Consider the following 42,172-nt stretch of genomic DNA (forward strand, 5'->3'; position numbering starts at 1 on the left):
AATTAAAGCGGGAAATCAATTGGAAATGGTGACAGCTAGAATCGAAGGTAAGCCGGATTGGAGTCAACATTGGTTTTCTCTGACTTGCGGGCCGAGATTGGTGAAGCAGGGGAAAGTTTGGCTGTCTCCTTTATCGGAAGGTTTTAAAGATTCTCATGTTTTGGGCGTGGGTTCGAGAACGGCGATCGGCTTTCCGGCTTCGGGGGATAAGTTATTTTTGGTGACTTTTCTTGACAGTTTGTCTCTGGAAGCAGAAGCTAAAGTTATGCGGGTGATCGGCTGTTTGGAAGCGATGAATTTGGACGGGGGCGCTTCGGTGGGTTTGGCTCATCAAGGGCAGATTTTATTGCCACCGGGACGGAATTTGACGAATGTGCTGGCTGTTTACGATCGCGAATATCCTGCACCACTTCAATTAAAGCAGTCTTGGGAACGCTTTCAAAAGGGCGATCGACCTTCTCCCGATCCGTCTGTTTTTTTTGATTGATCTAGGAAGAAGAATGAAGAAGGAAGAAGATCGGAGGTACGGTTGAAACCGCGCCTACACAAACGATGTCCGCCGACGCGGACTTAAGAGGATATTGTAATCGCTCGCTCTTCAACCCGCTCCCGTCGGGTGCAAGCTTGTATAGACGCGGTTTTAACCGCCGATTCTTCTACTACGGGGAGTTTTCCCATTCGGGGGTAAGCTTGCGGAAATTGTATTTAGATGCACCGGGGTGACAAGTCACACAACTGCTGATATTTGCTGGTTGCGGCAGCTTGACTCTGGGGTGCAAAGCTTTGAAATAGGGAGAGCTGGCGACTCTGTAGGCGAGTTCTTCGTCTTTGGCTTGGGGACGCGAATAAGTTTGTAAGTAGTTCCAGACTAGCAGCCTGGGCGGGTCTACTAGGAGTTTCAGGGTTTGTCCGTAGTGTTGGGGATCTTGCAGCAATCGACGCCAGGTTTCTGTTGGCAATACTTGTGGGGGTAAGCCGATGTGACAGGTGGCGCAGTTTTCTAGGTAGAGTTGCTGTCCGAGTTGGTAGCGTTCGGGGATGCGATCGACAGTTCCATTATCCTCAACGGCAGACACTTGAGCAAGTCGCGCCGGAGTGTTGGAATTGGCAGTCTGGGCTGCCACCAATCCGCCTCCGGTACAACAGACAATTATCAACACCAGTAATGTTGAGTAAAGCTTCCGCAAGCCACGAGAGCGATGGTTGTGGAGAGTTTCGTGATTCATTCTGTTTCTGCGTTCTGGCTGCTAATTTCTGCGGTCTGGAGGAGTTTTTTGCCAGCCCGCATGATGGATTGGTTTTCTAGATCACTGGTATGCTCATGCCTTCGCGGGCCAAGCAGCTATTGGCGAACACTGCTTGCACGTCTGCTTCAACGCCATCGAGAAAATTGTCGTCGTGACCGGGATCGTGATGAAACATCACGATCTTTTTGACTCCAGCAGCTTTCGCTATTTCTACTCCGGCTTGCCAAGTTGAGTGTCCCCAGCCGACTTTCGGGTTTTTGAAGTCGTAATACTCTTCGTTGGTGTAGTTGGCGTCGTAAATCAGCACGTCGGCGTCGCGAGCTAGGTGTACCACATTCTCGTCGAGCCGATCGGGAAAATGCTCTGTATCGGTGCAGTAGACGGCCGTGTGTCCCTGCCAGGTGACTCGATATCCGATCGCAGTATTGGGGTGATTGAGCAGTGCCGTTTCGATTTTCACATCATCGAGTTCGACAATATCCCCCGGCGTCAAATCGTTAAATTTGAGGTCTGACTGCATCACCTGGATAGGGACTGGAAAATTGGGGTGGTGCATTTGGTCTGCCAGACGCTGTTTGATTGTAGTGCCGTTAGGGGCGATCGCTCCGTAAATATGAAAACAATTGCCCTTAATAAAAGCTGGGACAAAAAATGGGAATCCTTGAATGTGATCCCAGTGAGTGTGACTGAAAAACATATGGGCTTCCACCGGCATTTGGCGCAGTAGATTGATACCCAGAACTCGCAAACCCGTGCCGCCGTCAAAGATCAGGCGTTTTTCGCCCAACCGCATTTCTACGCAAGAGGTGTTACCTCCGTAGCGAATTGTTTTGCTGCCGGGGGTGGCTATGCTACCCCGCACGCCCCAAAACTGAACGACAAACTCGGTCAAAGGACTATTTTCCATAGTGGCTTTCTGATCGGAAGGCTGTGGATTGGCTTGAGAGGGTGCGGAATCTGGCATCTTTTTTAGGTTTGGGCGCAGGAACTTGGCAGTTGAGATCTTAGTGTTTAGTGTTTAGTTTTTAGTTTTTAGTTTTTTAGCAATCCGTACTATAAAACGCCTTATAGGAAAATTATCCCAGTACCGAACCCGGAAATCAGACTTATCGAACACTTGGGCTGCGATCTGCCTCAACCTTACCCGGTGGGTTGGTGTCACAAATGTCACGCTTGAGAGACCATTTTTGCAGCAAGTGGGCTGCCCGGCGTGCGGAACAGTCCTGAGATTAAGATAGCGTTGATGTCAGTGTTCGGGTACACTTTCCTCAAAACTAGAACGCATTCGCAAGCTTGCTGATAATTTGCGCTTAATCTTGCTGTATGAGTAGTATTTTTTTTCAAGATTGTGGCCGGGGTGGATGGTTGAGGAATGCCGTTCCGATGGCTCGGCATTCACCAATGATTTGATATTTTACCCACCCTCTCCTCGACTGCACGTCCTAGACGCGGATCGGTTGCGTTAAGTTCGGCTTCCTAAATTTTTAGTCCGGTTGCAGTCGAGGGTATCGGCGCAGGAGGGCTTATTTGCGATCGGCTGCGATGCACTTTTCGACTAACGGCATTACTAGATCGACATCTTGCCAACCCAGAATTTCGGTTACTTTTTTCTCCAAATTTTTGTAGGTTCTAAAAAATTCGGCTATTTCGTCCAAGCGGTGGGGCGCTAAGTCTTTGAGGGACTTCACATGAGTGTAACGGGGGTCTTTGTCGGGAACGCACAGCAGTTTTTCATCTCTGTCGCCTCCGTCGATCATTTCCAGCATTCCGATCGGGCGGGCCGCAATGACGCACCCTGGAAATGTGGGCTCATCCATCATCACCATAGCGTCGAGCGGGTCGCCGTCGTCGCCCAAGGTGTTGGGTATGAAGCCATAGTCGCAAGGGTATTGCACTGAGGCATAAAGCACCCGATCGAGTGCAAAGGCTTGCATCTCTTTATCAAACTCGTATTTGTTTTTGCTACCGGCGGTGATTTCGATCAGCACATTGAGCACTCCTGGTTTTGGTCGTGCCGGAATTAGCGATAAGTCCACAATAATATCTCCAAGTTAACAGGTGAGCGGGGGTGAATGCGATATCAGTGTTTGTGGGCGAACCTTACTTTTTTAGCCCTCGCTGTGCAATCCCCAGACTTGGGCGATGCAGAGCTAGTTGCTATAAGTCAAGTTGAGCTTTCCTGAGAACCGCTACAGGTTTTGACTGGGGATTGGGATTTGAATCTCAAATTTCCTATTTCCCATTGTTCAACCCCTTTCATAGCATTTTAAGAGCGATCGGGCTTTCTCCAAAGCTTTATTATTGTCGAGACATATTTCCTTACGGCACTTTGCCACAAATTTCCGCGCGGCAGGCGGATTTTTCCAAAGCGAGTGGCTATTTTTGGGATCTAGAACTCGATCGCTGCGTCACGTACTGAGTCTGATTCCGTCGATGTTTTGATGCGCCCGAGTTTATTTGAGCGGAATCGAACTCGCAATCATTTCGTCGGGATCGATCGCCAACCTCATGTTTTGGTTGAACTGCCCTGATGTCGGGCAACTTGCCTTGCTCCTAGTCTCCCTACTGAATATTTGCGGTGTGGCGATCGAGCCTGTGATACATAGTGTCGAGCGATCGCACGTCATTTATCATTTAACGTTGAATTTGCTTGTAAATTGACTGCACTACGTCGAGCAGGCTCAAGACTTGCTGCCATTCGGGGGCATCGGGTTTGTAGCTTTTGGCGCGCTGAGTTTTTAAACTCTGGTGCAACAGATTCAGCAACGCATCTGGAGACTCGAAGGAGCTCTCATCTTCATCTTTTGGACTGCCGGCTGCATTTTCTATGGTTTCTTTGATGCTTTGTGCCTTATCTGCCAGAGTCAAAGCTCTTCCCGCCATGTTTTCTGGCATTTTTGGCCGTTCGGACAAAGACTGGTGGGTCAGTTCTTCGAGCAGTTGGCGGACTTGAGCCACCCATTCGAGATCGCTGACCGAAAACGAATCAGATTTAAACGCTTGCACCTGTGGTCTTTGCTGAATGCTTTGTAATTTTTGGAGCAGGGGAAGAGACTTTAGAGTGATGTTTTCGGGGATTCTAGGGATATCTGACAGCGAACTGCGGGCAATCTCTAGCAATAGTTGGTAAACCTGATCTACCGACTCAATATCTCCCGATTGCGAATTCCAATTATCCATAACTGATGCTAGTAGTTTTCTATATCTAAGACTAGAACGTTAGCTTTCTGCTGAAAGCAAGCTGCTTTTAGGAGCCGCCAAAGTTATTAAGACTTACGGGGGCGGGGTGAAAAACCCGGTTTTTGAGTTGATATTGCGTCACCTTTTCCCCAGATTTTTCTTAGAAACTAGGTAATGCTGGCGCAAGTCCTAACTCTTTTGGAAGCTCTTCTGAAGGTAGAAGTGCTTAGTTTGTTGTCGCCAAACACCGCAAAACAGGGGTATCTGGCGATCGCGAGGCAAAGCCTCAGTCCACGTCTGGTTATCTAACAATCATACCTGTTAGAGCTGATTTAAAATTGCCCCAACAGGATATTAATTTTAATTGGTCGGATGGGAGGGCGGGGCGATCGCGATCGCCCCGTCCGCACCCAGGCGCCGCTGCTATTTTTCTGTGAGATTCCACACCCCGTCCCAGTTTAGTACGTCGGGAGGGCTGAGCTTATATAGCCCACAGCGATCGACGTGTAATTTAGCTGCCTTGTTTTTGGGTTCAACTTCCAGAACGAGGTTAAATTCGTGTTCCGCCTCTCTAAAAGCTTGCTTGGCTTTTGGTTCTAAAGCTTTCTTAAACTCGCCGAGGAGTTTTTTGACGCGATCTAATCCCAGATTTTCAAATTCCTCATCTAACTTTTCTGCAACTGTCTGGGAGGCCCGGCTTTTAATTTTAGCCTGCAATAGCTGCCTAATCTCTGCGGGTTTCAGCCTCTTAATTTTGGGATTTGACGGTTCTAAGATATCTGCTTCCAACAGTTTTTTGACTTCGCCCTCTTGCAAGTTTTTCACCTCATCTGCTGATAGCTGCTTAATTTTTGCTTGCAGCAGAATTTTGGCTTCATCTTCCGAGAGGTTTTTGAGACCTTCCAATTTCAGCAGTTGGATTTCTGGCTGCAACAGCACGATCAGTTTGTCTGCTTCGGACAGATTTTTGGAATCGTACTCTGACAGCTTTTTCAGTTGATGTAACAACTTTTTAAGTTCCTGTTCCAACTGTTTCTCAACACTGTAGGAAAGTTTCTTAATTTCTGGCTCCGGCATTTGCACGACATTATCTAAGATTTTTTTCACCTCATCATCGGTTAGTTTTTGAGTGACTGGTGTCTTGTAATGTTCGCGAGCCTTATTGTAATGTTCTACAACTTGTTGCTGTGTGTCGTTGAGGTCGTCGCCAACTGCTGAGTATCCCTTGCAGATGCCGACAAGTTCATAAACGATTACGGGTTCGCTTTTGCCTTTAACGGTAATAAAGTCTAGTTCCCGCACGTGGAGTCGCTCTTTGTATTCTTTGTAGGTATTGTCGCTGATGATCAAGTCAGTGCCGTACTGCTTGCTAGCGCCTTCTAAGCGAGAGGCGAGGTTTACGCCGTCTCCGATAGAAGTCAATTCCATGCGCTTACTTGAGCCGATGTTGCCGCTGACAACTTGATCGGAATGTATGCCCATACCGATACTGATTGGCAACTCGCCATTAGCTATGCGCTCTTCATTGAATTTGTTCAGTTCTGATCGCATTTTCACGGCGGTTTGCATCGCGCACCAAGCATGATCTTCTAGGGGCGCCGGAGAGCCGAAAACTGCCATCAGAGCATCGCCAATGTATTTGTCGAGAGTGCCTCCGTACTCGAATACAACATCTACCATCACTTCAAAATATTTGTTGAGCATCACCACCACTTCTTCGGCTTGCAATTTTTCCGTAAGTGTGGTATACCCGCGAATATCTGAGAACAGCACCGAAACGTTTTTACGCTTGCCGCCCAATCCATGATCCCCTGAAGCTAACAGCGCTTCGGCTACTTCGGGGGTCATATAACGGTACATCAAGTTTTTGACTTGCTTGGCCTCGCTAATATCTTCCATAACGACTAATGCACCGTTGACCTTGTTGGAGTCAGTAGCATCCGTCATTGAGTTAATCGAGAGATTGATACTCTGCGGTTTTCCTTCACAGGAAAGCAAAACTCGATCCGGGTAATACTGCTGGCGATCTTTATCGTTTTTGGGAGACAAAGACGCATCGAACCACTTGGCAAAATCGCCTTTTTCTAACTTAATTAACTCGCGCAAAGATTGACCTTCGGCTAATTCGGTCTTGCTCTCACCCAGTAATAATTTTTTGGCACTGGGATTGGTCGCTACTATATTGCCTTTTTTATCGGTAGAAATGACGCCGTTAGTGAGGGCGTGCAGCATATCTTTTTGTCTTTGTTCTTGCTGTTTGACTTCTGCAAACAGTTTGGCATTTTGCAGCGCCACTCCGGCTTGGATGTTAAACGACTTCATGAATTCCAAATCGTTTTTATTGAAACTCGCTTTCCACTGTTCGGGGGCGTGCGGCCAATCTGCTGGGTTGTAGGGAGGGAATTCTCCTTGTCGTTTTTTGTTGACTAACTGTGTAACTCCAATCAATTTTTGGTCTGAGTTAAACACTGGCATACACAGCATACTGCAAGTGCGGTAGCCTGTTTTTTCGTCGGTTGCTCGGGCAACGGCGGCGCGGGGGTCGTTGTACACGTCAAAGGGAATCAGCAGCGGTTCGCTGGATTGGGCAACTATGCCTGCAAAACCTGCGGTTCTGGGTATGCGAATTTCTGTAAGTTTGCCTTCGATGTTGGGGAGTTTCGTCCACAGTTCATTTTTATCTTCGTCGATCAGCCACAGGGTGCTGCGATCGGCATTCATGAGTTCTTTTGCCTGATCCATCACCCTTTTTAGGGTATCTTCTAAGTCGAGACTGCTCTTAGAAAGAGCGTTTACGGCATTCATCAGCGCCGTGGCGGCCCGCTGTCTCTGAGTTGCTGCGTAGAAAGATTTGGAGGATTCGAGAATCAGACGAATTGAGGGAGCAAATTCATTGAAAACTCGTTCGTCTTCTTCCGTGAATCCACTCGTGTCGATTTTTTCGTGAATTGTACTGTGATTGTCGTGATTCGGTTTTAATTTATTAATCAGTTGAACGACAGCTACTAACTCGTTTGTTTCTTCCTTTACCAGGGGCATTGCCAGCATCGTATAAGTGCGGTAGCCCGTTATTTCATCGGTTTTTTTGGCGTTAGCCGATCGCGAGTCGTTGTAAAAATCGTAAGGGATGTTAACCACTTTTTTCTCCGTGGCTACTTCTCCGGCAATACCCACGTGGGCGGGAAATCTGATTTCTATGCTTTCGCCCTTTTCGTTTTTAGCGACGAGCGCCCAGAGTTCACTTTTGTTGTCGTCTAATAAAAATATCGTGGTGCGATCGGCACTCAGTAATTCCCCTGTTTTGAGGGTAATCGACTGCAACATATCATTGAGGATAGCGTCAAATCCCTCGCTCTCCAGGATGTTGTCGAGCATTCCCAGGGTTTGATTGACAACCTTAAGTTTTTCTTCTACTTCCTTAACTGCTGCTACGGAACTTTCCTTATTTAGGTTGGCAAGAATGTTGGTGACTCCTTGCCGCGGGATAATGGCACTGCTAGCAGGGGCAGCAACAGGAGGAGGGGGCGGAGGCGTAGGGGCGGAGTAGCGTTCTTGATGATTATTTTCACTGCCGATAGGAGTGACATCTATCACGTTGTCGAGAGAAGAGTAATTGGTGGAAGATGCAGGAGAATTCATAGACCTTTACAGAAGCTTATTAGTGTAAGGGTTAGTCTAAGCTAGGACAGCGGGCAAGTTCATTTTTTGGGTCACAGGTCGCACAAGACTGAAGTATCTGTGAAACTATTTCCCAGTTTACAGAAGTCGGGGCCTTGGGCAAGGGGATTTCTGTTGAAATTGCTGCTCAACTGCGAGTCAGTCGGTAAGGCCGCTGTGCAATTGCTGGAATCTTTTTAGAGATTGCGAATGGTGTTTTAATGGTTTATTAACTGATTTTGGCCTTGTGCGCACCCGGTTGAAGTAGGTTTGAGCTGTCGAAGAGCCGATCGCCCGCAGGAACAGGAATGCGTGCTGTGGCATTGAAAAAGGGATGGCTTGATAGGAATAGCCGCAATTGTGACACCACCAGTTGTTAGTGATGTGTGCCCTTCTGTACACAATTGTGGTTTTTAACTAGAATTTCTGTCAATTTTGCTATACGCTGGCATCCCGGAACTAAAATCAGGGGGCTGTGAGCTTTTTTTGTAAGGTTTGCGGTTGCTATGTTCAGTGTAACCTCCGGCTCCCAAAAAACTCCGCCTTTTGACCCCCCGATCGCCTGGAAAGTCGGATCGGGTTTTCAGGGACTGAGTTTGACGCTGTTCGATCGTCCGTTATCGGTTGGAGATTTTTCGGCAGTTTTGGGCGTTGAAACTGTTTTTTTAACTCTCCTAACTTCCTTGAAACCCTGAATCAGATTTAAGAACACCCGTTTGGGAGAGTACAAGACTATTGTTGATTGCCGATTCGGGAGCAATTCTGCTACTTTCAAGGTTTGGCGGACTGACTTTGCCGCAATCCGGCGGCTTCAACAAGCAGGGATTCGGCAAAGGCGATCGCCTCTGTGGCAGATCTGCCACTGGCGAGTTGGGCGAGTTCTTCCCGTCGCTGCTGGCTGTTGAGGGCCGCAACTCTAACTACCGTCCGTTCACCCGGTTCGGAGTTGGCTGCTTGACCGATAGTTGATTCTGCTTCAATTGTTTCTTTGTTCACCCGAAAATGAAAATCAGCCATCGCGGCAATCAAAGGCTGGTGGGTGACGCACAAAACTTGGTTTTTGTCGGAGAGTTGATAAAGCTTTTTGGCGATCGCACTGGCGACTCTCCCAGAGACTCCGGTGTCGATTTCGTCAAAAATCAGCGTACCGGCGCTTTCGATTTGGGAAAAACAGGCTTTGATAGCCAGCAGAAAGCGGCTCATTTCTCCCCCGGAGGCGATCGCCCCCAAGGGTTGTAGAGGTTCCCCCGGATTGGGGCTGAAACAAAAGGCGATTTGGTCAGCACCGGTGGCGGTTGGAGTACAAGGCGAGATTGCAACTTGAAATTGCACTTTTTCCATTGCTAACGGCTTAAGTTCTGCTACTAGATGGGTTTCGAGTTTGATGGCTGCTTCGCGCCGCAGGATGGTGAGGTGGCTGCAAGCGTCTTTTAATTGCTCTAATGCGGTCTGATATGCGAGTTCTAAGGCTTCCATTGACTCACCTCCTTCTAAAAGTTCGTTTAATTCGTTTTGGATACTGTGGTAGTAGGCGATCGCTTCAGAGAGCGGCCCGTATTTGCGGCAAATTTGTTTAAGTTCGCGAATCCTGTCTTCTACTTCTTCGAGTCTTTCGGGATCTGCTTCTAATCGTTCGCCGTAGCTGCTAATTTGGCTGCTGGCTTCTGTGGCTTGGGCTAAAGCATCGCTGACCATTTCGAGGATTGGTTGCAACTGGGCATCGTAAACTACCATGTCGTTTAAAATTAGTTCGGCTTTGCTCAACAAGTCGGCGGCTGATGCGCTGTCGCCGTCGTTTTGGTAAAGGGCTTGGTGAACTTTGTAACTCTGCTGCTGCAATTCGACGATGTGGCCCAGGCGGATTGATTCTTGTTCTAGGTGTTCGAGTTCGCTGGGGTCTTCGATGTGGGCTTCGCTGAGCTCTCCGACTTGGTATTGTAGTAAATCGAGTCTTTGTAGGCGCTGTTGTTCTGACTGTCGTCTGCGTTTGAGGGCTGTTTTGGCGGTGCTGGTTCCTAGCCACGCTGCGGTGATTGTCTCACGCGCCTCAGTGAGTTTTTTGCCGCCGTATAAATCGAGCCATTCTCGTTGCAGGGTTTCTTGTCCAAGGTGGACGGTTTGGCCTTGGGCGGTAATTTCGACGAGGCGATCGCGCAGTTGCTCCATTAACGGCCGATTGACGAGAATTCCGTTCAAGCGCGATCGACTGCGGAGAGCACCGCTAGATACGTTAATTTCCCGGCTGCAAACGGCTAAATTGCCGTCTATGGGTTCGATTTCTTGCTCGCCCAGCCACAAAGCCGCGGCTTTGTCCAATTCAAAGGTAGCCTCTAATATTGCCCGCGTTGCTCCGGTGCGAATCACTCGGCGATCGACTTTCCCGCCCAAAACTGCATCGATCGCATCTAGGATAATCGATTTGCCTGCCCCGGTTTCCCCTGTAAATACGTTCAAACTCGGGCCAAAGTCTAGATCCAGGCGGTCAATTAGGGCAAAGTTTTCTATTCTCAGGGATATTAACATGGGGAATCGGGAATGGGGCATTGGGCATTGGGCATTGGGCATTGGGCGAAGCGAAGCGGAGGGATTGGGCATTGGTTCCTCCCCTATCGGGCGCGTCGAATTTCCCGATTTCTCTTTTCATTTTTAACTAGAATACTTTTGATTTTGCCATTATCGATCGAGTCTCAACATCAATGCCAAATAAATTTCTGCTGCCCAACGCTTTTGGCGTCTTGGGTTTGGCAGTTGCGACCGCGCTTTGTACAAAAACAAAAAAATCAAGCAGATCGGTTTAATTTGGCTATTTTAAATTTGATTCAACAAATTCGCCAATCGAAAACCTTGGATGAAATTAATTTGTTGCAAGAAGAGTTGTTTGATATCTTCAAGCAGGTGATTATGGATTTGGATGAAGATCGGATTGATTCTGATTCTTTTCTGTCTTTTACTTTTACTTGGAAAACCGCTATTAAGATTGCACGTGAGCGAGAAAAAATGTTGCGGGAGTTGCGGCTGGTTTAAGATAATTTATGATTGTATACTGCCTCATTAGGGCTGGATTTTACCTACAATCGCCTCCCTGTTTGTGTGGTGATATTTTTTTAACACGACCTCACCCCATGTCCTAGGAGGAGATGGGGAATAACTTTGACTTAACTAGGCTTCTTGTTGGGGAATAGACGAGAGATTTTTTTGTCTGTCGTTGAGGCGTTTTTTGGCATACAAATTAATGGTGACAACCATTAATACAATCATGGCAACAATGGCAGCAATACTCGAAGAAACAGGTAAGTTTTGCTTAAATACTGCTAGGAATACTATCATTGCCAACAAAACAGTTGGCACTTCATTTAACGCCCTAAATTGTTGACCAGTCCAACCGCATTCATTTTTTGCTAATTTCTTAAGCAGCCAACCGCAATAGAAATGATAACCTATTAACAAGCTAACTAATGTTAGCTTAATGTGTAACCAAGTGTCATGCAATACATCGGGTTCTGTTGAAATCAAGCCGATCGCCATAATCACAGTCACAAACATTCCCGGCGTAGTAATCAAATTATAAAGACGTTTCTCCATAATTTGATATTGTTCTTTGAGAATCGTTTTTGCTGGTTCGGGTTGCTCTTCGGCTTCCGCGTGATAGACAAATAATCTTACTAAATAAAATAACCCAGCAAACCAAACGACAATGCCAATAAAATGAAACGATTTAAACCAAAAATAAGCCATGATTTGTCACCTTTAATGAACCACAGAGGCAGAGAGTTCCCAGATGTTTATTGATTTTTGCATCCAGCAACCGGGTTTCTCGTCAATCATTGTACAAGAAACTCGGTTTGTTTGCGATCGATAAATCGGGTCGATCGGTCGTGGGATAGCCCCAGGCCGACCGCATCCGGGTTGATCAGTATTTTACGTTTAATTAAGTGGATTTACTTAATAGTCGCAGGGGAGGTCAGAAACCGGGTTTGATGGACGAAAATCTTTCGCTGGAGCAGCGCAGATGAGGTGAAAAACCCGATTTCTTTGATAGGAATGCGACTCACTTAACGCACCCTACAATAATTTAGGTGACACGAAACCTAGGTGTTTCCAAGCAGCCGCTGTGGCAATTCTGCCCCGACTTGTTCGCTGCAAAAATCCGATTTGCATTAAGTAAGGTTCATAAACATCCTCAATTGTTTGAGTGTCTTCTCCGGTGGAAGCTGCAATAGTTTCTAAACCAACGGGCCCACCGTTAAAGTTTTCGATCATTGCTGTCAAAAGACACCGATCAGTCCAATCCAAACCTAGCGGATCGACGTTGAACAATTCGAGGGCAATTGATGCGACTTCGGCGGTGATTGGCATTAATTTTTTGACTTCGCTGTAGTCTCTGACTCGTCGCAGCAAACGGTTAGCAATACGAGGTGTTCCGCGAGCTCGGCGGGCAATTTCTAAGGCTCCTTCTGGGGTGATTTGAGTGTCGAGAACTTGGGCGGTTCTTTGGACAATTAGACTAAGTTCGTCTATTTCATAGTAGCGTAGTCTTTGGATGAGGCCGAAGCGATCGCGCAATGGAGCTGTTAGCGATCCAACTTTGGTAGTTGCGCCTACCAAGGTAAAGGGTTTCAGGGGAATGCTACGGATTTTGGCGCTTTTTCCTTGACCGATCGTAATATCTAAGCGGCAGTCTTCCATCGCCGGATAGAGGATTTCTTCGGTAACTTTAGATAAGCGGTGAATTTCGTCGATAAACAGCACATCGCCTGCTTTGAGGTTGATCAGCAATCCGACAATATCTCGCGGTTTTTCTAGGGCTGGGGCTGTGGTGATTTTGCATTCAACTTCCATTTCTGCTGCTAGGATTAGCGACATTGTGGTTTTCCCTAATCCGGGCGGGCCGTACAGTAATAGGTGATCCATTGGTTCGCCACGGGATTTTGCTGCGGCAATTGCGATCGCCAAAACTTCTCTTAAGTCTTTTTGTCCGATGTATTCAGCTAACCGCTGGGGTCGGATTTTATCTTCTTGTTTGTTATTGATTTCGTCGGGTAGTTCTTGGGATTCTAGCAGCGATTCTGTCTGGGGTTTTGCTGCTTGTTTTCGGGGGGCAGGGGCTATGTCTTCGGGTAGATTTGGGTCGGGGGTTTGTTGTTTGGAGGAGATGATTGCCATGTTTATTTGCGATCGGGCAGCGGGAATTGTTTACAATTATTAGGGGAATCTTGACAATTATTGAGTTCTTTATGAATATTCCATCTTCTTTATTAGCATCGGAAAGCATAACTTTTGAGGGGGCGATCGAGCTGACTCAATCTTTACTATCGGAAATAGAAGCCCATCGACTTTCACAGGCCCAGATCGAGCAAGCAGTGGCTTCTCTGGTGAAAACTCCGAACGGTGCTAGGGGGTTTTTTGTCACCTATCTGACGGACGAGGGACAGGTGGCAGACAGTCCGTCACCCGGAGTGATCGAGGCGCTGCGATCGACTCCTGAGATCGTAGCAGAACTGCTGGTGAAAAATTTGGCGATGTCGGCGGCGATGGTTGTTTATCATTCGCGCCATCAAAGCGAGGAAAGGGCGGCGGGTTCTGCTAGAGTGCAGGGGCGATCGCGCAACTTAATTCAAATCCTGCAAATGCCAGCCTGTCAAACTGTAGCGTCGCAAATGCTAGCAAGTTTGCAGAGTGCCAGCGGCGAGTATGAGGAATTTTTTCAGCGGTGGGGCTACGACGATGAGCAAAAACTGGCGATCGGTTCGGCAGTGGGTGAGGCGATCGGCTAAAATGACCTAATACGGTTCAGAAGACTCGGCGGTTGAAACCGCCGAGTCTGATCTTTTCCAGCAGATGCTTGCTCAAAACGACGGGGCTGTGGAATAATTGCGGTTTAGCAAAAGCTGCACAATTGTAGCTTGAGTTGATTTCGGTGTGAAGGTAGTGAACGAGGGCGAAAAAATTGCTGAGAACGGTGAAAGGAGTTGCCCAAAAAGCCCGAACGGCGGGCGGGAGGCGGCCCGCAAGTAGTCAGCGGTGGACGAAGCTCAATCTGCTGCTAACATTGGTGCGGCGGGACTTGGAAGCTCAATACAAAGGCTCGATTCTGGGTAATTTGTGGCCGCTGCTGAATCAACTATCGCAATTGGTGATTTACACATACGTATTCTCGATCGTTCTCAAGGTAAAGCTCCAACTTACAGGCTTCCCCCAAAACAGCGACATTACATTTGGAGTCTGGTTGTTTGCCGGTTTACTACCTTGGAGTGCCTTCACCAGCGGTTTGATTAAATCGGGAGTATCCGTAGTAGGGCAGCCAAATTTAGTCAAAAAAGTGGTATTTCCCCTCGGTTTGCTGCCGCTAGTGCCGATTTTGACAGCTTTTATTGAAAGTTCTCTGGGTTTAGCAGCTTTGATTCTGATCGTAGCAGTTTCCACGCAAAAGCTCAACGCTACTTTATGGTTGCTGCCACTGGTTTGGGCGCCTCAGTTGTTGCTAACCGCGGGGTTGGGATATTTGACAGCGGGCTTAACCGTGTTTTTGCGAGATATTCCTCAGACATTAGGTGTTATTCTAAATTTTTGGTTTTATTTGACGCCGATCGTCTATCCAGCATCAATCATCCCCGAACAGTGGCGAGGGTGGATATTTTGGCTCAATCCAATGGCCACCATCTCCGAGGTTTACCGAGACCTGATACTGCTTGGAGAAGTCAAGCATTGGGGCGAATGGGGTGTCGCCACGCTGATTTCTGCTGCTATATTTTGTGCAGGTTTTGCGGTTTACCGACGTTTGCGTCCCGCTTTTGCTGACGTGCTGTAATATGTTTTAGATCTCAAGTCAATGTGACATGGAAAATCCCCATCAAGGTGTTTTTAGTGAGGACTTGCATTCCTCACTAAAAAATATGAGGACTTGCATTCCTTACTACAAACCTATTTTTTGTTCTAGCGGACATAAGATCAATCTAAAATCTAAAATCTAAAATCTAAAATCTAAAATCTAAAATCGGATGACAGAAAATGTAATTTCATTAAAAAATGTTTCTAAATGCTTTAAGCGATACGATCATCCAGGAGACCGCTTAAAAGAAATTATTTACCCCAGCAAAAAACTCGCTGACGAATTTTGGGCTCTCCACGACATCAATCTGGAAATTCATCAAGGACAAACTCTGGGAATTGTCGGTCGCAACGGTTCGGGAAAAAGCACTCTTTTGCAAATAATTGTGGGGACGCTGACGCCCACCGCCGGCAGTGTAGATGTGAAAGGGCGAGTCTCCGCTTTGTTGGAACTCGGAAGCGGGTTTAACCCGGAATTTACCGGGCGGCAAAATGTATTTTTTAACGCTCAAATACTGGGATTTACTCAAAAAGAGACTGAAGAAAAGTTTGACGAAATAGCTGCTTTTGCTGATATTGGAGATTTCATCGATCAGCCCGTCAAAACTTATTCTAGCGGTATGTTTGTCAGGCTGGCTTTTGCAGTTGCCACTAGCGTCGAGCCGGATATTTTGGTGGTTGATGAGGCGCTTTCGGTGGGCGACGAAGCTTTTCAGCGCAAGTGTTTTGCTCGATTGCAAAGCATTCAAGAAGGTGGCGGCACGATTTTATTTGTCTCTCATGCTGCTACTTCTGTGGTGCAACTTTGTACATCGGCGATTTTAATGGATGGCGGAGAATTACTCCTCGCTCACACGCCGAAGGTGGTAATTTCTAAGTATCAAAAGTTAATTTATGCCGATCCAGATAAAGTTTTGGGGTTGAAGCAAGATATTCGAGTTCTCAACCAACTGACAAAGCAAGACAGTGAAAACAATCTTCAGGAGGCTAATTTAGACAGCACAAAGACGGAGGTGAAACCGGAGCAGTATCACTCTAAATCCCCAGAACATTATGATGAATTTTACGATCCGGGAATGATACCGTCGAATACGGTGAGGTATCCGTCTCGCGGAGCGGAAATTATCAACCCGCGCATCGAGACGCTGAAGGGAAATGTGGTAAATCACTTGATCGGTCGTCAAGATTATATTTATACTTACTCTGTCACTTTCTCGCGGTCAACTTCCAAGGTGAGGTTTGGAATGTTGATTAAAACGATTAGCGGTTTTGAGTTGGCTGGTGCTTCTTTGAAGGCTTCTACTCAGTCAGTTAGGTATGTGGAAGCGGGAACCACAATTGTCGTAAAATTTCAGTTTAAATGTTTGCTAAATCCGGGGGTCTATTTTTTGAATGCGGGGGTTGTGGGAACGGTAGATGGGGATTTAACTTATCTGGATCGCTGCGTTGATGTGGCGATGTTTAGAGTTCAGTCTTGTACTGAGTCCTGCGGTAACGGCATCGTTGACTTGCTGATCGAACCGTGTTTAACTGTTGTTAATTCTGATTCTCTGGTGAAAGAGCAGTCAACCGAAGTTATCTAAAATTCTGTAAAAACAATGAGCGAGAGCAATTTAAATTTAGTCAATAATCCGGTAATCAAAGCGTTTATTCGAGAGCAAACTAAGTTTCCTGAAGATTTTAAACTGAATATCTGCGAAGACGATGAAATGTATTTGTTTGCTTTGAGCAATGTTAAGGACGATCGCGATCGGGCTTTGGTGCGCTATTATGCGATCGGGCGACGCATCCTGGATACGGTGAAACAGGTTGTGGATTGGCATTTTGGCGGTTTTGAAAATGTACAGTCTTTTCTAGATTTTGCTTGCGGTTATGGTAGATTTACGCGGTTTTTGATTCAGGAAATGCCGCCGGAACGAATTTGGGTTTCTGATATTTATGCTAACGCGGTCAAGTTTCAAACTGAATACTTGGGTGTTAATGGTATTGTTTCGACGGGAAAACCAGAAAATTATTTAATTGACCAAAAGTTTGACTGCATTCTGGCTAATTCTTTTTTCAGCCATATGCCGGAAAGAACTTTTACAAATTGGCTGCAAAATTTGTATGATTTGTTGACTCCTAACGGCATTTTGATGTTCAGCGTTCACGATGAGTGTTTGCGGGCTGTTGGTGCAGAAATGCCCGATCGGGGTATTTTGTTTAGTCCCATGAGCGAAAGTCAGTCTTTGGATAAGGAGGAATACGGCACAACTTATGTAACTGAAAAGTTTGTCCGAGAAGTTGTCGATAGAGTTAGTGCAGGCAAAGCTTTTGTTCACCGCATCGAAAAAGGGATATGCCGGTTTCAGGATTTGTATGTAGTCACAAATGAGCTGGTTAGAGATTTTTCGGAGTTGAAATTCAATCACCACCCGGAAGGATATATTGATGTTGCTGCTTTTACGAATAAGGAGAATTTGTATCTGGAAGGATGGGCGGCTGATGTGAATGTCGGCGGTAAAATTGAGGATTTGCAAGTGCTGGTAAACGGTGAGTTTGTGCAGAGGTGCGAGCCTTTTTACGATCGCCCGGATGTGGGCGGACACTTTGAAACTGATGTGGCTTTGCAGTCGGGTTGGAACTGTTATTTACCGAAAAACACTGTGGCAGCGCAGGATGTGTTAACCGTCAAAGCAATCAATAACTACGGTTTGACATGGATTCTGGAAACTTGCACTGTGCAATCGCTGTTAAGCCAAAGGAAATCGCGGTCTTTGTTGGGGTCTAGTCAGCTCAAGCTTCAATTGCTTGAAAGTCAGTTAGCTGCGGCTAAGATAGAATGGGAGCAAAGTCAAAGTAAGTTAATGATTACTGAAACTCAGCTAGAAATATCTCATACTAAGTTGCAAGAAGCTCAAAATCAATTGGTTTCAGTTCACTCGCAGTTGGAACAAAGTCAAAGTCAGTTAGTATCTGTGAAAATGCAGTTGGAGAAGACTAGAAATCAGTCAATTAATGTCAAGCAAGAACTCGATCGATCGCAAAATCGAGTAGTGGCAATGGAAAGCAGCAAATTCTGGAAGCTGAGAAGCTCTTGGTTTCAAATCAGGCGGTTGCTGGGCTTAGCGGGAGAATGAGTAAAATTGGTGTGGGAATTAGGGGGAGGGAGAGAAATTGTGAGTACAAATGACAGCAAACCGTCGGTTTTTATTGTTACTGGAATGCACCGTTCCGGTACGTCTTTGACGGCTTCTTTGTTTCAGAAAGTCGGGGTTGATATTGGTAAAAGGTTAGTTGGCCCGGCTGACGGAAATGTGAAAGGTCATTTCGAGAATGTTGATTTTGTGGAGTTTCACAAGAGTGTTTTACGATCGCACGGCATAGATGAACTCGGCTGTACGTTTGAAAAAACGATTCCGGTAGCAGCGGAATACGTGGAAATTGCTAAAAGGGCGATCGAGCAAAACCAACAAACTCACAAGCATTGGGGCTGGAAAGACCCGCGAACCGCCCTGTTTTGGGATTTTTGGCTAAATTTGCTCCCCGAAGCCAATTTTATCTGTGTTTATCGATCGCCCTGGGAAGTCGTCGATTCGCTGTACCGCCGGGGAACGGATGTCAGCTTGCTGCAAAATCCCGAAATGGCAGTAAAAATGTGGATTCACTACAACCAAAAAGTCTTAGAACTTTGCGAAGGTTTTCCCGATCGCTGTCTGCTGGCCAACGTTTACCCGATCGGTAACACTCCCGAACTTTTTATCGATCGAGTCAACGACAAATTCAATGTTAACTTAGGTGCCATACCAGCGGACAATTTTGAAGAATCTTTATTAGTCAATGATATTGTTAAAAGTCATAGACCGAGTTTAATAGAACAATATTTTCCCGAAGCATTAGAACTCTATCAACTGTTAGAAATCCAAGCAGGAAATCTCAGCAGCGAATCCAAGTTAGCCAGCGATAAAATTATTCACTTCCCAGCATCATCTGTCGGGCCATTTGAAGACTGGCTAAAAATTCGCTTGCTGGAAAAACACCAAACAACCAGCAATTCCGAACTCAAACAGTGGCAACAACAATTCCAACAAGCCCAGACGAAAGTGTTGGGATTAGAGACAAAATTAGGAGAAACTCAAGTACAGCTTGCAGGAAAAGAAACAAATTTTCAAGAAGCTTTAGCAAAACTGCTGGGATTAGAAACAGAATTAGGACAAACTCAGGCACTGCTTGCCGGTCAAACATCGCAATTTCAAGAAGCGTTAACAAAAGTCCTGAAGTTAGAAACAGAATTAGGGCAAACTCAGGTACAGCTTGCCGGCAAAGAATCGCAATTTCAAGAAGCTTTGGCGAAACTGCTGGGATTAGAAACAGAATTAGGACAAACTCAGGTACAGCTTGCCGGCAAAGAATCGCAATTTCAAATAGCTTTAACAAAAGTCTTGAAATTAGAAACAGAATTAGGGAAGACTCAGGTAAAATTCAAAGAAAAAGAATTCAAATTGGAGCAAAAGTTAGCTGAGTTACTGTGGTTAGAAACAGCACAAAGTCAAACTCAGCAAGATTTGGCACAATCGCGCCAGGAAAATGCCAAAATCCAGGCTGAACTTGCCGCATTCAAGTCTTTTTACTGGTGGCAACTGAGAGAAAGATGGTGGGAATTGCAGCGCCGAATCCGCGATTTATTCCCGAAATTTATTTTTTCTTTAGAGAAGCCTACTACTTGGCAAGTTGGCGATTCCAATCTGTTAATTGTGGGCTGGATTTTTAACACAAAAACTGAGATTGTAGCAGTTCGCGCGCGAATTAAAAGCAAGAGTTTCGCGGCTGTTTACGGCATAGAAAGAAGCGATATAGCGCTAGCACATTCTAATATTGCGGCTGCACATAAATCGGGATTTACCATTGAATTGCAAGCGCCTCCCGGACGGCACGAAGTGCTGCTGGAAGCGCAAGACGAGCGTGGTAAATGGCATTTTTTGGCAGCTTATCCGCTGTTGGTTTCAACGATTCAAGCATCGTTAGATGTGCCTGTGGTGTGGGAACAGCTTCAGGGTCAAATTTTGTTTGCTGGTTGGTGTTGTCACCACGATCGCAAAATTGCTAAATTAAGCTTTTTGTGCGGTGACACTGCTGTAGAATGCGCCTACGGTTTGCGAAGAAAAGATGTCGGTGAAGTGTTTCCTGACTGGGTTAACAGTTCGGAAAGTGGTTTTGAAGCCCTTGTCGATTTGCCTCCGGGTGAATGGCACGTTTCTCTGCAAGCTGAGTTAGAAACTGGGGAGATTTTGTATTTTCAAGCGCCGCAAATATTGACTGTGCGACGTTACCATATTTGGCAGCGAAGTGCTGATAAATTTGAGGAGTTTTCGAGTTTTGTGGAGGCTATTCGGCAGCGGGCGAGGGAGAGAAAACAGCGTCTGGGTAGAATTGTGCCGATGCCTTGGGAAATTGTCAAGGTGATGCGCCAGTTTGGGAAGATTTATCGGCAGCAAAAACAGTTTACTGCGCCGGGGGATTTGCTGCCACCTGCGGGTTTTGTGGTTCCTAAACCGATTGATAGGTATGATGCTTGGTTGGAGGTGAATCAGTGGAATGTGCGATCGCGCGATTACTTGATTTCTCGGTTAAAATCCTGTGGGGAAGCGCTGCCGAAAATTTCGGTGGTGATGCCAGTGTACAATCCGCAGATAGATTTTCTCGAAAGTGCGATCGACAGTGTAATCAATCAAGTCTATCAAAACTGGGAACTCTGTATCGCCGATGATTGCAGTACCGATGCTACGGTTGCTGAAACTTTGAAAGACTGGGTCCAAAAGGACGATCGTATTTGCATCAAATTTCGCACAGAAAACGGCAACATCAGCGCAGCAACTAACAGCGCCGCCGCCCTCGCCACAGGCGACATCATCCTATTTTTGGACAACGACGACGAACTAACTCCCGACGCATTAGGCGAAGTCGCGCTATATTTTGCCACCCATCCAACCACCGATTTTCTCTACTCAGACGACGACAAAATCGACACCAAAGGTCATCGATTCGCCCCGCAATTCAAACCAGAATGGTCGCCGGAACTGCTGCTTTCCTATATGTATCTCGGTCATTTGTGCGCCGTAAAAAAAGAAATTTTTGAACAAATAGGCGGCTTGCGGCTCGGTTTTGAAGGCTCGCAAGATTACGATTTTGCCTTAAGAGCAACCGAAATTTCTCGCCACGTCGCCCACCTGCCCCTAGTGCTTTATCACTGGCGAACCGCACCAGGTTCTACAGCCGTATCTGGAGCCGCGAAACCATCCAGTTTTTCCGCAGGTCAACAAGCCATTCAAGACGCACTAAACCGCCGAAAAATTAAGGGAAGTGTCGCTCAGCACGCCTGGGCAATCAAAGAAAATTTGGGCATATTTGCCCAGGATTTCCCGGATGATGGCCCGTCAGTAACTTTGATTATTCCTACTAAAAATCAAGTTAAATTGCTGAAAGCCTGTATCGATTCTCTAGAAAGTACAACCTACAAAAATTATCAAATTGCAGTCATTGACAATGAAAGCGACGATCCAAAAACCTTAGAATATTTAAATCAATTAAGTTGTCAAGTTTTGCGAATAAGAAATCCTGGAGGCAAGTTTAGTTTTGCGGCAATTAACAACCGCGCTGTCGCACAAGTTGACAGCGAATATGTGTTGTTTTTGAACAATGATACTGAAGTAATCACCCCGCGATGGCTGAGTCAAATGGTCGGATACGCTCAAATTCCCGCTGTGGGTGCAGTCGGTGCGAGGCTGTTATATCCCGACGGCAGAATTCAACACGCAGGGGTAATTCACGGTCTCCATCACGGTTTGGCTGGTCACGCTTTTAAGCTGATGGATAAGGATAATCGAGGTTATCTTTCTCAAGCGATGGTAACGCGAAATTACTCGGCGGTAACTGCTGCTTGCACGATTACTCCGCGTCAATTGTTCTTGGAATTGGGCGGCTTTGATGAGGAGAATTTTGCTGTTGCTTATAATGATGTCGATTACGGATACCGATTGTTAGAACGCGGTTATCGGTGCGTTTATTGTCCCGATGCGGAGTTGTTGCACAAGGAGGGAACTTCTAGAGGTTTTACTGATAATCCTCAAGAGGTGGCGGCTTTTCGGCGCAAGTATGCGGGGAAAAATGATGGTTTTTATAGTCCTCATTTGTCTTTGGAAGATGAGTATTTTCATATTCAACCTCGCAGGGTTTTTATGACGGAAGAGGGAAAGAAGGAAGAAGGAAGAGGGAAGAAGGAAGAAGGAAGAGGGAAGAAGGAAGAAGGAAGATTAGCAACGGATTTTGTAGCGGATTTAACGGATGTCACTGATGTCACTGATGTCACTGATGGAAGGGACAAGGGAGAGTTACAATTTGCTGATTCTGGTTTGTTGTCAGTAGCAAATACAAACAATTCTATTCATCCTGTTAGAGTTTTGATGTGCAGTAATTCGCTGGATTTCACGGGCGCGCCGCTGCATCAGTACGAAATTGCGGTGAAATTGGCGGCTGAGGGTGTGATTTTGCCGATCGTACTTTGCACCACAGACGGCCCCCTGCGTCAAGCTTACGAACAGCAGGGAATTGAAGTCATTGTGCGCGACAATCCCCTCGAACACATCTATCAGCGCGATGCTTACGATGAAGCTATCCGCAGTTTTAGCAAGGAAATTGAAAGTCTAAAAGTAGATGCAATTTATGCTAATACTTTAGAAAACTTCTTTGTAGTTGATGCAGCGCGGCAAATCGGAATTCCTACGGTTTGGAACGTGCACGAAAGCGAACCTTGGCAAACTTATTTTAATAGGTTTGGTTCGGAGATTGCGGCGAGGGCTTTGGAGTGTTTCCGCTTTCCTTATAAGGTGATTTTTGTGGCGGATGCAACGCGGGACAGGTATTTGCCTCTGAATAGCCACCACAATTTTACAGTGATTCACAATGGTTTAGATTTGAGCAAACTGGAAAATTCCGAGAATTCAGAGTTGGCTAGAAAAACTTTAGGTGTTGCAGCGCAAGATGTGGTATTGTTGCTACTGGGAACAGTGTGCGAACGCAAAGGTCAGCAGGATTTAGTTCAAGCACTTTCGCTTTTGCCTGAAAAATGGCACAATCAGATTAGGTGTTTCATTGTGGGCGATCGGCCGAGTATTTACAGCAATAAATTAGCCGATATGGTGGGCGCATTGCCGGAAGATTTGCGGCAAAGGGTGACGGTAGTCCCGGAAACTGGGGAACCAGGACAGTATTACAAAGCGGCGGATATATTTGTTTGCACTTCTCGTGTAGAAAGTTTTCCGAGAGTGATTTTGGAGGCGATGGCCTGCGATTTACCAATTATTACATCGCCAGTTTTTGGGATCAAAGAACAAGTGAGACCGGGAATTAACGGTTTGTTTTATACGCCCAATCGCCCGGATGAATTAGTTGCAGCTTTGATGAGTTTATTGGAGGATAAATCATTACGGCAGCAGTTGGCTGGAAATGCTAAATATGTCTTGGATTCACTCAATACTTTTGAGGAGATGACTCAAGCTTATGCAGAGATTTTCTGCGAAGCATATTTTGCTAAAAAATAAACGTTCAATAAGATTAATTAAATGGTAAAAAAGTATGCAATCAAATTCCTTTAGTAGAGAAGATGAAAGTTCCGACAAACAAACAGCTCAAACCAACCGGGAATCTCACCCAAGCCCCGTAATTTCCAAGGCGGGTTACTGGTTATCTAATCCGATTATTGAAAAAGCTGTAAACTCTCGGCTTTCAGGCGGACAAACAGAAGGTTACTGGTTAACCTGGCTAGTCAATAGCTTCTTCAAAAATCGAAGGTTTGATAATCTTTTGTCTGTTGGTTGCGGAGTCGGAAATCACGAAATTCTCATGGCTAAATTAGGATTAGCCCGCCACATAGACGCCTTTGATTTATCCGAAACTTCTTTAGAAATTGCGAGAAAAGATGCCGCAGCAGCGGGAGTCAAGATTAATTTTTATCAAGATGACTTTAATTCATTTACTCTAGACCAAAACAAAAAATACGATCTCGTTTTTTGCTCTGGTTCGCTGGATCACGTCAAAGAAATAGAACGATGCTTATCAACAATTCAGCAATGTTTAAAGCCCAATGGATATTTTATTGTCAATGAATACATAGGAGATTGCTATAATATATACAATGAAAATCAACTCAATTTGATCGATCGCATTTACAAATGTTTTGACGGTACGCTCAAGTCGGGAACAACTGAAAGATTTGCTAGTCCAAGTATTGAGCAAGTATTGGTGAAAAATCCTTCAAAAGCAATCCGGTCAAAGCTGATACTTCCTTTCTTGAAATTCTACTTTGATATAGAAGTATTGAATCAAGCCGGTGGGGGTCTGCTTCACGAAATGTACCCTTTGCTAGATCGCGATCTGCTTTCAGATGGAGACCCAAAAAGTGAAACAATTGTCAAGTTATTACTGGAGATTGAGACAATTTTAATGGATTTGCCGACAGGACTCTCAAGTGATTTTTGTTTGTGTATTCTGAGACAGAAAAAGCTCAAAATCTTAGAAAACTTGTGGCTGGGAACGTGGAGGAAAGCGAATCGTGGTAAACTTATTTTAACAAGTTTGGTTCGCCGATGGCGGCGAGAGCTTTAGAGTGTTTCCACTTTAGCGGGTGATTTTTGTGTTGTATGGGACGCGGGAAGATATTTCCCTGTCAATAGCTAGCAACCACAATTTTAGAGCGATTCACTTCCCCTCAAATTTTCACACAAGCTGATTTTACAAAAAATATACGTTTAATCGAACTCAAAAGTAAAAAAGTATGCAATCAAATTCCTTTAGTAGAGAAGATGAAAATTCTGAAAAATCAACAGCTCAAAATTACTGGGAATCTAACCCAACAGCCGTAATTGTAAAGGACGGTTACTGGTTATCTAATCCGATTATTGAAAAAACTGTAAATCATCGGCTATCAGGTGGACAAACAGAAGGTTACTGGTTAAGCTGGCTAGTAAATAAATTCTTCAAAGATCGAAGGTTTGATAATCTTTTGTCTATTGGTTGCGGAGTTGGAAATCACGAAATATTGATGGCTAAATTAGGATTGGCTACTCAAATTGATGCCTTTGATTTTTCGGAAAGTTCTTTAGAAATTGCGAGAAAAGATGCCGCCGCCGCGGGAGTAGACATTAATTTTTATCAAGATGACTTTAATTTGTTTGTTTTAGATAAAGATCAAAAATACGATATCGTTTTTTGCTCTGGTTCGCTGCATCACGTCAAAGAAATAGAACGATGCTTATCAACCATTCAGAAATGTTTAAAACCGAATGGATATTTTATTGTCAACGAATACATCGGAGATTGCTATAATATATATAATAAAAATCAACTCGATTTGATTAACCGCATTTACAAATGTTTTCACTACACGCTCAGGTCAGGAACAACTGAAACATTTGCTGGCCCAAGTATTGAGCAAGTATTTGTGAAAGATCCTTCGGAAGCAGTCAGATCAAAGCTGATACTTCCTTTCTTGAAATTCTATTTTGATGTAGAACTTTTGAATCAAGCAGGTGGGGGATTGCTTCACGAAATGTATCCTTTGTTAGATCACTATCAACTTTCTGATGGCTCTCCAAAGAGTGAAATAATTGTCAAATTATTGCTGGAGGTTGAGAAAATCTTAATGGATTTGCCGGGAGGACTCTCAAGTGATTTTTGTTTGTGTATTCTGAGACATAAAAAACCGAAAACAATGGAAATAATACAGCCTAAAATAGATTACGAAGGGGCATGGGACAGCTACGCCGAAGAATGGAAAGATAATCATCCTGAACTCGCTTATTTGGGCGATGAATGGGTGGGAAAAGGTGCGGGTGCGGCTAATTCCTTAGCGGAATACGAAGCGCTGATCGAACAGGAATTTATTGCACCGTATATCAAAAAAGAACATACGGTTTTAGAAATTGGGATCGGTGGCGGGAAAACTGGTTCGCTATTGCTACAATATTGCGATCGCCTAATTTGTGCCGACATTTCCACTCAAATGCTGCAAGCCGCCCGATCGCGCTTGGGAGACGATCGCGTTTCCTACGTCAAACTCGACGGTTTAACATTAGACGGCCTCACCCCCGGTGCAGCCGATGTATGCTTTTGCTACGATACAATGGTACATGTAGAACCGGTAGACATATTCAACTACCTAACACGCATTCCCAAACTGCTGCGGGGCGATCGCATTTGCGTCTTTCACCACGGCAACATTCTCAGCGATTTGGGTTGGCAAAAATTCGCCGGCGAGTGGGACAAAAACTTACTGGGACGCAGAGATGGCACTGCATTCTCAGTAATGACTGATACAATCATGGAAAAATTTCTCAACCATTTAAACTATGAAATTATCCTAAAAAATACATCTTCAGTACCGCGAGATTGCGTCTGGATCTGCAAAGCGCCCCCCTACAAGGAGTAAAATTAAAGCTTTTACTCGCAGTTAAATACTGAATTTCTACTAACAACTGCCAACCCAACGACTGCGCAATCGGGCCAACTGACAACTAACAACTCCCAACTGCCAACTGCCAACTCCCAACTGCCAACTGCCAACTGCCAAATGAAAGCATTATTTCTCCATCCCAACTTCCCCGCCCAATACCGCCACATTATCACGGCTTTAGGCGCAGATCCCAAAAATCAAGTTGTTTTCGGCACTAAAAACGAGCGTCCCGAATGGAACATTCCCGGAGTTCGTAAAGCAGCATTTACCCCCAGCCGCGAACCCAACGCCCAGACTCACCAATACGTCCGCCCTTTAGAAAGTGCAGTTATCTATGGACAAGCCGTATTTAGAATGGCAGAACAACTCAAAGCAGACGGTTTTGTACCCGATGTGATTTGCGGACATTCTGGTTGGGGGCCGACACTGTTTGTCAAAGAAGCTTTTCCCAATACGCCACTTTTGTGTTATTTCGAGTGGTTTTATCACTCCATTGGTTCCGATGCAGATTTCGATCCGGCGGAACCTTTAACAGTTGACGACATGGCAAGAATTAGAATCAAAAATGCGCCGATTCTGATCGATTTATACTCTTGTGATTGGGGTTTGTCGCCGACATATTGGCAGCGATCGCAATTTCCGCCAGAATTACAACAAAAATTGTCCGTACTCCACGACGGCGTAGATACAGATTACTTCAAGCCAGACCCCGGTGCTAAACTGGTTTTGCCTAACTTAGACTTGTCCGGTGTTGATGAAATTGTCACCTACGTATCGCGGGGAATGGAACCTTATCGGGGCTTTCCAGAGTTCATTGAGTCGATCGCCTATGTGCAAGAACGCCGCCCCAACTGTCACGTTGTAGTTGTTGGTTCAGACAGAGTTTGTTATGGTCGTTCTTTACCAAACGGCGAGTCTTATAAAGACCATATGCTCAAAAAAGTGCCGCTAGATATGTCGCGAGTGCACTTTGTCGGGCCGCTACCTTATGGACTGTATTTAAAAGTAATTCAAGCATCCGACGTACACGTTTATTTAACCAGACCTTTCGTGCTATCTTGGTCGATGATTGAATCTCTATCGGCAGGATGTTTAGTAATCGGTTCGGATACCGGGCCGGTGAGAGAAGTGATCCGCGATGGAGAAAACGGTTTAATCGTCGATTACTTCTCGCCGAAACAAGTAGCCGATCGCATCGATGAAGTTTTAGACCATCCTACCCGCATGGCAGAAATTCGCGTCAAGGCTCGTCAAACCGCCCTAGAACGCTATAGTTTAGCGAAAATGTTGCCGCAGCACCTACAACTGATTGAACAGGTAGCAAATCGCTCGATGCCGCCTACAGTTGGTATGCAGCCAGAACGGGAATTAGCCGCATCTTTTGGAGTGAGAATTTAGCAGGAAACTATTGTGGGGTGGGCACGCGAGTCCGCCCCGAAAAAGTCGCAACAGTCGGCGGTTGAAAGAGACTGTTGTCGAATTTAAAAAGCGTGAACAATCAATGCAACAATATTCGTAGGGTGTGTCGCCATCGATTGTACTTATTCAAACTGAATGTTTTGACAACAGACTAAAGATTTTTCCCCTTGTAGGTTCTTGTAGGGGCTGGTTTAGCGTAGAATCTATGATAAAAACGAGTTTATGAGTGCAAAAACCGCCCTCCCTATGTAGGGCTTGCTGAATAGAACTAGAAGCTATGACTGTCAAGGGTTTCAAAATTTTTAAACACAAAAAAGTGCAAGGTTATGACGTTTTTTGGCTCAAAATCCTTGGATTTCGGTGGAAAATTGTGGAGTAAATTTGGGAACCCATCTCCGAATCTCCCATTTTTCAAGCTGTTTGGCACCTAGATTCGATTTGTGGACTTTTTCAGCAAGCCCTATGTAATATTTTATGTAATATTTATCGGTAACTTATTCAAACAAAATTTAAGCGCATTTACCAGCAGAGAAACATGGATTTAGAGCCAAAAAACCAAGACCAGCAGCATCCGCAATATAAACGTGATCGAGCTACCGTCGATAGTTTATTAGACAAAGAAGCAACCGATCGCAATTTATCAGAATTAGCAAGATTAATCATTCGCTACCGAGGATTTCCCGGCGCTAGAGATATCCAAGCAGACTTAAAAAAAGCCCTGCAACAATGGAATCATACTGAAGAAACTCTTTACGAACAAACCCGTAAAATTCACGCTACAGGTGAAGTTTACAGGCTGCAAAAAAGTGACCAAGAAGATTGGGCTTAATCAAGTCTTCAACCTGCGGAGGCGGGTGAAAGTTTGTGTAGACGCGGTTTCAACCGCCGTCTTATCTAAATGTTCATTGGTGTCAACTTAAGACTAAAACCCTTGATAAGTCTCGTTTGTAGCCTATGCCAGATCCCCCTAAATCCCCCTTAAGAAGGGGGACTTTGAGTTCTTCTTGTCCCCCTCTTGTTAAGAGGGATTTAGGGGGATCTGGTCTTAGTCGCCAAACAGCAGTCTATGAATACGTTTGACGTTAAGTTGACACCTATGAACAATGTTGTGTCCCTACAAATCCCCTCTAAACCATCTCCGGCGAAACCTGCATTGCCGGCTGCGGCTGGAACTGGAACAGCGAATAAACCACATTCCGGCGAATATCCGTCATCATGTCCAAAAACAACTCGTAACCTTCAGTTTTGTACTCGATTAACGGGTCTTTCTGGCCGTAACCACGCAGGCCCACAGACTCGCGCAAAGCATCCATTTGCTGCAAGTGTTCCCGCCACAAAGTATCAATTTGCTGCAAAATAAAGAACCGCTCAGCATCGCGCATCAATTCGGATCGGATGGCATTAACTTCCGCTTCCTTCATGTCGTAAGCATTGCGGACTTGTTCGTGGAGGAAAGTTTTAGTTTCTTCAACTGACAAATCTTCTAATTGATCCGGAGTCATGTCAGCCAACAGATAAACAAATTCCTTCACCTTGCTGACAAGTTTGTCGAGTTCCCATTCTTCCGAAGGCAAATCGGGATTGATGTATGCTCCCACGATGTCGTCCATCGTTTGTTCTGCATATTTAATTACCTGTTCCTTCGAGTCCAAACCTTCCAATACTCGGCGACGTTCTGCATAGATGGCTCGACGCTGATTGTTCATCACTTCGTCGTATTCAAATACCTGCTTACGGATGTCGTAATAGTAGGTTTCGACTTTTTTCTGAGCACCTTCGAGGGAACCGGTTAGCATTCGAGATTCGATCGGCATATCTTCCTCAACACCGAAAGCCTTCATCAAACCAGCCACCCGTTCGCCGCCAAAAATTCTGAGCAAATTGTCTTCCAAACTCAAGAAAAACCGCGTAGAACCGGGGTCTCCTTGCCGTCCCGCCCTGCCCCGCAACTGATTGTCAATCCGGCGCGATTCGTGGCGTTCGGTACCGATAACGTGCAGGCCACCCAACTGCACCACTTCATCGTGTTCGGTGCTGGTAAAGGCATCGTACTCGCTGCGAGTTACATTGTAAGCTTCCCGCAATTTTTGAATTACGATGTCTTTTGTTGGTGCTTTTTCCGAGGCTACAGCCACGATATCATCGGCTTGTAATTCCGAGAGCGATCGCTCCCCGTACTCTTTCACCGCCAATTCCACCGAAGCTTTCAGCAGTTGCTCAGCATTTTTCGATAGCTGCGTCGGGAAAATCTGCGCCGAAGCTTTCCAAGACTTGCCTTTTTTCGCAGTTTGACCAAAACCTTGAGCTGCGGGGCGGCCGCCAATACCGGGCACTTGCACCAGCGAAAAGCCTTCTCCATCTTCGGGCTGGACGATTCTGGGCATCAAATACTCGCGCAACTTGAGGCGGCCCATGTACTCAGAATTACCGCCCAGAATGATGTCTGTACCGCGTCCTGCCATGTTCGTGGCGATCGTCACAGCACCTTTGCGTCCAGCTTGAGCGATAATTTCCGACTCCCGCTCGACATTTTCCGGTTTAGCATTCAGCAAATTGTGAGGAATTTTGCGTTCCTGGAGCAGCCGCGACAGCAACTCCGACTTTTCAACGCTTGTCGTGCCCACCAGCACCGGCCGACCGATCTCGTGCATTTCTGCGCATTCTTGGGCGATCGCATTCCACTTACCGGCCTCCGCCTTGTAAACCATATCTGAAAGGTCGCCACGGCTCGGAATCCGGTTAGTGGGAATCAATGTGACTTCCAGACTATAAATTTTCTCAAATTCTGTCTCCTCAGTCTTCGCCGTCCCAGTCATCCCCGACAACTTCGGATACAGCAAAAAGAAATTCTGATAAGTAATAGTCGCTAGCGTCTGAGTTTCCGGCTGAATTTCCGCCCGTTCCTTCGCTTCTATAGCCTGGTGCAAACCGTCACTCCAGCGCCTTCCCGGCATCACCCGGCCTGTGAATTCATCGACAATCACCACTTCGCGATCGGCATTGACGATGTAGTTAATATCCTTAATAAACAATTCCTTCGCCTTAATCGCATTAAAAATGTAATGCGCCCAAGGGTCAGCCGGGTCGTACAAATCCGTAACGCCTAACAAATTCTCAGCTTCACCAAACCCTTCATCGGTCAACAGCACATTCCGCGCCTTTTCGTCAACCTCGTAATGTTCCTCATTTTCCTTTCTCAGAGCAGCAGCCACCTCAGCCGCCCGGAGGTATTTCTCGCTGGGGCGTTCCACCTGACCCGAAATAATTAGTGGTGTTCTTGCCTCATCAATCAGCACCGAGTCAACCTCGTCAATCACGCAGAAATTAAAAGGACGCTGGACGACATCTTCCATGATAGTAGCCATGTTGTCCCGCAGATAATCAAAGCCGACTTCGCTGTTAGTGGCGTAGGTAATATCGCAGCTATAATTTTTCTTTCGTTCCACCTGATCCATGCCCTGCTGAATCAGTCCCACAGTCAATCCCAGGAAGCGGTGCACTTGTCCCATCCATTCCGCGTCCCGTCTTGCGAGATAATCGTTGACGGTGATGATGTGTACGCCTTTACCTTTGAGGCCGTTTAGGTAAGCCGGCAGCGTCGCCACCAAAGTTTTGCCTTCACCGGTTTTCATTTCGGCAATTTGGCCTTTGTGCAGGATGATGCCGCCGAGGAGTTGGACATCAAAGTGGCGCATTCCCAAAACCCGCTGTCCCGCTTCCCGCACCACTGCAAAAGCTTCTGGCAAGATTTCGTCTAGGATTTCTTTCTCTTCGTTGAGAGATTTAGCTTTTGCCAGACGTTCTTGAAACTCCGCCGTTTTGCCTCTCAGGTCGTCGTCTGAGAGGGAGTGGAAGTCTTCTTCCAAGATATTGATATCAGCTACCCAAGGCTGAAATTTTCTAAGTTTGCGCGCGTTGGGATCGCCTAGGAGATTTTTAAACATGGCAGGAGAGGCAGATTTTTAATAATTTAGCTATTAGGTTTCAGGGTTACGGGCTGTAGTGTTAGCCACAACATATACCCTCCCCGATTGTAGCAACCATTGGCTGTTGCAGGTCGTCGCGGCGGTCGATCGCGCGGAGTTAGGCTTGACAATGGCTCAGCTAGAGATAGTCGCAGGACGCACTCGACACATCGAAACCCGGTTGCTTGTGTCATACCTGTCGAGTGAATCTCAAATCGAAAAATGGAAAATCTCAAATCGACTGACGCATCCCACGACTACTCAGGCCGCGGTATTTCGCAAGTCAGGAAATCGTAGGCCATTTTCGTATTCGGAAAAATTGCCTGGGCTTCCTTGAGCAAATCATCTAGGACGATCGCATTTCCCGGAGCGTAACGCGGGCTAAAATGCGTCATAATTAACTGTTTCGCCCCGGCTAGCAAAGCAACTTGAGCCGCCATTGTTGAGGTTGAATGCAGGCGATCGAAAGCCATTTGAGCATCTTGATGGGCAAAAGTCGCTTCGTGCACCAACAAATCAGCATCCTTCGCCAATGCCACCGCGCTGTCACAAAAAACCGTGTCAGTACAATACACAAATTTGCGCCCAACTTGATCCGGCCCACAAAAATCAGTACCTTTAAACTGTCGCCCATCCGATAACTTTACGGTCTTTCCTTGTTTTAATTGGCCGTAAAGTGGCCCGGAAGGAATACCCACATCCTTCGCTTTTTCGACATCAAAATGTCCCGGCCGGTCTTTCTCGGTGACACGATAACCAAAAGCAGTTACTCGGTGTTTCAAAGGAGCGCAACTAACAATATATTCGTCATCTTCATAGATGACTCCCTCGTGACTTTTGTGCACCTTCACCGGGTAAGAAAAATGAGTTTGAGAATAGCGAACGCCAGCTTGCAAATATTCTTCAAGTCCCGGAGGCCCATAAAGATCGATGCGCTTGACATTCCCCGCCAAACCGCAGCTAGCCATCAAACCCATTAAGCCGAAAATGTGGTCGCCGTGCAGGTGAGTGATGAAAATGCGGCTCAGTTGGCTGACTTTGAGCTCGCTGCGGAGAAACTGGTGCTGAGTTCCTTCCCCGCAGTCAAACAGCCAGAGTTCCGCTCGCTGGGGCAAGCGGAGGGCGATGCTGGAAACGTTGCGCGATCGCGTGGGGACGCCGGAGCTAGTTCCGAGAAATGTAATCTGCAAGAGTCAAATCACCTCAATTAAATCTTAAAAAATATGTTACAAATATCCAGGGTGCGGTCAATCCGACATAAAGGAAATATTCGCAGGCAGGAACCGGGATAAATCGCTGTTGCTGCTAGCATCTAGTCGCTCCAATCATTTTGACTAGCGCACAAAGTGCCAAACCCAATTCTAACGTTTTCTTTCTGCGGTTCCGCTTCCTTTTTCCCGAACCGAACCTTGGTCTTAAAAATTCTCAAACTCATATAGCACAAGAGGAAATTTTTCAAATGCAGTCAGGAGTGTTCTTTGGTTCCATTGTTTCGACATTAAAAAAACGCTATTTTTGGATTTCGCTGTTGTTGTGGCTGGTCATGGTGGCCCCAGCACAGGCTGCGCTGATTTTGCGAGTTGCGGTACAAGACGGGACAAGTCAGATTAAGGTCGGCAGTTCTACTAAGGCTGCAATCCGCGACGGTAGCGGGCGCAATTTGGGCGAACTGTCGGCAAATAGTTCTCAGTCGGCTCAATTTCGATCGGGAACTGTGGCAATTGGCCGCTGGGCTGCCAATCAAATTTGGATCGAGCCGACGGGGAACGGTTATGTTTGGATTGGCGATCGATGGTATCGCGGACGCACCCTTGTAGTTCCCGAAAAAGGAGCCTTGACTGCGGTCAACTACGTCGATATCGAACAGTATCTCTACAGCGTTCTCGGCGCCGAAATGAGTGGCAATTGGCCTCAAGAGGCTTTGAAAGCCCAAGCAGTCGCCGCCCGTTCCTACGCTCTCCACCAGCGCCTCAAAAGCGAAACCGACCTTTACGATGTGGACGACACTCAATCATCGCAGGTTTACAAAGGACTGCAAACAGAATCTTCGGGTACTTATAGCGCAGTCGATGCTACCGCAGGTCAAGTTCTCGCCTACAACGGTCAGATTATTCTAGCCGTTTTCCACTCGGCATCTGGCGGACATACCGAAAATGTTGAGGATGTTTGGACGGAATCCCTGCCTTACCTGCGCGGTGTTCCTGACTTCGACCAAGGCGCGCCGGTTTACCAGTGGAAAGAAAACTTTTCCCGCGCTCAAATGAGCAGCAAGATTTCGGGCGTCGGTAACGTAATCTCGATGAAGCCAGAACGCACTACCGCTTACGGCAGCGTTTTGTCCATGAAAGTAGTCGGAGATGGTGGTTCTAGGGTGATGACTGGCGCGGATTTACGTCGGGTTCTAAATTTGAGGAGTACCCGCTTTACCGTGATTCCTCAGTACGGCGGGATTGTTAGTGGGAGAAATGGCGGGCAGCCTCCTAAGGGTTTTCAAGTTGCTGGTAAAGGTTTCGGTCACGCTGTGGGGATGAGTCAGTGGGGGGCTTACAATTTGGCTAGACAGGGATACGGCTACCAGCAGATTTTGTTGCACTATTACCGGGGCGCTGCTTTGGCTAGAATTGCTGTGCAGTAACTGCTGGGAAGAAGGAAGAGGGAAGAGGGAAGAAGGAAGAAGGAAGAGGGAAGAAGGAAGAGGGAAGAAGGAAGAGGGAAGAGGGAAGAGGGAAGAATAATTCCCAATTCCCAATTTCCAATTACTAATGACTAATGACTAATGACTAACTAAATTAAGGATTTCTATGCAAAAGTGGGAGTATTTATTGGTGGATGCGAATATGTATCCTTTTGGAAATAAGCTAATTAGTTTATATGTAAATGGTGAAGAAATGCGAGATTGGAAACAAGGCTCGCTGCATCTATTTGTTAATCAATTGGGGGAGGAAGGGTGGGAACTTGTGGCTCTCCGCCACGACTCGAAGTATGACCAAAATTGTTTGATTTTTAAACGCCCTAAAATTGTTAAAAAAACTCGGATCACGAAAATTTCAGAGCTCAATAAAAATTGAAATTTTGTACCATTTTTAGCAACTGGCTAGAAGCCAGTTCCACAATAAAGATATTGGATTGTGGAACGGGCATCTTGTCTGTTCTGAACTGGCTAGAAGCCAGTTCCACCATAAAGATATTGGATTGTGGCAAAGGTTCTCAAAAAAGTCAGGTATGTCCTATGCCCTATGTCCTATGCCCTATGCCCTATGCCCTATGCCGTTCGCGTACCTCATCTTTCTGAGAAGGGCTATATTATGAGTTGTCCGATCGCCCAATTCGCCGCTGCCATTCGGCATCTATTTTTGCTGACTGTTCTAGTTCTTGTTGAGTTAATTCGGTTTCTGTGGTATAAGCTAAGTCTTCTCCAGTCAGAACGTTTTCGGCTGCAAATTCCTGAGCGTAGGCCAGTTTTTGCTGCAAGTTGGCATCGGGTTGGTTTAATAACATGGCTCGCTGCTGTCGCTCTTGATTCCGAGCTTCTATCTGGCTATTTTTCCACTGAATCCAGAAGTAGCGAATTAAGGGAATTGTGAGAAATCCGACGCCGTAAATCAGTAGGATTGGATAAATACCGCTGACTAAACTGATAAATCCACCTGCGATCGCACTTTTAGTCAATAAATTCCCCAAAACTAACGCACCGACAAGATTTACGGCTCCCAACCCTGCTGCGAGCATGACTTGGCCGGAGCTAGCTTGGCTGAAACGCCACAGCATTTCTCGCAAATAAGCTGTTACTGGTTGAGCATTTTGCTGGGCGGCTGTGGTTTGCAATTGCGGAAAATGGTAGACTATTTGCCCTTCGGGACTGACTTCGGGGCGGCCGTCAAAACGCGCGAGAGCTGGTAACATATATTCTTCGTATTCTCGCGTGTATCCCTGTCCGAGATTGTCGAGATAGGGCGCAATTTGTTCGGCGGCGACGGCGCCTCGGTTGTTGCGAATTGCGGCGGCAATATCGCTCCACTTGCGCTCTTCTAGATTGTGATTGGGATTGCCATCTCCAAATATAAAGGAGAAAACTGCTTCCAGAAAACTCATCTGGGGTTTTTGGCCGGTTACGCGCGATCGCTGGTAGGAAGGTTCGTCATGGTTCCAGTAAAATATCCAGATTAAGTCGTTCCACAAGTAGGGAAAAAAGAAAAAGCTGCCCCCTCCATCTCCTCCGCCGCCGTCGCCTCCTCCGCCGCCTCCTCCTCCGTTATCGTTGTTGCTCATGCTGGAGAGTAAAAGCGTGATCGCCACAAAAATTAAGAGGATGGAAGCTACCAGCACTATGCCAAAAGATATCCGAATCAGGTAAAATAGAACTTTCCAGATTTTTTGCCACCATTCTTGCAACTGCAAGCGCAAAAATTTGTTTCGCAAAATATCTCGAAAGTTGTTGGGAAATATGTAGGCAATGTCGCCGGATTCTGCTACTTGCAGGTTGCCGCCTGCTTCGGAGGCGAGGGTTAACAGTTCTCGTTGGGCAAAATTGACATCTAATCCAGCTTTTGCCGCCACGTCTCCAACCGTAACGCGGTAGCCAAGTTGTTCGACGGCTTGCATAATGGTGGGATTCGGAGCCATAGGTTTCTCTCTGTGAAAATTACCCGTTGTTTTTATTATATTGCGGGAATTGGAGCTGGTGAAGGTCGATCGGGCTTCTCATTTTTTTTGCTGTCGCCCTTGACTTGGGAGCCAAATATTGCTATCGTTCTCGGCGATCGCCCGCATAGCCGGAAAATAGGTTAAAGAAATGTGGTTTTTTTTGCAAGTCTGACAATAGTTCTTTAAAATAGATGGGACTTGCGCGAGCCCGGCCTCGCAAGCGCGTGTTTTCAGGTTTGCAGTTGTGTCTCATCAGCCTTTGCAAGCGTCCTCGGCGCAAATCTCAACCCAAACAGTTGCAAAACTCTTAATAGGAAAACTTTACAGGCTAATTTTTCTGATTAGCCACTAACCCAAAAATTGAATTATGCCAAGAACTCAACGCAACGATAACTTTATTGACAAAAGTTTCACAGTAATGGCCGATATCATTCTGAAGATTATGCCGGCGAAAAAGCAGGCTAAGGAAGCTTTTGCTTATTATCGGGATGGTATGTCGGCTCAAGCTGATGGCGAATATGCTGAAGCGCTGGACAATTATCATGAAGCGCTGAAGATTGAGGAAGATCCTTACGATCGCAGTTATGTCTTGTACAATATGGCCCTAATCCATACTAGCAACGGCGAACACGATAAAGCTTTGGAGTATTACAGCGAAGCGCTTGAACTGAATCCGAGAATGCCACAAGCGCTGAATAATATTGCTGTGATTTATCACTATCAAGGGGAAAGGGAGAAGGAAGCTGGCAATATTGAAGGGGCGGAAGGGCTGTTTGACAAAGCTGCGGATTATTGGAAGGAGGCTATTCGCTTGGCGCCCAACAATTACATTGAGGTGCAAAATTGGCTGAAAACAACAGGGCGATCGCAGATTGATGTGTATTTTTAACTATGATAGGAATGGGGCATGGGGCATGGGGCATGGGGCATGGGGCATAGTTAATAGTTAGTAGTTAATAGTTAGTAGTTTCTCTAATAACAAATAACAAATAACAAATAACCAATTCCCAATTTCCTATGCCCTATGCCCTATGCCCTATGCCCAATTCCCAATTACCGATTTTTATGATTGATAGAGAAGAAGTTCGGAAAGTAGCGAATTTAGCCAGATTGGAATTAACACCTGAAGAAGAAGAGCAGTTTACTGGTCAACTGAACGGTATTTTGGATTATTTTGAACAGTTGAGTGAACTGGATACGAGTAAGGTAAAGCCGACAACGCGGGCGATCGATGTTAGTAATGTCATGCGAGCGGATGATTTGCAACCTTTTGCTAACGGAGAGAGTATTTTGGCTGGTGCTCCCGATCGCGATGGTGAGTTTTTCAAAGTCCCTAAAATTATGTAGGGTGGAAGTAGAACTCTTTCAATCGCCGACTGTGATGTATTTTGTGTCAGAATCCCCAACCAAAATCGTTTATTTGGTTGGGGATTTTTTAAACTCGATCGCCCGCGCCAACAAAAACAGGACTTACGCAGAACAGATACTCCCATTGTCCGCGCGCGAGTTAAGCAATGACAGAAATAGCTTGTAAGTCATCAAAAACTAGCGCCGACGATCGCAAAAATCAAGGAGAAGGAGACAGTTCCCACACCTTAATCGTGTCGTCATAACTGCCGCTGATCAAAGTTTTGTCTTGAGGGTTAAAAGCCAATTCCACCCAAGTCGAATGACCTTTCAGTGTGCCCTGTTCCCCGCCATCCATCGCCCACAGCTTGATAGTTCCGCTCAAATCGCCGCTGGCTAGCGTCGCACCGTCGGGACTGAAAGCTAGAGACTGAATTCGATCGGTATGACCGCTAAAAGTCACCTCACCCGACGGTTCGGGCCCGTGATCCGTGGTGATATCCCAAACCCTCACCGTATTGTCCCAGCCGCCACTTGCCAAAATTTTACCGTCCGGGTTGATGGTCAGCGCCGAAACAGCATCAACATGACCCGTGAGAGTGGCTTGGAATTCCCCAGTCTTCCAATTCCACATCTTAATCGTACCGTCGCCGTTGCCAGTAAACAGAGTGTCTTTATAGGAACTGAAAGCCACTGAATGCACTTCGTCTGTAATCCCTTTGAGAGTTTGCAACTCGGCCCCGCCTTCAACTTGCCACAGTTTCAAAGTATTGTCTTTGCCGACACTGGCGAGGGCTTGGCCGTCGGGACTGAACACCACCGAGAACACCCCGTCTGTGTGTCCGTCCAACGTCCGAATTAACTGGCCAGAATAGAAATTCCACAGTTTAATCGTACCGTCAGCGCCGCCACTGGCGATCGTCCTGCCATCGGGACTCACTGCCACAGACCACACAGGTCCCAAATGTCCTCGTAAAACCTTGAGCACTTTGCCGTGACGCTTGTGCAGCAGGAGAATTGTGCCGTCATTGTTCCCGCTGACGATGACGCGGCCGTTGGGAGTGACTGCTACCGCCCACACCGGATTTTTGTCTTGATCCACCAGAGTCCGCACTGCGGGCCGTGACAGCGATGGCTCAGTGTTGAAATTCTGCATGGGGGGCGGGTCGAACCGAATGTCGGGAATGCTAGAAACAGGCTCACCAGCAGTGAAAGCCTCTGATACGGGAGATGACAAGCGAGAACCCAGCACTACTGAAATCAAGGCAAGTACGGTTCCCCCCCACAAAGCTAAAGTCCACTTGGGTTTGCTGACAATCACCTCTATCGGTGTCGGGCCGTATTTCATGTCTGTGAGAATTGCTTCGATCGATCGATAGCGTTTTGATGGTTCTCGCTGCACCATTTTATCCAGGATGCGGCCGAGTCTGCCCGAAACTGGTACTTTCAAATAATGCCTCCAGGCCCAAGCGTCGGCTTTGATGTCAAACAAATCAAAGGGCGACATTCCCGTTAACAAGTGAATGCAAGTCACGCCCAAACTGTAGATGTCGCTGCTCTTAATTGCTTCACCTTTAATTTGTTCCGGCGCCGCGTATTCGGCAGAACCCGTCACCGTTTCTGTTTTCAGCGGCACGCTGTTGGCAGGAATTGCGGCGCCGAAATCGACCAAAACTAGCCCGGATTCTTCATCCCAAGAATGCAGGTGCTCTTTCTCGGCTATTGCTGCAGAGGTTTGGGAAGATTTGCGGTGAATAATATTGGACGGTTTGATATCTCGGTGAATCAGTTGATTTTCGTGCACAAGTTCCAGCACGGGTAACAACTCGCTCAGCAGATACCAAATGTGCATTTCTTTAAGAACACCTTTTTCCGAAAGCCGATCAGCCAAATTGCGGCCTTCGATGTATTCTTGCACTAAATACTGGCAGCCTTCGACTTCAAAAGATGCCAGCAGTTTCGGTATTTGGGGATGTTTACCCAACTCGTCGAGTCGCTCGGCCGAGCCGCGAAATGTCCGGTTTAGCTGTTTTTGACCGTCGGCGACTGCTGCTGAGCCGCAGAACTGTTGAATGACGCAGCGGGGTTGGGCTGGTTGGTCTTCATCGACTGCTAGGAAGGTGCCGCAAGCGAGACTTTGACCGAGGGTGTGAAAGACTCGGTAGCGGCCTTTGAGCAGCAAGTTTGACTCGCAACTTGTGCAGACTGTCGCGCGATCGAGATTTTGGGGATTCTGGCAATTGGGATTTATGCAGTAACTCATTTGTCTTTCCGCTGGAGACCCCCGTCCGACTTAAAGGGAGGAGTGGGGGAGGAAAGCGGGGCGGTGCGTGCCGCTTCCTGTGGACAAATTAAATAATTTGAATCTTTGCTTGATCATAATTGTTTCCGAGATTTTAGCCACAATTGCTTCTGTCGATCGCGCGTAAATTTTTGCTGACTTTCTTCCGAGAGAGGTTTAATAGGTCGATCGAACCGAGCTGTGAGATTACTCGGCTGGACTCGCTCTCAACGAATTAGGCTATACTGTCATTGCAGATACAGTAATTGCGGCGATGGAGTCAATCTCAAAGCTCAAATCGACTGAAAAATTGAAATTTTGGCAACTTCGGCCAAACTAACTAATAACTTTTAACTATTACTTATGCCCTTAATTCGCGTTGCCAAACCTTGGGAAATTCTCGACTCAGAAATTACCCCAGAAACAGCATTTTTCAACCGTCGCCGTTTCATGACCAATTTAATTGGCGCTGGCGTGACAGCTTCGCTGCTGCCGCTGACAGGCTGTCAAAGCAGTGATAGCTCAAAAACGGCTCTGGACAAAGGCTCAACCCAAGCATACGCGGGATTGAACCGGAATCCGGCTTTTGCAAAAGTCGATCGGGCAATTACCGACGAAGCCTTAGCTACAAAATACAACAACTTTTACGAATATGGCGGCACAAAATCTATTTGGCAAGCCGCTCAAGCTTTACCAACCGAAAACTGGAAAGTAGAAATAGGCGGTTTAGTCAAAAATCCCCGCACCTACGATATTGACGACCTCCACAAAAAATTCCCCATCGAAGAACGAGTTTATCGATTTCGCTGCGTAGAAGCCTGGTCGATGGTAGTTCCTTGGGTCGGATTTCCCATGAAATTACTCATGGCTGATGTCGAACCACAATCAAACGCTAAATTCGTTCGCTTCACCTCATTTTACGACTCAAAAATCACTCCCGGCCCCGGTTTGATGTCGCAATTTTATCCTTGGCCTTACACCGAAGGTATGCGAATTGAAGAAATGGCAAACGATTTAGCATTTTTTGCTACAGGTTTGTATGGGCGGCGGCTACCAAAACAAAATGGTGCGCCCCTGCGGCAAGTGATTCCGTGGAAATACGGTTTTAAGGGTGCGAAATCAATTGTAAAAATTGAATTTGTCGAAAAACAACCCGCCACTTTTTGGAATACCATCGGCCCCAACGAATACGCCTTTGAAGCAAACGTCGAACCCGACAAACCACACCCCAGATGGTCACAGGCTAGCGAACGGGTAGTCGGTCCCGGTAACAGTTGGTCGTGGGAAACTCGCCCAACTTTGCCCTATAACGGTTACGGCGAATATGTGGCAAGTCTTTACAGTTAATTAAGTCCGCTAGATATAATTTGAGGAACAGGCTTTGCGGCTTCTTCCTCACATAATTAATTTCTCTCCTTTCTCTTTCTCAGCCGTCTCTGCGTTCTCTGCGGTTAATTTAAAAAATCTTTTTTGTTCGCTTCATAAAAATGAAATACAGGACACGGCAGTGCCGTATCCCTACCCGATACCTGCACTATGTTTGTAAATTTTACCTTAAATTTGAGTCCATCGACTATAATGAAAATTGATGAAGCTACCAAGGAATTGTTAAATGGTAACAACAACATCAACTCCCGTCGAGCATCAAACAACCCCAGAAAATCGAGTTATTTTAAAAAGTGTCAGTTGGTCAACTTTTAAAGCATTGCTGGCAGATGTTGGGGACGATAGAGCTTGGAGAATTGCTTACGATGGAGGAGTATTAGAAATCCGAATGCCACTGGAAGAACACGAAGAACCCAAACGACTGATAGAAAGCTTTGTGGAAGCCATTGTAGATGATCTGGGAATTGAACTTAGGAGTCTGGGTTCGCTGACTCTTGAACGAGAAGATTTAACTCGCGCTGTCGAACCTGATTCCTGTTTCTACATTCAAAATGAATCTTTAGTTAGAGGCAGAAATATCAATTTGCCAAATGATCCGCCGCCGGATTTAGCAATAGAGTCAGATTACACGAATTCTTCTGTGAATAAGTTTACACTAGACCTCCTGCGAAAGTCTGATATAATTGTCAAATAAATAGAAGTTCAACGCATCAAAAATGAGTTACGAAAAAGT

The 42,172-nt window shown here is 46.2% G+C and carries 30 protein-coding genes and 1 pseudogene (1 of these 31 only partly in view); 18 read left to right on the forward strand and 13 right to left on the reverse strand.

Annotated elements, in window-relative coordinates:
* Nucleotides 1–487: the 3' end of a phosphodiester glycosidase family protein gene (locus QUB66_RS05815; protein ID WP_332966766.1), read on the forward strand. Its footprint begins 668 nt before the window's first position; the window shows 487 of its 1,155 coding nt (coding positions 669–1,155); the start codon falls outside the window, past its left edge; its stop codon occupies nucleotides 485–487.
* A gap of 172 nt (nucleotides 488–659) precedes the next feature.
* Here the strand turns inward: QUB66_RS05815 and QUB66_RS05820 are convergent, their stop codons facing one another.
* The 6 genes from QUB66_RS05820 to QUB66_RS05845 all read right to left on the reverse strand — a co-directional run bounded on the left by QUB66_RS05820 (nucleotide 660) and on the right by QUB66_RS05845 (nucleotide 8,066).
* The gene (locus QUB66_RS05820; RefSeq protein ID WP_332966767.1) at nucleotides 660–1,226 is read right to left on the reverse strand and encodes a diheme cytochrome C; all 567 of its coding nucleotides are present in this window, start codon (nucleotides 1,224–1,226) and stop codon (nucleotides 660–662) included.
* Nucleotides 1,227–1,302: 76 nt separating this feature from the next.
* Nucleotides 1,303–2,211 (reverse strand): MBL fold metallo-hydrolase, encoded by a 909-nt coding sequence (locus tag QUB66_RS05825; protein ID WP_332966768.1) that lies wholly within the window; start codon nucleotides 2,209–2,211, stop codon nucleotides 1,303–1,305.
* Nucleotides 2,212–2,770: 559 nt separating this feature from the next.
* On the reverse strand, nucleotides 2,771–3,283 hold the full coding sequence (locus QUB66_RS05830) for an inorganic diphosphatase (RefSeq protein ID WP_265234129.1): 513 nt from the start codon (nucleotides 3,281–3,283) through the stop codon (nucleotides 2,771–2,773).
* 417 nt (nucleotides 3,284–3,700) lie between these two features.
* Complete coding sequence (locus QUB66_RS05835; protein ID WP_265234128.1) at nucleotides 3,701–3,874, reverse strand: hypothetical protein; 174 nt, start codon at nucleotides 3,872–3,874, stop codon at nucleotides 3,701–3,703.
* Nucleotides 3,875–3,881: 7 nt separating this feature from the next.
* Nucleotides 3,882–4,427 (reverse strand): inorganic pyrophosphatase, encoded by a 546-nt coding sequence (locus QUB66_RS05840; protein WP_265234127.1) that lies wholly within the window; start codon nucleotides 4,425–4,427, stop codon nucleotides 3,882–3,884.
* A 423-nt stretch (nucleotides 4,428–4,850) separates the two neighbouring features.
* Nucleotides 4,851–8,066, reverse strand: a complete 3,216-nt coding sequence (locus QUB66_RS05845) for a GAF domain-containing protein (protein WP_332966769.1) — start codon at nucleotides 8,064–8,066, stop codon at nucleotides 4,851–4,853.
* Nucleotides 8,067–8,590: 524 nt separating this feature from the next.
* On the opposite strand from QUB66_RS05845, the gene QUB66_RS05850 reads away from it, so the two are divergent.
* Nucleotides 8,591–8,779: a hypothetical protein gene (locus tag QUB66_RS05850; protein WP_265234125.1), complete on the forward strand. Its 189-nt coding sequence runs from the start codon at nucleotides 8,591–8,593 to the stop codon at nucleotides 8,777–8,779.
* A 76-nt stretch (nucleotides 8,780–8,855) separates the two neighbouring features.
* Here QUB66_RS05850 and recN read toward each other — a convergent pair whose 3' ends face one another.
* Nucleotides 8,856–10,607, reverse strand: a complete 1,752-nt coding sequence (gene recN / locus QUB66_RS05855; RefSeq protein ID WP_332966785.1) for a DNA repair protein RecN — start codon at nucleotides 10,605–10,607, stop codon at nucleotides 8,856–8,858.
* 276 nt (nucleotides 10,608–10,883) lie between these two features.
* On the opposite strand from recN, the gene QUB66_RS05860 reads away from it, so the two are divergent.
* Entirely contained in the window at nucleotides 10,884–11,108 is a 225-nt protein-coding gene (locus tag QUB66_RS05860) for a hypothetical protein (protein WP_332966770.1), read from the forward strand.
* A gap of 135 nt (nucleotides 11,109–11,243) precedes the next feature.
* Here QUB66_RS05860 and hemJ read toward each other — a convergent pair whose 3' ends face one another.
* Nucleotides 11,244–11,819, reverse strand: a complete 576-nt coding sequence (gene hemJ, locus QUB66_RS05865; protein WP_332966771.1) for a protoporphyrinogen oxidase HemJ — start codon at nucleotides 11,817–11,819, stop codon at nucleotides 11,244–11,246.
* Nucleotides 11,820–12,146: 327 nt separating this feature from the next.
* Nucleotides 12,147–13,247: a Holliday junction branch migration DNA helicase RuvB gene (ruvB, locus tag QUB66_RS05870; RefSeq protein ID WP_265234123.1), complete on the reverse strand. Its 1,101-nt coding sequence runs from the start codon at nucleotides 13,245–13,247 to the stop codon at nucleotides 12,147–12,149.
* On the opposite strand from ruvB, the gene QUB66_RS05875 reads away from it, so the two are divergent.
* From QUB66_RS05875 to QUB66_RS05915, 9 genes and pseudogenes are all read left to right on the forward strand, one after another.
* Entirely contained in the window at nucleotides 13,241–13,858 is a 618-nt protein-coding gene (locus QUB66_RS05875) for a hypothetical protein (protein WP_442923284.1), read from the forward strand. The two genes, ruvB and QUB66_RS05875, sit on opposite strands and share 7 nt — an antisense overlap.
* 185 nt (nucleotides 13,859–14,043) lie before the next feature.
* Entirely contained in the window at nucleotides 14,044–14,892 is an 849-nt protein-coding gene (locus QUB66_RS05880) for an ABC transporter permease (protein ID WP_265234145.1), read from the forward strand.
* A gap of 190 nt (nucleotides 14,893–15,082) precedes the next feature.
* Nucleotides 15,083–16,495 carry an ABC transporter ATP-binding protein gene (locus QUB66_RS05885; RefSeq protein ID WP_332966772.1) on the forward strand — a complete coding sequence of 471 codons (1,413 nt, stop codon included), beginning with the start codon at nucleotides 15,083–15,085 and terminating at the stop codon, nucleotides 16,493–16,495.
* A gap of 15 nt (nucleotides 16,496–16,510) precedes the next feature.
* Nucleotides 16,511–18,031 (forward strand): methyltransferase, encoded by a 1,521-nt coding sequence (locus QUB66_RS05890; protein WP_332966773.1) that lies wholly within the window; start codon nucleotides 16,511–16,513, stop codon nucleotides 18,029–18,031.
* A gap of 39 nt (nucleotides 18,032–18,070) precedes the next feature.
* Nucleotides 18,071–23,488 carry a glycosyltransferase gene (locus QUB66_RS05895; RefSeq protein ID WP_332966774.1) on the forward strand — a complete coding sequence of 1,806 codons (5,418 nt, stop codon included), beginning with the start codon at nucleotides 18,071–18,073 and terminating at the stop codon, nucleotides 23,486–23,488.
* A gap of 34 nt (nucleotides 23,489–23,522) precedes the next feature.
* Complete coding sequence (locus QUB66_RS05900) at nucleotides 23,523–24,551, forward strand: class I SAM-dependent methyltransferase (protein ID WP_265234120.1); 1,029 nt, start codon at nucleotides 23,523–23,525, stop codon at nucleotides 24,549–24,551.
* Between the two features lie 223 nt (nucleotides 24,552–24,774).
* Nucleotides 24,775–26,373, forward strand: a pseudogene (locus QUB66_RS05905) (class I SAM-dependent methyltransferase); the annotation flags it as partial.
* 141 nt (nucleotides 26,374–26,514) lie between these two features.
* Nucleotides 26,515–27,795, forward strand: coding sequence for a glycosyltransferase family 4 protein (locus QUB66_RS05910; RefSeq protein WP_265234118.1), 1,281 nt, complete (start codon nucleotides 26,515–26,517; stop codon nucleotides 27,793–27,795).
* Nucleotides 27,796–28,351: 556 nt separating this feature from the next.
* Entirely contained in the window at nucleotides 28,352–28,645 is a 294-nt protein-coding gene (locus tag QUB66_RS05915; protein WP_332966775.1) for a DUF3288 family protein, read from the forward strand.
* A 298-nt stretch (nucleotides 28,646–28,943) separates the two neighbouring features.
* Here the strand turns inward: QUB66_RS05915 and secA are convergent, their stop codons facing one another.
* Together secA and QUB66_RS05925 are read right to left on the reverse strand one after the other, a co-directional pair.
* Entirely contained in the window at nucleotides 28,944–31,760 is a 2,817-nt protein-coding gene (gene secA / locus QUB66_RS05920) for a preprotein translocase subunit SecA (RefSeq protein ID WP_332966776.1), read from the reverse strand.
* A gap of 278 nt (nucleotides 31,761–32,038) precedes the next feature.
* Nucleotides 32,039–32,971, reverse strand: coding sequence for a ribonuclease Z (locus tag QUB66_RS05925; RefSeq protein ID WP_265234112.1), 933 nt, complete (start codon nucleotides 32,969–32,971; stop codon nucleotides 32,039–32,041).
* Between the two features lie 269 nt (nucleotides 32,972–33,240).
* Here QUB66_RS05925 and QUB66_RS05930 point away from each other — a divergent pair, with 269 nt between their 5' ends.
* On the forward strand, nucleotides 33,241–34,416 hold the full coding sequence (locus tag QUB66_RS05930) for a SpoIID/LytB domain-containing protein (RefSeq protein WP_332966777.1): 1,176 nt from the start codon (nucleotides 33,241–33,243) through the stop codon (nucleotides 34,414–34,416).
* Between the two features lie 166 nt (nucleotides 34,417–34,582).
* On the forward strand, nucleotides 34,583–34,849 hold the full coding sequence (locus tag QUB66_RS05935) for a hypothetical protein (RefSeq protein WP_332966778.1): 267 nt from the start codon (nucleotides 34,583–34,585) through the stop codon (nucleotides 34,847–34,849).
* Between the two features lie 235 nt (nucleotides 34,850–35,084).
* Here QUB66_RS05935 and QUB66_RS05940 read toward each other — a convergent pair whose 3' ends face one another.
* Nucleotides 35,085–36,404, reverse strand: coding sequence for a hypothetical protein (locus QUB66_RS05940; RefSeq protein WP_332966779.1), 1,320 nt, complete (start codon nucleotides 36,402–36,404; stop codon nucleotides 35,085–35,087).
* Nucleotides 36,405–36,792: 388 nt separating this feature from the next.
* Between QUB66_RS05940 and QUB66_RS05945 the strand changes: the two genes are divergently transcribed.
* Nucleotides 36,793–37,314 (forward strand): photosystem I assembly protein Ycf3, encoded by a 522-nt coding sequence (locus QUB66_RS05945; RefSeq protein ID WP_265234108.1) that lies wholly within the window; start codon nucleotides 36,793–36,795, stop codon nucleotides 37,312–37,314.
* 176 nt (nucleotides 37,315–37,490) lie between these two features.
* A complete protein-coding gene (gene gatC, locus QUB66_RS05950) occupies nucleotides 37,491–37,772 on the forward strand; it encodes an Asp-tRNA(Asn)/Glu-tRNA(Gln) amidotransferase subunit GatC (RefSeq protein ID WP_332966780.1) in 282 nt (93 codons plus the stop codon).
* Nucleotides 37,773–37,992: 220 nt separating this feature from the next.
* Here gatC and QUB66_RS05955 read toward each other — a convergent pair whose 3' ends face one another.
* Complete coding sequence (locus QUB66_RS05955; protein WP_332966781.1) at nucleotides 37,993–40,035, reverse strand: serine/threonine-protein kinase; 2,043 nt, start codon at nucleotides 40,033–40,035, stop codon at nucleotides 37,993–37,995.
* 381 nt (nucleotides 40,036–40,416) lie between these two features.
* Here QUB66_RS05955 and msrP point away from each other — a divergent pair, with 381 nt between their 5' ends.
* Both msrP and QUB66_RS05965 read left to right on the forward strand, forming a co-directional pair.
* Nucleotides 40,417–41,400, forward strand: a complete 984-nt coding sequence (gene msrP, locus QUB66_RS05960) for a protein-methionine-sulfoxide reductase catalytic subunit MsrP (RefSeq protein ID WP_265234106.1) — start codon at nucleotides 40,417–40,419, stop codon at nucleotides 41,398–41,400.
* Nucleotides 41,401–41,665: 265 nt separating this feature from the next.
* Nucleotides 41,666–42,133, forward strand: a complete 468-nt coding sequence (locus tag QUB66_RS05965) for a Uma2 family endonuclease (protein ID WP_332966782.1) — start codon at nucleotides 41,666–41,668, stop codon at nucleotides 42,131–42,133.
* Nucleotides 42,134–42,172 lie beyond the last annotated feature (39 nt).

It is taken from the genome of Microcoleus sp. A2-C3 (genome assembly GCF_036706065.1).
In the GTDB taxonomy this organism is placed as follows: Bacteria; Cyanobacteriota; Cyanobacteriia; order Cyanobacteriales; family Microcoleaceae; genus Microcoleus.

Bases quoted from the DNA above. Each gene is read 5' to 3' on its own strand.
- hemJ (WP_332966771.1), bottom strand. From the start codon at position 11,819: ATGGCTTATTTTTGGTTTAAATCGTTTCATTTTATTGGCATTGTCGTT.
- gatC (WP_332966780.1), top strand. From the start codon at position 37,491: ATGATTGATAGAGAAGAAGTTCGGAAAGTAGCGAATTTAGCCAGATTG.
- QUB66_RS05845 (WP_332966769.1), bottom strand. From the start codon at position 8,066: ATGAATTCTCCTGCATCTTCCACCAATTACTCTTCTCTCGACAACGTG.
- QUB66_RS05910 (WP_265234118.1), top strand. From the start codon at position 26,515: ATGAAAGCATTATTTCTCCATCCCAACTTCCCCGCCCAATACCGCCAC.
- QUB66_RS05825 (WP_332966768.1), bottom strand. From the start codon at position 2,211: ATGCCAGATTCCGCACCCTCTCAAGCCAATCCACAGCCTTCCGATCAG.
- QUB66_RS05940 (WP_332966779.1), bottom strand. From the start codon at position 36,404: ATGGCTCCGAATCCCACCATTATGCAAGCCGTCGAACAACTTGGCTAC.
- QUB66_RS05935 (WP_332966778.1), top strand. From the start codon at position 34,583: ATGCAAAAGTGGGAGTATTTATTGGTGGATGCGAATATGTATCCTTTT.
- QUB66_RS05835 (WP_265234128.1), bottom strand. From the start codon at position 3,874: ATGACGTGCGATCGCTCGACACTATGTATCACAGGCTCGATCGCCACA.
- ruvB (WP_265234123.1), bottom strand. From the start codon at position 13,247: ATGGCAATCATCTCCTCCAAACAACAAACCCCCGACCCAAATCTACCC.
- QUB66_RS05900 (WP_265234120.1), top strand. From the start codon at position 23,523: ATGCAATCAAATTCCTTTAGTAGAGAAGATGAAAGTTCCGACAAACAA.
- QUB66_RS05885 (WP_332966772.1), top strand. From the start codon at position 15,083: ATGACAGAAAATGTAATTTCATTAAAAAATGTTTCTAAATGCTTTAAG.
- QUB66_RS05890 (WP_332966773.1), top strand. From the start codon at position 16,511: ATGAGCGAGAGCAATTTAAATTTAGTCAATAATCCGGTAATCAAAGCG.
- recN (WP_332966785.1), bottom strand. From the start codon at position 10,607: ATGTTAATATCCCTGAGAATAGAAAACTTTGCCCTAATTGACCGCCTG.
- QUB66_RS05955 (WP_332966781.1), bottom strand. From the start codon at position 40,035: ATGAGTTACTGCATAAATCCCAATTGCCAGAATCCCCAAAATCTCGAT.
- QUB66_RS05930 (WP_332966777.1), top strand. From the start codon at position 33,241: ATGCAGTCAGGAGTGTTCTTTGGTTCCATTGTTTCGACATTAAAAAAA.
- QUB66_RS05965 (WP_332966782.1), top strand. From the start codon at position 41,666: ATGGTAACAACAACATCAACTCCCGTCGAGCATCAAACAACCCCAGAA.
- secA (WP_332966776.1), bottom strand. From the start codon at position 31,760: ATGTTTAAAAATCTCCTAGGCGATCCCAACGCGCGCAAACTTAGAAAA.
- QUB66_RS05945 (WP_265234108.1), top strand. From the start codon at position 36,793: ATGCCAAGAACTCAACGCAACGATAACTTTATTGACAAAAGTTTCACA.
- QUB66_RS05840 (WP_265234127.1), bottom strand. From the start codon at position 4,427: ATGGATAATTGGAATTCGCAATCGGGAGATATTGAGTCGGTAGATCAG.
- QUB66_RS05850 (WP_265234125.1), top strand. From the start codon at position 8,591: ATGTTCAGTGTAACCTCCGGCTCCCAAAAAACTCCGCCTTTTGACCCC.
- msrP (WP_265234106.1), top strand. From the start codon at position 40,417: ATGCCCTTAATTCGCGTTGCCAAACCTTGGGAAATTCTCGACTCAGAA.
- QUB66_RS05915 (WP_332966775.1), top strand. From the start codon at position 28,352: ATGGATTTAGAGCCAAAAAACCAAGACCAGCAGCATCCGCAATATAAA.
- QUB66_RS05820 (WP_332966767.1), bottom strand. From the start codon at position 1,226: ATGAATCACGAAACTCTCCACAACCATCGCTCTCGTGGCTTGCGGAAG.